This window comes from Vibrio sp. 2134-1 (genome assembly GCF_033339495.1).
This window is the reverse complement of record NZ_JAWOUS010000014.1, coordinates 57,672-115,157: the sequence shown is the minus strand read 5'-3', so window position 1 is coordinate 115,157 and position 57,486 is coordinate 57,672. Positions and strand designations below refer to the sequence as shown.

General features: G+C 44.5%; 62 protein-coding genes (2 of these 62 running past the window's edge). 21 read left to right on the top strand and 41 right to left on the bottom strand.

What is annotated here, in order from left to right:
- Both R7R78_RS16180 and R7R78_RS16175 read left to right on the top strand, forming a co-directional pair.
- Positions 1-580 carry the 3' portion of an efflux RND transporter permease subunit gene (locus tag R7R78_RS16180; RefSeq protein WP_225474013.1) on the top strand. The gene continues 2,561 nt to the left of window position 1, outside the view, so the window shows 580 of its 3,141 coding nt (coding positions 2,562-3,141); the start codon falls outside the window, past its left edge; it ends in the stop codon at positions 578-580.
- A 145-nt stretch (positions 581-725) separates the two neighbouring features.
- The gene (locus tag R7R78_RS16175) at positions 726-1,655 is read left to right on the top strand and encodes a LysR family transcriptional regulator (protein WP_005377305.1); all 930 of its coding nucleotides are present in this window, start codon (positions 726-728) and stop codon (positions 1,653-1,655) included.
- A gap of 1,227 nt (positions 1,656-2,882) precedes the next feature.
- On the opposite strand, the gene R7R78_RS16170 is transcribed toward R7R78_RS16175, so the two are convergent.
- Positions 2,883-3,782 (bottom strand): LysR family transcriptional regulator, encoded by a 900-nt coding sequence (locus R7R78_RS16170; protein ID WP_225474011.1) that lies wholly within the window; start codon positions 3,780-3,782, stop codon positions 2,883-2,885.
- A 112-nt stretch (positions 3,783-3,894) separates the two neighbouring features.
- Here R7R78_RS16170 and eamB point away from each other — a divergent pair, with 112 nt between their 5' ends.
- From eamB to queC, 3 genes are all read left to right on the top strand, one after another.
- Complete coding sequence (gene eamB / locus R7R78_RS16165; RefSeq protein ID WP_005388201.1) at positions 3,895-4,479, top strand: cysteine/O-acetylserine transporter; 585 nt, start codon at positions 3,895-3,897, stop codon at positions 4,477-4,479.
- Between the two features lie 308 nt (positions 4,480-4,787).
- Complete coding sequence (locus tag R7R78_RS16160) at positions 4,788-5,126, top strand: helix-turn-helix domain-containing protein (RefSeq protein ID WP_005388200.1); 339 nt, start codon at positions 4,788-4,790, stop codon at positions 5,124-5,126.
- Positions 5,127-5,193: 67 nt separating this feature from the next.
- Entirely contained in the window at positions 5,194-5,850 is a 657-nt protein-coding gene (gene queC, locus R7R78_RS16155; protein WP_005377298.1) for a 7-cyano-7-deazaguanine synthase QueC, read from the top strand.
- A 267-nt stretch (positions 5,851-6,117) separates the two neighbouring features.
- Here queC and queE read toward each other — a convergent pair whose 3' ends face one another.
- Positions 6,118-6,768, bottom strand: a complete 651-nt coding sequence (queE, locus tag R7R78_RS16150; protein ID WP_005377296.1) for a 7-carboxy-7-deazaguanine synthase QueE — start codon at positions 6,766-6,768, stop codon at positions 6,118-6,120.
- A 216-nt stretch (positions 6,769-6,984) separates the two neighbouring features.
- Here queE and R7R78_RS16145 point away from each other — a divergent pair, with 216 nt between their 5' ends.
- Positions 6,985-7,794, top strand: a complete 810-nt coding sequence (locus R7R78_RS16145; RefSeq protein ID WP_017821691.1) for a Cof-type HAD-IIB family hydrolase — start codon at positions 6,985-6,987, stop codon at positions 7,792-7,794.
- A 160-nt stretch (positions 7,795-7,954) separates the two neighbouring features.
- Here R7R78_RS16145 and R7R78_RS16140 read toward each other — a convergent pair whose 3' ends face one another.
- From R7R78_RS16140 to R7R78_RS16095, 10 genes are all read right to left on the bottom strand, one after another.
- Entirely contained in the window at positions 7,955-9,400 is a 1,446-nt protein-coding gene (locus R7R78_RS16140) for a bifunctional NUDIX hydrolase/phosphatase PAP2 family protein (protein WP_206959828.1), read from the bottom strand.
- Between the two features lie 385 nt (positions 9,401-9,785).
- Positions 9,786-11,117 (bottom strand): trypsin-like serine protease, encoded by a 1,332-nt coding sequence (locus tag R7R78_RS16135; protein WP_213971838.1) that lies wholly within the window; start codon positions 11,115-11,117, stop codon positions 9,786-9,788.
- A 191-nt stretch (positions 11,118-11,308) separates the two neighbouring features.
- Positions 11,309-11,788, bottom strand: coding sequence for a GNAT family N-acetyltransferase (locus R7R78_RS16130; RefSeq protein ID WP_005377290.1), 480 nt, complete (start codon positions 11,786-11,788; stop codon positions 11,309-11,311).
- 189 nt (positions 11,789-11,977) lie between these two features.
- Positions 11,978-13,855, bottom strand: a complete 1,878-nt coding sequence (locus tag R7R78_RS16125) for a propionyl-CoA synthetase (protein WP_170897335.1) — start codon at positions 13,853-13,855, stop codon at positions 11,978-11,980.
- Positions 13,856-13,932: 77 nt separating this feature from the next.
- Positions 13,933-15,129 (bottom strand): 2-methylaconitate cis-trans isomerase PrpF, encoded by a 1,197-nt coding sequence (prpF, locus tag R7R78_RS16120; protein WP_047102685.1) that lies wholly within the window; start codon positions 15,127-15,129, stop codon positions 13,933-13,935.
- 9 nt (positions 15,130-15,138) lie between these two features.
- The gene (gene acnD, locus R7R78_RS16115) at positions 15,139-17,730 is read right to left on the bottom strand and encodes a Fe/S-dependent 2-methylisocitrate dehydratase AcnD (protein WP_170897333.1); all 2,592 of its coding nucleotides are present in this window, start codon (positions 17,728-17,730) and stop codon (positions 15,139-15,141) included.
- A gap of 156 nt (positions 17,731-17,886) precedes the next feature.
- Positions 17,887-19,029, bottom strand: coding sequence for a 2-methylcitrate synthase (gene prpC / locus R7R78_RS16110; protein WP_005377283.1), 1,143 nt, complete (start codon positions 19,027-19,029; stop codon positions 17,887-17,889).
- A gap of 132 nt (positions 19,030-19,161) precedes the next feature.
- Positions 19,162-20,058: a methylisocitrate lyase gene (prpB, locus tag R7R78_RS16105; RefSeq protein WP_005388185.1), complete on the bottom strand. Its 897-nt coding sequence runs from the start codon at positions 20,056-20,058 to the stop codon at positions 19,162-19,164.
- A 12-nt stretch (positions 20,059-20,070) separates the two neighbouring features.
- Positions 20,071-20,784 (bottom strand): GntR family transcriptional regulator, encoded by a 714-nt coding sequence (locus tag R7R78_RS16100; protein ID WP_005377279.1) that lies wholly within the window; start codon positions 20,782-20,784, stop codon positions 20,071-20,073.
- A gap of 264 nt (positions 20,785-21,048) precedes the next feature.
- Positions 21,049-21,447, bottom strand: coding sequence for a GFA family protein (locus tag R7R78_RS16095; protein WP_005377278.1), 399 nt, complete (start codon positions 21,445-21,447; stop codon positions 21,049-21,051).
- Between the two features lie 266 nt (positions 21,448-21,713).
- Between R7R78_RS16095 and R7R78_RS16090 the strand changes: the two genes are divergently transcribed.
- The 5 genes from R7R78_RS16090 (at position 21,714) to R7R78_RS16070 (ending at position 26,611) form a co-directional block, all read left to right on the top strand.
- A complete protein-coding gene (locus R7R78_RS16090; RefSeq protein ID WP_054575022.1) occupies positions 21,714-22,685 on the top strand; it encodes a tripartite tricarboxylate transporter substrate binding protein in 972 nt (323 codons plus the stop codon).
- Positions 22,686-22,923: 238 nt separating this feature from the next.
- Positions 22,924-23,418: a tripartite tricarboxylate transporter TctB family protein gene (locus R7R78_RS16085; protein WP_054701645.1), complete on the top strand. Its 495-nt coding sequence runs from the start codon at positions 22,924-22,926 to the stop codon at positions 23,416-23,418.
- A gap of 19 nt (positions 23,419-23,437) precedes the next feature.
- The gene (locus R7R78_RS16080) at positions 23,438-24,964 is read left to right on the top strand and encodes a tripartite tricarboxylate transporter permease (protein ID WP_005377271.1); all 1,527 of its coding nucleotides are present in this window, start codon (positions 23,438-23,440) and stop codon (positions 24,962-24,964) included.
- A 279-nt stretch (positions 24,965-25,243) separates the two neighbouring features.
- Positions 25,244-25,759, top strand: a complete 516-nt coding sequence (locus R7R78_RS16075) for a hypothetical protein (protein ID WP_005377268.1) — start codon at positions 25,244-25,246, stop codon at positions 25,757-25,759.
- 81 nt (positions 25,760-25,840) lie between these two features.
- Complete coding sequence (locus tag R7R78_RS16070; protein WP_005377266.1) at positions 25,841-26,611, top strand: sulfite exporter TauE/SafE family protein; 771 nt, start codon at positions 25,841-25,843, stop codon at positions 26,609-26,611.
- 293 nt (positions 26,612-26,904) lie between these two features.
- Here R7R78_RS16070 and R7R78_RS16065 read toward each other — a convergent pair whose 3' ends face one another.
- The 13 genes from R7R78_RS16065 to sctW form a co-directional block, all read right to left on the bottom strand.
- Positions 26,905-27,876: a TAXI family TRAP transporter solute-binding subunit gene (locus tag R7R78_RS16065; protein WP_005377264.1), complete on the bottom strand. Its 972-nt coding sequence runs from the start codon at positions 27,874-27,876 to the stop codon at positions 26,905-26,907.
- 205 nt (positions 27,877-28,081) lie between these two features.
- Complete coding sequence (gene vopD / locus R7R78_RS16060) at positions 28,082-29,086, bottom strand: type III secretion system translocon subunit VopD (protein ID WP_170897332.1); 1,005 nt, start codon at positions 29,084-29,086, stop codon at positions 28,082-28,084.
- Positions 29,087-29,096: 10 nt separating this feature from the next.
- A complete protein-coding gene (vopB, locus tag R7R78_RS16055) occupies positions 29,097-30,296 on the bottom strand; it encodes a type III secretion system translocon subunit VopB (RefSeq protein WP_225474009.1) in 1,200 nt (399 codons plus the stop codon).
- A 7-nt stretch (positions 30,297-30,303) separates the two neighbouring features.
- Positions 30,304-30,789, bottom strand: coding sequence for a SycD/LcrH family type III secretion system chaperone VcrH (gene vcrH / locus R7R78_RS16050; protein ID WP_005377258.1), 486 nt, complete (start codon positions 30,787-30,789; stop codon positions 30,304-30,306).
- A 12-nt stretch (positions 30,790-30,801) separates the two neighbouring features.
- The gene (locus tag R7R78_RS16045; RefSeq protein ID WP_272870541.1) at positions 30,802-32,625 is read right to left on the bottom strand and encodes a virulence-associated V antigen; all 1,824 of its coding nucleotides are present in this window, start codon (positions 32,623-32,625) and stop codon (positions 30,802-30,804) included.
- A 10-nt stretch (positions 32,626-32,635) separates the two neighbouring features.
- Positions 32,636-32,920, bottom strand: a complete 285-nt coding sequence (locus R7R78_RS16040; RefSeq protein ID WP_005377254.1) for an LcrG family type III secretion system chaperone — start codon at positions 32,918-32,920, stop codon at positions 32,636-32,638.
- A gap of 60 nt (positions 32,921-32,980) precedes the next feature.
- Complete coding sequence (locus R7R78_RS16035) at positions 32,981-33,394, bottom strand: LcrR family type III secretion system chaperone (RefSeq protein WP_005377252.1); 414 nt, start codon at positions 33,392-33,394, stop codon at positions 32,981-32,983.
- Positions 33,394-35,520, bottom strand: coding sequence for a SctV family type III secretion system export apparatus subunit VcrD (vcrD, locus tag R7R78_RS16030; RefSeq protein WP_086013006.1), 2,127 nt, complete (start codon positions 35,518-35,520; stop codon positions 33,394-33,396). Before vcrD ends, R7R78_RS16035 begins: the two co-directional genes overlap by 1 nt.
- The gene (gene vscY, locus R7R78_RS16025) at positions 35,504-35,845 is read right to left on the bottom strand and encodes a type III secretion system chaperone VscY (RefSeq protein WP_171343278.1); all 342 of its coding nucleotides are present in this window, start codon (positions 35,843-35,845) and stop codon (positions 35,504-35,506) included. Before vscY ends, vcrD begins: the two co-directional genes overlap by 17 nt.
- Positions 35,846-35,850: 5 nt before the next feature.
- Entirely contained in the window at positions 35,851-36,228 is a 378-nt protein-coding gene (gene vscX, locus R7R78_RS16020) for a type III secretion system protein VscX (protein WP_005377246.1), read from the bottom strand.
- Positions 36,225-36,599 carry a type III secretion chaperone SycN gene (sycN, locus tag R7R78_RS16015; RefSeq protein ID WP_005388159.1) on the bottom strand — a complete coding sequence of 125 codons (375 nt, stop codon included), beginning with the start codon at positions 36,597-36,599 and terminating at the stop codon, positions 36,225-36,227. Before sycN ends, vscX begins: the two co-directional genes overlap by 4 nt.
- A complete protein-coding gene (locus tag R7R78_RS16010; RefSeq protein ID WP_005377239.1) occupies positions 36,586-36,870 on the bottom strand; it encodes a TyeA family type III secretion system gatekeeper subunit in 285 nt (94 codons plus the stop codon). The genes sycN and R7R78_RS16010 overlap by 14 nt, the downstream gene beginning before the upstream one ends.
- Positions 36,851-37,744, bottom strand: a complete 894-nt coding sequence (gene sctW / locus R7R78_RS16005) for a type III secretion system gatekeeper subunit SctW (protein WP_064376729.1) — start codon at positions 37,742-37,744, stop codon at positions 36,851-36,853. Before sctW ends, R7R78_RS16010 begins: the two co-directional genes overlap by 20 nt.
- A 185-nt stretch (positions 37,745-37,929) precedes the next feature.
- Here sctW and vscN point away from each other — a divergent pair, with 185 nt between their 5' ends.
- From vscN to R7R78_RS15955, 10 genes are all read left to right on the top strand, one after another.
- Positions 37,930-39,252, top strand: coding sequence for a SctN family type III secretion system ATPase VscN (gene vscN, locus R7R78_RS16000; RefSeq protein WP_213894451.1), 1,323 nt, complete (start codon positions 37,930-37,932; stop codon positions 39,250-39,252).
- Positions 39,249-39,710 carry a type III secretion protein gene (locus R7R78_RS15995; protein WP_005377236.1) on the top strand — a complete coding sequence of 154 codons (462 nt, stop codon included), beginning with the start codon at positions 39,249-39,251 and terminating at the stop codon, positions 39,708-39,710. Before vscN ends, R7R78_RS15995 begins: the two co-directional genes overlap by 4 nt.
- Before the next feature lie 9 nt (positions 39,711-39,719).
- The gene (locus R7R78_RS15990) at positions 39,720-40,931 is read left to right on the top strand and encodes a type III secretion system needle length determinant (protein ID WP_225474007.1); all 1,212 of its coding nucleotides are present in this window, start codon (positions 39,720-39,722) and stop codon (positions 40,929-40,931) included.
- Positions 40,928-41,896 (top strand): SctQ family type III secretion system cytoplasmic ring protein VscQ, encoded by a 969-nt coding sequence (gene vscQ, locus R7R78_RS15985; RefSeq protein WP_017634547.1) that lies wholly within the window; start codon positions 40,928-40,930, stop codon positions 41,894-41,896. The genes R7R78_RS15990 and vscQ overlap by 4 nt, the downstream gene beginning before the upstream one ends.
- Positions 41,893-42,543, top strand: coding sequence for a SctR family type III secretion system export apparatus subunit VscR (gene vscR / locus R7R78_RS15980; protein WP_005377232.1), 651 nt, complete (start codon positions 41,893-41,895; stop codon positions 42,541-42,543). The genes vscQ and vscR overlap by 4 nt, the downstream gene beginning before the upstream one ends.
- Before the next feature lie 13 nt (positions 42,544-42,556).
- Entirely contained in the window at positions 42,557-42,823 is a 267-nt protein-coding gene (vscS, locus tag R7R78_RS15975) for a SctS family type III secretion system export apparatus subunit VscS (RefSeq protein WP_005377227.1), read from the top strand.
- Positions 42,820-43,605, top strand: coding sequence for a type III secretion system export apparatus subunit SctT (gene sctT / locus R7R78_RS15970; protein ID WP_137282056.1), 786 nt, complete (start codon positions 42,820-42,822; stop codon positions 43,603-43,605). Before vscS ends, sctT begins: the two co-directional genes overlap by 4 nt.
- 15 nt (positions 43,606-43,620) lie before the next feature.
- Positions 43,621-44,670: a SctU family type III secretion system export apparatus subunit VscU gene (gene vscU / locus R7R78_RS15965; RefSeq protein WP_005387129.1), complete on the top strand. Its 1,050-nt coding sequence runs from the start codon at positions 43,621-43,623 to the stop codon at positions 44,668-44,670.
- Between the two features lie 102 nt (positions 44,671-44,772).
- On the top strand, positions 44,773-45,483 hold the full coding sequence (locus R7R78_RS15960; protein WP_054575033.1) for a helix-turn-helix domain-containing protein: 711 nt from the start codon (positions 44,773-44,775) through the stop codon (positions 45,481-45,483).
- Between the two features lie 106 nt (positions 45,484-45,589).
- Positions 45,590-46,492 carry a DMT family transporter gene (locus tag R7R78_RS15955; RefSeq protein ID WP_373924898.1) on the top strand — a complete coding sequence of 301 codons (903 nt, stop codon included), beginning with the start codon at positions 45,590-45,592 and terminating at the stop codon, positions 46,490-46,492.
- Between the two features lie 89 nt (positions 46,493-46,581).
- Here the strand turns inward: R7R78_RS15955 and R7R78_RS15950 are convergent, their stop codons facing one another.
- The 16 genes from R7R78_RS15950 to sctC form a co-directional block, all read right to left on the bottom strand.
- Positions 46,582-48,060, bottom strand: coding sequence for a hypothetical protein (locus tag R7R78_RS15950; RefSeq protein WP_005387135.1), 1,479 nt, complete (start codon positions 48,058-48,060; stop codon positions 46,582-46,584).
- A gap of 9 nt (positions 48,061-48,069) precedes the next feature.
- On the bottom strand, positions 48,070-48,528 hold the full coding sequence (locus tag R7R78_RS15945) for a CesT family type III secretion system chaperone (RefSeq protein ID WP_137282057.1): 459 nt from the start codon (positions 48,526-48,528) through the stop codon (positions 48,070-48,072).
- Between the two features lie 230 nt (positions 48,529-48,758).
- The gene (vopR, locus tag R7R78_RS15940) at positions 48,759-49,736 is read right to left on the bottom strand and encodes a type III secretion system effector VopR (RefSeq protein WP_017821338.1); all 978 of its coding nucleotides are present in this window, start codon (positions 49,734-49,736) and stop codon (positions 48,759-48,761) included.
- Positions 49,737-49,746: 10 nt separating this feature from the next.
- A complete protein-coding gene (locus R7R78_RS15935) occupies positions 49,747-50,193 on the bottom strand; it encodes a type III secretion system chaperone (RefSeq protein WP_054576980.1) in 447 nt (148 codons plus the stop codon).
- Positions 50,194-50,448: 255 nt separating this feature from the next.
- Positions 50,449-51,612: a VopS family T3SS effector adenosine monophosphate-protein transferase gene (locus tag R7R78_RS15930; RefSeq protein ID WP_104979260.1), complete on the bottom strand. Its 1,164-nt coding sequence runs from the start codon at positions 51,610-51,612 to the stop codon at positions 50,449-50,451.
- Positions 51,613-51,615: 3 nt separating this feature from the next.
- Positions 51,616-52,047, bottom strand: a complete 432-nt coding sequence (locus R7R78_RS15925) for a type III secretion system chaperone (RefSeq protein ID WP_005377206.1) — start codon at positions 52,045-52,047, stop codon at positions 51,616-51,618.
- A 185-nt stretch (positions 52,048-52,232) separates the two neighbouring features.
- Complete coding sequence (locus tag R7R78_RS15920; protein ID WP_005387146.1) at positions 52,233-52,871, bottom strand: HrpE/YscL family type III secretion apparatus protein; 639 nt, start codon at positions 52,869-52,871, stop codon at positions 52,233-52,235.
- Positions 52,850-53,515, bottom strand: coding sequence for a SctK family type III secretion system sorting platform protein VscK (gene vscK, locus R7R78_RS15915; RefSeq protein WP_137282060.1), 666 nt, complete (start codon positions 53,513-53,515; stop codon positions 52,850-52,852). The genes R7R78_RS15920 and vscK overlap by 22 nt, the downstream gene beginning before the upstream one ends.
- A complete protein-coding gene (gene sctJ, locus R7R78_RS15910; protein ID WP_086012989.1) occupies positions 53,508-54,254 on the bottom strand; it encodes a type III secretion system inner membrane ring lipoprotein SctJ in 747 nt (248 codons plus the stop codon). Before sctJ ends, vscK begins: the two co-directional genes overlap by 8 nt.
- Positions 54,254-54,598 carry a type III secretion system inner rod subunit SctI gene (gene sctI / locus R7R78_RS15905; protein ID WP_005387149.1) on the bottom strand — a complete coding sequence of 115 codons (345 nt, stop codon included), beginning with the start codon at positions 54,596-54,598 and terminating at the stop codon, positions 54,254-54,256. The genes sctJ and sctI overlap by 1 nt, the downstream gene beginning before the upstream one ends.
- Before the next feature lie 8 nt (positions 54,599-54,606).
- Positions 54,607-55,242 (bottom strand): YopR family T3SS polymerization control protein, encoded by a 636-nt coding sequence (locus tag R7R78_RS15900; protein WP_054575039.1) that lies wholly within the window; start codon positions 55,240-55,242, stop codon positions 54,607-54,609.
- Entirely contained in the window at positions 55,239-55,598 is a 360-nt protein-coding gene (locus R7R78_RS15895; protein ID WP_017634556.1) for a YscG family type III secretion system chaperone, read from the bottom strand. Before R7R78_RS15895 ends, R7R78_RS15900 begins: the two co-directional genes overlap by 4 nt.
- A 3-nt stretch (positions 55,599-55,601) precedes the next feature.
- Complete coding sequence (gene sctF / locus R7R78_RS15890) at positions 55,602-55,850, bottom strand: type III secretion system needle filament subunit SctF (RefSeq protein WP_005377199.1); 249 nt, start codon at positions 55,848-55,850, stop codon at positions 55,602-55,604.
- Positions 55,851-55,868: 18 nt separating this feature from the next.
- Complete coding sequence (locus tag R7R78_RS15885; protein ID WP_017821343.1) at positions 55,869-56,072, bottom strand: EscE/YscE/SsaE family type III secretion system needle protein co-chaperone; 204 nt, start codon at positions 56,070-56,072, stop codon at positions 55,869-55,871.
- Entirely contained in the window at positions 56,059-57,360 is a 1,302-nt protein-coding gene (sctD, locus tag R7R78_RS15880) for a type III secretion system inner membrane ring subunit SctD (protein WP_005377197.1), read from the bottom strand. Before sctD ends, R7R78_RS15885 begins: the two co-directional genes overlap by 14 nt.
- 5 nt (positions 57,361-57,365) lie before the next feature.
- Positions 57,366-57,486 carry the end of a type III secretion system outer membrane ring subunit SctC gene (gene sctC / locus R7R78_RS15875; protein ID WP_212756262.1) on the bottom strand. It continues 1,754 nt past the right edge of the window, so 121 of the gene's 1,875 nt are visible here — the last part of the coding sequence; the start codon falls outside the window, past its right edge; it ends in the stop codon at positions 57,366-57,368.

The window sequence follows — 57,486 nt, the reverse complement described above, 5'->3', positions numbered from 1 at the left end:
AGTACTGGCTCAAAACCTAGCAGAGGGAATGGTTTATGAATGGACTGATGTAACCTACCAGCAGATTTTGGCTGGTAACACGATGGTGTATATATTCCCACTTGTTGTTTTGTTAGTTTTCATGGTGCTAGCTTCGCAATACGAGAGTTTAAAACTACCATTCGCTATCATTTTGATCGTTCCTATGACCATTTTTTCTGCACTAGCAGGTGTTTGGTTCATTGGTGGTGACAACAATATATTCACACAAATTGCTTTGATTGTCCTTGTGGCTCTAGCGTGTAAAAATGCCATCTTGATGGTGGAGTTCGCTAAAGAACTTAAAGACAATGGCCAAGATACCTTATCAGCGATTTTGGAAGCATGTCGTTTACGTCTTCGACCGATTCTAATGACATCAATTGCATTTACCGCTGGTGTTATTCCATTAATGATTGGTACAGGGGCCGGAGCGGAAATGCGACAAGCAATGGGTATTGCCGTATTCTCGGGTATGGTAGGCGTAACGGTATTTGGATTACTACTCACACCTGTTTTTTACATGTTAGTGAGTCGAAACAAAAAACGTCAAACACTATAACCATAATATAAATACTCATTTAAATTCATACTAAAGGGAGCTATTGCTCCCTTTTCTTTTGGTTATTAAGTATATTAATAATTTCTAGACAGAGCAGTAGTTATACATGAAACTAATACGCTAATATCTAACTTGGATAAACATTGTGGATTTAGCAAATAAACTACACCTGCTTTTAGAAGTCTCTAAAGCTGGATCTTTTGCAAAAGCAGCAGATGGGATGAATATCGACCGCTCTGTTTTATCTAAACACATCAAGCAGTTAGAAGAGCACTTAGGCGTTAGGCTATTAAACAGAACAACTCGCTCTCTTTCATTAACACAAGTCGGCAAGCAAATAGTTGAAAAAGCAGACCAAATATCTCAACTCCTTGATGATACTCAACAAATAGCGGAGAACTTTCAGACTGAGCCTTCAGGGAAAGTACGAATTTCAAGCTCAACATTATTTGGAAAACTCTATCTACAACCTTCGATAGAGAAGTTTTTACATAAGTACCCAAAAGCAAGTGTTGAACTAATGCTAGATGATCTTCATGTAGACGTGATTAGAAGTAATTTTGATATTGCTTTTCGAATCGGACCTATGAGGGATTCATCAATGGTAGCAAGAAAATTAGCAAAAAATACGACTGCAATCATTGCTTCTCGAAATTTAATTGAAAAACATGGTAACCCAGAAACGCCTGATGAGTTAGTTAAGCTACCTTTTATTATTTATTCAAATGGTAATTTTATTGTCGATAAACTTAAATTCTACGACAAAGCAAAATCAGATGGTTTAGATACATACCCAATATCAGGGTCATACATGGTAAATGAAGCTGAGCTAATAATTGAAAGCGTAAAGTCAGGTCTGGGCGCTGCACTTATAGGTCAATTTATGCTTCCTAACAACCTAGAGTCTTCTAATTTAGTTCAACTTTTACCAGAATATGAAACTCAAGATTTTGGTGATATTTATGCCATGTACTCACACCGTCAGCAATCACCATTGGTTAGGGCATTCATTGATATCGTTCAAGAAGAAGTTGGCATACCACCAATATGGGAAAAGCATTTCAATAAAAGCTAGTTGATTCTATTTAACCAAAATTAACAGAAAATCAAATAAAATCAATAATTTAAAACAGAAATGTTTAAGATCCATCGAAGTTTAATGTTAGGTGAATTAAGTTCCATTCTAAATGGCGCTTAATTCACTAAATATAAAACACTCTTGATTTATAATACTAACAAATCCATCACCTATACAAGTTACGATGTATATTAAAGAAAAACACACCTCGATCACTAGTTTGTTAGTATATAAAATATCTTATCTTATTTTTTTGGTTATTTATACGTTAGCAACGATTTATTTTAGCGTAAAAATGGACAAAAGCACATCGGAGAACTCTCTTATAGAAATGACTCAAATAGCATTTGTGCTTTTTTCATCGTTAATGTGTTTGTATAAATCTAAGGAATATCTTGAACTCAAACACATATTAGTAATAATGTCTTCATTTTTTATGGTTATATTCGTTAGAGAAATGGACTACCACATAGAGCAGTATTTCCCTCACGGTTCATGGAAGTACCCTGCTTGGATTATAATAGTCTCGGTCTGTTATTTTTGTTTTAATAACATAGTTAACATAAAAAATGAGGTCAAACTTTTCATTTCTCATTCTAGCTTCACGACATTAACGATTGGCTTTTTTATTGTTTTCTTATTCTCACGATTTGCAGGGTATGGTGATTTTTGGGTCGAGTTCATGGGGAACTCATACAATAGAGACGTAAAAAACTTGGTCGAAGAAAGCTTAGAGTTACTAGGTTACGCGATACTTTTAAACGGTGTTTTACTTATTAAAGTAGAAAACCACTAAGTATAAACAAAAGTTCAGAGCTTGTAGTTCAAGCTTTGAACTTTTTTTGGTTAAAAAAAAGCAGCAAATATAATTTGCTGCAAATGATGAAAAAAACAATATGCGTAAGTTAACTTCCTAGCAATGGATGCGTTAACGAGTTAATAATAACGAACCGTAACAATTAAGTCTCGTTGAAAATAATCCATAAAGAATGGCATTTATTACACTGTTAATTATGTAACCTTATCTAATCTAGTTATCACACGCCGTCGTTTTGATATCTTATCTCTTTCCGTCAATAAATAGCTCTTCACATCAGATCTTATCTATCATCCAAAATTAGTCGACTGTAAAATAAAACACCAAAAATCAATTAATTAGAATCAACCACTTAAAAAATAAAAAGGAGTAAAAACGAAACTATGTCAGATAGAACATATTAAAGATCACCGACTCTGAGTAGAAAACCGTTCATACTCCTTACGCATACAATCAATAAAGACTTCCATCGCCGGCGTCACACACTTCCTAGCATGATAAGCGCAGAGTGGCTTGATCATCTGTGAAAATTCGGTGAACTCAAGCTCTTGTAAACTGCCCTCTTGCAACTCTTTTTCAACCGTAAAACGAGGTAAATAAGAGATACCAATATTACTCTCAACGCAGTTTTTGATCGTATTAATACTGCTAAGTTCGATCATGTTGTCGATGCTAATATCACGCTCCTGAATAATGCTCTCAAACATCTGTCGAAAAAGGCACTTAGGGCCATTGCTTATAAATCCTAAATCAATATGTTGCTCTCTCTTCTTTAAATCTAGCCCTTTTAAAAGCGGTGAAGCAACCAATACCAGTGGCTCCTGCTCAAACTCGTGCACCTTGAGCGTATCGTCATTACCTACTCGATAAAACACACCTAAATCAGCTTTATCCTCTATCAACTCATCTCGAATCTGATAGCAATTTTGTGATTGCAGAGAGAGTCTGACATTGGGCGCTCTGATCCTGAACTCTTTTAAAACATTAGCCATCTTATAAGCAAGTTGAGTCTCAGCAATCAGCACTTTCAATTCACCGGTCGGCTCCGAGTTTTCTTGCTGTGCTGTTCCCTCAATATTTTCCATCACTCGCGCCAGTTCATAGACGTAAGGCAGTATCTTTTCTCCTGCTTGAGTCAAAACCATCTTACGCCCTATTTTTTCGAACAGCTGCAGAGACAGATCTTGTTCCAACTGCTTGATTTGAAAGGTGACGGTTGATTGCGTGCAATAAAGCTTCTGTGACGCTTTTAGAAACGATCCTTCTTCAACAATAGCTTTAAAAGTAAGAAAGCGTTTTAGATTCATGACTAGACTCCACAACCAACAGTTCAATAAATTAAAAGTCTAAGTTTTAATTTATTCAATTTTTTAATCAATTGTAGCGAAGTATAGTGCAGTAAAAACAGGAGAGATAGAGATGACCGCCATCTACACCGCATTTTTTACTTACGTAATCATTACTTCAATTACACCAGGGCCAAACAACATTTTATCGCTCAGCATCGCGACGCAATATGGACTAAAACGCTCAACAAAAGTGATTTCGGGGATGTTTTGTGGCTATGTTGTTTTGATGCTACTTTGTGGCGCTTTCACGTATAACATGATCAGCCTCTTGCCCGTGATTACACCTTGGCTAACATGGATTGGAGCAGCTTATATTGTTTGGTTGGCTTGGGGGCTTGCTACGAGTGAGATCAAAACTTCATCGGATAATTCTAAAGGTATCAGTTTCTTAACAGGTTTCGGTTTGCAGTTCGTTAATGTGAAAATCATTCTTTATGGAATTACCTCTATTTCTACGTTCGTACTGCCCCACACTCAGAATATCTACTGGATCTTAGCGACTAGCCTCATTCTTGCTTTGATCGCACTTCTTAGCAACGTAGTTTGGGCCGTTGCAGGAAAGCTACTTCAATCGCAATTCCAGAGATATGGCAAAGTCATCAATATGAGCTTAGCAGCAGCTCTGATCTATTGTGCGACACAGTTATTTACTTAAGTATATAGTTGATCATCAAGAACAATATTGCTCTTCAACTTAGACGACTACGTTTATGTGAAGAGCAAATTCTGCTCTACAAATCGCTGCGGTTTCTCGTGCCCTTACTCGCTCCTCCCACTCCTTCATACGGCAGTTTTTGAAGAAGTAGATTCAACGTCACTTAATCAACCTAAAGATACGAAATCTTGTTTAGCTATACATACACGGCCTTGGCGACCTCGGTAATAACTAAGTATTACTTAGTATACACAAATCAGAAAAACTAAGATAATCTTAGTCATCCAAGTCCTTCGTATGAACTTTAAGTGTTGTTTAATAACCCACTCCCAGCCCGCCTTAAGCATGCGCGTAAACAAGCGAATCTGTCCCAAAAAGCACTGGGCATCCGTATCGGCATGGATGATAGTTCTGCAAGTGCAAGGATGAATCAATACGAAAGGGAGCGCCATACTCCCGACGTAAAAACGCTCAAACTTATCGCAGATGAGCTAAACGTGCCTCTAAACTATTTTTTTTGTGAAGATGAAATCACCGCTGAACTTGCTGTGAATCTCCACAAGCTGTCAAATGATGACAAGCAAAGAGTGCTTGAGAGCACAGCCCAGCTGATTGCGGACGCAATCGCCACGAAGTCGAGTACGTAATTGGGATTAAACGCCTAAGAATACGTATCAATACCAAAGAATCAAAGAGCATAACTAAGGGTTCAACATGGCTACAACAAAAGCACTTGTGGTTTTTTCCGGTGGGCAGGACTCTACGACCTGCTTAATCGATGCATTAAATACATATGATGAGGTTCATGCTATAACGTTTGATTATGGCCAGCGTCATTCAGATGAAATAGATATCGCTATCGAATTAGGTAAGCAACTTAACATCAAAAGCCACAAAGTCCTGGATGTAAAATCAATTAATGAGTTAGCGATAAGCTCGCTGACAAGAGACAACATTCCGGTATCTAATGACTTAAGCGACGCTAACGTACCCAATACATTCGTTCCAGGGAGAAACATCCTCTTTCTTACTTACGCATGTATCCATGCTTACCAGCTTGGCATTCAAGACATCATTACGGGAGTTTGCGAAACAGACTTTAGTGGTTACCCTGACTGCCGAGACAACTTTATTCGCTCTCTAAATCTCTCTTGCAATTTAGGTATGGATAAAGCCTTCAATATTAAGACTCCTTTAATGTGGCTTACTAAAGCAGAGACTTGGGCTCTAGCTGATAAGCACAATATGTTGGAGTTTGTCCAAAACAATACGTTAACATGTTACAACGGAATCGTTGGTAAAGGCTGTGGTGAATGCCCAGCGTGCCTACTGCGACAAAGCGGCTTAGAAGAATACTTAGCGAGCAAATAGTCTTTGTTAGCGGTAATAGCGGTGGGATGAAACCTTTTGCGTTAGCTTTTAAACGCTTTATCTCAGCGTGAAACTCCAGCCAACAGAGCTTCATTTTGATGCCGCCAGATTGGTGGCATCAATTAAATGCGAAACGATTGTCGAACCAAAGATAGCACCACACCACAGCAGTCAACACTTCTTAGCTTTTACAACGCTATAAACTGTTTAGATATATCGGCAATGTTTCGATAGCAAAGCTACCTCGAATGATGACGAGTCTCTCGTCTAAGCAATACTCAAATATTTATGAGTTTGAACAGACAAACGCCAATTGCGGGCAATGCACGTATCAATACACAATTGCGTAGCACGAGGCTTCTGGCTAATTGGTTGTAGTGCAATGATAGTCTCAGCCGCTACGTTCGCATTTGCTAAAAGATCATCAAGGTGGTCGATGTCTTTCTGGGTACCGACTGGATGCTTAATCTCATTTGCCCGCTCTAACGCGCTATTAAGCACTGGTAATTTACCTTTCATTGCTACTTTTGGTGACACTGTCACCCACGTATTTTCTGAAGTAATCACTTCTGATGTGCCACTGGTTTCAATTTGGCATTGGCACCCCATATCTTCAAACGCCTTTGTTAAAGGGCGCAGATCATAAATACAAGGCTCTCCACCAGTAATCACGATATGCTTAGCATTAAAGCCTTGCTGTTGATATTGCTCTACGATGTTCTCGGCAGATGCAACACACCACGTCGGAGAGTCTTCCGTTTTCACCAGAATATCGCCTATTTGACGTTGATCATTCTCATCTGCATACCACGTTTGTTTGGTATCGCACCATGAGCAACCAACCGGACACTCTTGAAGCCGAACAAAAACAGCAGGGACTCCAGTGAAAACCCCTTCCCCTTGGATGGTTTCAAACATCTCATTTAGCTTATACAACGCAGAACTCACTCAACTCATAACATTTCGAGGCGAAGACCATAATGGACACGCGTGTCTAGGTCAATTTAAACCAAAAATTAATTGTTAAAATAGACCATTTTGTAGTTTCATAGCGTAATGAATATAGGTTTCTGGTTAACGTTAAACCAAGCCTTATTCACTGACAGCTCCCAAAAAACTTTAAGGTAAGAAATGATGTATAAACTGATCGCACTAGATATGGATGGCACGCTACTCAATAGTGATAAAGCCATTTCTGAAGAAAACAAACAAGCGATCGCAAAAGCTCGAGAAGCAGGCGTTACTGTCGTTCTCGCTTCTGGTCGCCCATTAGAAGGAATGCAAGACAAGCTCGACGAACTGAATATCCATTCCGATCGAGATTTTGTTCTTTACTACAACGGTTCGATGGTCAAGAACGTAGGCACAAACGACATCATCCACCAGCAAATCATAGATGGTAAAGCTGCAAAATTGGTGGCGCGAAAAGCCGAAGAGCTAGGTGCGTACGTCCATGCTTTTAGTCAAGTTCATGGTTTAATCACCAACGAACACAACCCTTACACCGATATTGAAGCAAAGATAAATGGCTTAAATGTCACCGAGATGAACTTCGAATCACTAGAAGACGATCATCCAATCATCAAAGCTATGATGGTTGCAGAGCCAAGCAAACTAACAGAAGTTATAGCAGCACTGCCAGCTGAAATGCGCGAAGCGTTTACGGTTGTTCAAAGCGCTCCGTTTTTCCTTGAGTTTCTTAACCCTGCGAGCAACAAAGGTATTGGTGTTGCCGCAATTGCCGAGTATCTGGGAATTAAACCTGAAGAAGTTATCTGTATGGGTGACGCAGAAAATGACCACCACATGCTGAAATACGCTGGCCTTGGTATCGCGATGGCAAATGCAATGGAAGAAACCAAGCAAATCGCTGACTACATTACGGCAAGTAATGATGAGCACGGTGTCGCTAAAGCTATAGAAAAGTTCGTGCTCAATGCATAGCCCTTTCCGCCATGTCTGTTGCGTTAAGCTTCTTACGTTTAACACCCCTAGCCGTCCAAGATAGGCAAGCGGCGTTGTTCGTAGACTAAACGTGTAAAAGCCTTGCTGTAATGCAAGGCTTTGTTTTTACTCAAATACTAATAGATAACAAATACAGCCATCAATCTAGCAACGTTTTGCTCGGTTGGTTTTCACAAGTCAGCTTCCTTGCAAGCAGCATAAATAACAACATTAATAATGGATAATGTAACGTCGACAAGACTAATGACCACAAACCGCTAAACGATACGATATTAGCCGAGTACAAATAGAGTTGATCAACAAGCAACAATGCCAGCGTTACAAAGATCATCTGCCGAGTATCTAAATGTGCTTTCGACTCTTTAAATGTCATGACCAACGCTGATGCAGTGATTAAAATTGCTAGCCAGCGACCAAACACAGGTAATGGCCAGATGACAGAGATGACCGATGTTGCCGCAGTCATAATGAACCAGACGCCTTTTGAGCTTAGAACTTTATCAACGTTCACATCTTGATTTGTCTCCAGTCGAAGAACATGCCAAGCCACCAAGCTGCCTAACAGCGCGCCAAATAACATATCTAAAATAAAGGCACTGCCGAGGAAAAACTTACCTAACACCACAGTAAGAGTGATGAACACGAAGACTGCCGTTGTTCCATTCAAACCAAAATACTGGGTTCTATGAAACAAGAACGTCAGCACACAAAACCACACAGCGATAGGCAAGCTAGGAAAACTAAAGCCAAAGCTGTGCGTTAACTCCATCATTGGTATATAGACATGTGGGCGCGGTAGCGAAAAGCCTTGTTGAGCGACAAGCACCATAAGCGACGTTGCACTAATTGCGAAAAAGAGTCGGTACACAAACCGGCTACCAAAGCGCATCATGGCAAAAGGAAATAGAAAGAGTAGTACCGTCGGTTCTGTCAGATCTATAACGAGTTTCGAGATCTGACTAGCTACCTCGTAACTCGTTTCTGACAACGCCCCTACCCAACTCTGTAAATCTATCAGCCACGCCAATTCAACCTGACGAAATGAAGGCGCGGATTCGATCAACTGAGTCACATAAGATACTGATTGCTTGGTAGCTTGATCAAAAAACTGAGTGGCTTGTGGCCATTGCTCAGGATAACGATATAAAGATGATGGTAATTCAGATGGGCTAAGCAACATCGCTGACGCAACTTCTACTCCATAATGAGGGGCAAACCAAATAGGCAGTTCATTTCCACCTAAAGAATTATTCATAGAAAAAGCGATAATGTCAGAGTCTGATATACAGTCGTAAAAAACCGCAGTGTCCGTTCTGCCAAGCTCCTCTCCAACCGTAACCACTATACCGGTTTCTTCCCACGTTTCTCGTTGAGCAGCAACTTGTGGAGACTCACCATCAATGATGGTTCCGCCAGGTAGAGAAATCTTATCCGTTAATACTTCATGAACTAGCACTAACTTGTCATCAGCGCGAACAATACAGAGCGCTCCTTTAACTTCGCTCGCAGTGGCTTTAGCCGTAGAGATCGGTGAAACAGGTAACAAAATAAAACAAAGGATGAGTAATAACAGCTGTCTCAACACAAAATATGACCTTAAATAAACATAATGATAACCAATGAATCATGGCAGTTAATCTTATCTTTTTCGACAAAAATTAAGTAACGAGTTATGCCAAACTGAGTTGATCGCGTAAAACCTGATCTCAACGCTCACTGGAGAATAATTTAATGCAAACCTGACAAAAATCAGACAAAACATAAAATGTTGATCGCAATTCTGCCAGTTATATAAAGATAACGTCAGGACAAAGTCATACACATTTTGTGGGTTCTCATAGTTGACACAATAAAAAAGGGCTTATTATTCGCAAACAATAAACCCCAGTTATGATAACTATGTACTGATCGTTGAAACCAAGAATGAACCTTATCTCATGGTCAACGAATCAAATTCACTGGCCCGATAGTTAGTTAGACTTGCAATTCGCATCGCCTACTTTTTGCCAAACACCCCAAGGCCCTGAGTCTGCTGGATTATCACCTTGAGTCCACCACTGCGCTTGCCAAACTTTACCATTCCAAGTAACCGTATCTCCTTTGAGATACACTAAGCTGGCTTGCCATGCAGTTGTACAGCTATCTGTGGGAGGCGTTGTCACCGTTTTCGCTTGAGCGGATACTAACGCTTGGTATTGTGTGCTGGTCTTATCAACGTTGAAGTTCAAAGCCACTCTTGCTTCTCCGCTCTGAGTAGCACCAAATTCAACATCAACACGACAACTTGCATTCATTGCTAACGTTGCCTGAGAGCACTGATCATTGGCAATAACAGCTGCATCAGTAACACCCGAAGCAAACGCGCGAACATTTTCCACAGTGAACGTGGTATTCCCTGAATTCTGGATAACAAAGCTATGTTGCTGTAACTCCCCAACATAAAATGATGCCAGTGTCTGTTCGGTGGTGTATCCAACAGAAACATTCTCTTTTGGTGGTGTTGCTGTTCCGATAACACCATCGACAAAATTGCGCATAGCAGCGATATCGCTATAAACCCCATACATACCAGGACGAGCACAACCTATTCCCCAACTGACCACACCAAGTTGAGTAATTACACCACTGCGATTAATGACGATTGGACCACCACTATCTCCCTGACAAGAATCTATCCCACCTAGAGGAATACCCGCACAGAATGACACTTCTCCAACCGTTGTGTAGTTGCCACCGGCTTGACGGCAAGTCATATCCGACACAAGTGGGACGTCAACCTCTTGCAATCGAGACGGAGAGCTTCCTCCTTCAGAAGTTCGCCCTAAGCCAGCAACACTAAGCCAATCTCCGATGCTCGCGTATTGCGTTAGACTGCCATTCGCAATCTCAACTGAAGAAACACCTTGAGGCACAGAGTCGAGCTTCAATACCGCGAGGTCATGAGAAAGCGTCGCGCGGCGATATGCCGGGTGCATATGGATCTCACTGACGTTTGCACGAACACCGTCACTACCGTTATAAACAACGCCACCGATTTTAACCGCTATCTGATTCGGAGAATCACCCTCAACACAATGCGCAGCAGTCAGGACGTAACCATTCCCGATATAACTGGCCCCACAATATGATCGGTTACCATAACGACTAACAATTTGGGTGTAGAATTTCCAGTCACGTGGGTCGGCAGTTACTCCGCCTACGATCTGGGGTTGGATAGTATGATTTTGCGTCTGTGACAAATCATCAGCACTTGCGAACATTGGCAAAACGGCTAAAGCAAGTAACGATTTTGTTAGTTTCAAAATATTGTCCTCTTGTTTTTGTAAGCACGATCCTCGTGCTACTAATAAACAAGCAGACAAAAACGCCGATACCAATGTGGGTGCATATCAATTTGTTAACATTGCGAGCAACTTATAGAGAAAAGTCTATTGACGAACTGAATGATTTCAATTCGATAGAACCTAAATCACAATATTAAAGTTAAATACGATTATTCGTTCAGCGGTTTTCTTAAATAGTGGATATGATGTGCAAATCCTTGTTTTTCATACAAAGATATTGCGCCCTGGTTAAAATGCCATACTTCAACAAACATCTGTTTTGCACCGTAATCAGAGAACGTTGACTCAATTTTATTAATCAATGCCTGCGCCGTACCTTGTTTTCGATATTCAGGCAGCACATAGAGCTCATCCACACTTCCCATCATAACTGGCTGGCTGACGGTAGAAATAAGTTCACAGAAGTGACCAGAGATAAAGCCAATAATTTCATCTCCTTGTTTTGCTACGTAAACAAGGCACTCAGGGTCGTCAATATATCGAGCAATGCTTTTTTCTTGTTCTATCTCCTCTGCCGTTTTGAAAAGCTCAGGAGATTGAAGATGATGCTCATCATGAAGCTCGAACATAAGATCGTTGAGCAACTCTAGGTCGCTAAAACACGCAGGTTTAATCGCAAACGTGGTCATACAAAGGGTCACTAAAAATGGAATGGCTGTAGTTTGTGAGGAAAACGTCGTATTGGCAAGTCACAAATGCTTTCACGATACGTTTGTACTGTTTGAACAACAAAAAGGCCCCTGCACTTAATAAACGTACAGAGGCAGAACCAACCAACAGAGTTCGAGGATCAGGGGTTAGTTAGAATTGAGTTTTTCTCAGCGTCGTAGCACTCGCTCAATTTCGTTCAAGCTACTTGGGTCATCAATCGTTGACGGAACGGTGTATTTTTCACCATCAGCTATTTGACGTATAGTTCGACGCAAAATTTTACCTGAACGTGTTTTCGGTAAACGGTCTACAACCAACGCATGCTTGAAGCAAGCAACTGCACCTATCTCACTACGCACTTTGCCCACAAGCTCACCTTCAAGGTCTAGCTCATCCACTTTTACACCGTCTTTTAGTACCACAAAGCCAAGTGGAAGCTGACCTTTTAGATCATCGTGGATACCAACCACCGCACATTCTGCAATCGCTGGGTGGCCTCCTACTATTTCTTCCATTTCACCTGTCGACAATCGGTGTCCCGCGACATTAATCACGTCATCAATACGTCCCATAATAAACAGGTAACCGTCTTCATCCAGATAGCCGCCATCACCTGACACGTAGTAGCCTGGGAATTGGCTAAGATAACCAGTTTCAAAACGGTCATGATTACGCCAAACCGTTGGCAGACAACTTGGTGGTAGCGGACGTTTTAATGCGACAAAGCCTTGTTGGTTAGGCCCGACAGCCTCTCCAAGTTCATTCAGAATCTCGACCTGATAACCCGGAATGGGCTTCGTCGAAGAACCAGCTTTAACTGGCATCATTTCGACACCTGTCGGGTTGCCCGCGATGGCCCAGCCCGTCTCGGTTTGCCACCAGTGGTCAATAACGGGCTTGTCCGCTTTGCTCTGAACCCACTCCAGTGTCGGAGGGTCAAGGCGTTCTCCCGCCATAAAGATAGTTTTCAGATTCGACAAGTCGTACTGTTTTAAGTGCTCACCTTCCGGGTCCTCTTTCTTAATCGCACGAAACGCCGTTGGTGCAGAGAACAACGCATCTACTTTATATTCATCACACACTCGCCAAAATGCGCCAGGATCCGGTGTTCGAACAGGCTTGCCTTCGAATAGGATAGTAGTGCAACCGTGAATCAGTGGAGCGTAAACAATGTAAGAGTGCCCTACTACCCAGCCCACATCAGATGCCGCCCAAAAGACGCCATCTTGAGGAATGTTATAGATTGCGCTCATGGAGTACTTCATCGCGACAGCATGGCCACCGTTATCACGCACAACGCCTTTCGGCTTACCTGTCGTACCCGATGTATAAAGTATGTAGAGCGGATCGGTTGCTAACACCGGAACACAACCATGTGGCAGCGCTTGTTTGTACTCTCGCTGCCAATCTAAGTCTCTTTCTTGGTTTAGCTCAGCGTCGCACTCTGGACGTTGGAAAACAAACACTTTCTCAGGCTTCCAACGGCTGTCCATAATGGCTTTGTCTACCATTGGTTTGTATGGAATGACTTTGTTGATCTCAATCCCGCACGACGCCGTCATGATCACTTTCGGCTCTGCATCTTCAATTCGTACAGCAAGCTCATTAGGTGCAAAACCACCGAATACTACGGAATGAATCGCCCCCAAACGCGCGCAGGCAAGCATCGCCATTGCGGCTTCTGGGATCATCGGCATATAAATAACGACTCGGTCGCCTTTTTCAACACCTTGAGCAGACAGCATGCCAGCAATTTTTGCTACTTGGTCACGTAGGTCGCTATAGGTGTACGTGGCTTTACGACCTGTCACTGGCGAGTCATAAATGAGTGCAGTATTATCACCGCGTCCTTGCTCGCAATGGTAATCTAATGCTAACCAGCACGTATTCATTACACCATCTGGAAACCAACGTTCTATGCCGTTTTCATCAGATTTCAAGATAGTTTTAGGAGATTCAAACCAATCGATATTCTCCGCTTGAGCGCGCCAAAAACTCTCCGGTTCATTCTTCGCCCATAAGTATTCTTTTTCGTATGAAGACATATTGCTTCCTCCAGTATGTCCTGACATTGCTCTCGTTCTACTCAAAGATCGCTCTTTTAATCCAAAGATCGTCTCTTTTAATCGAAGACATAGAAGGGTACACGCACAAATCCCTCCATCAGTATTCTCGCACTTCGGCTCATAATGGCTTTTTGCACCACCCAGCCCTGCTCAGTTTGCTTCGCTTGTGCCCCAACTTTTAACGTTCCTGACGGGTGGCCAAAAGTCACGGACTCTTTTTCACCGCCACCAGCGGCTAAATTCACTAACGTTCCGGGCACACACGCAGCAGAAGCAATAGCAACGGCTGCTGTTCCCATCATTGCATGATGTAGCTTGCCCATCGACAGCGCGCGAACGAGCACATCAATATCCGACTCATTAACGGCTTTACCACTTGAAGACAGGTAACTTTTCGGTTTAGAAACAAACGCTATTTTCGGCGTATGTTGGCGTGTTTGAGCTTCTTCTAAATCAGAAATCAAGCCCATTTTTAACGCGCCATATGCACGGATGGATTCGAACATCGCTAATGCTGTGTCATCGTTGTTGATATCGTCTTGCAGCTCGGTGCCCTGATATCCTATCGATTCAGCATCAATAAAAATGGTTGGTATGCCCGCGTTAATAAAGGTCGCGTTAAACGTACCTACGTCCGGAACCACTAAATCATCGACTAAGTTGCCTGTTGGGAACATGCTGCCTTCGCCATCGGAAGGATCAACAAAATCCACTTGAATCTCTGCCGCTGGAAACGTGACACCATCGAGTTCAAACTCTCCGGTTTCTTGGACGAAACCATTGACGATTGGCACGTGAATCAAAATCGTTTTGCTTATGTTCACTTGCCAAACACGCACCGTCACAATGCCATTTTCTGGAATACGGTCTTGTGGGATCAGACCAGCATGAATGGCGAAAGGACCGACAGCGGCAGACAAGTTGCCGCAGTTACCACTCCAATCGACGAATGGTTTGTCGATCGACACTTGGCCAAATAAGTAGTCAACATCGTGATCGGCTCTGCTGCTGCGCGAAACAATCACTGTTTTACTGGTGCTTGACGTCGCGCCCCCCATACCATCAATTTGCTTCGAGTAAGGATCCGGGCTGCCGATAACTCGCAACAACAGTTTGTCACGCGCTGCACCTGCGACTTGTGCCTCTGGTGGCAAATCTTCAAGGCTGAAAAAAACACCTTTACTTGTGCCGCCACGCATGTACGTCGCAGGCACTTTGATTTGGCTCATTTTGCTAGGAGTACTGTTTTCCATAATTACTCCCTATTGCGCCAGGAAATCTTGAGCAAAGCGTTGTAAAACACCACCTGCGTTATACACATGCACTTCGTCAGCGGTATCTAAGCGACAGGTGACCGGAACATCGACTTTCTCACCGTTGCTACGTGTAATAACCAAGGCTAAATCTGCACCCGGCTTGATTTCACCAACCACGTCATACAGTTCAGTACCATCCAGTTCTAATGTATTGCGATTAACACCCGGCTTAAATTGCAGTGGTAACACGCCCATGCCAACCAAGTTAGTTCGGTGAATACGCTCAAAGCCTTCTGCAACGATTGCTTCTACACCAGCCAATCGAACGCCTTTTGCTGCCCAGTCACGAGATGAACCCTGACCATAGTCAGCACCTGCAACAACAATCAGTGGTTGCTTTCGGTTCATGTAGGTCTCAATCGCTTCCCACATGCGAACCACCTGCCCTTCTGGCTCTACACGCGCCAGAGAACCCTGAACCACTTCACCGTTCTCTTTCACCATTTCGTTAAATAGTTTCGGGTTAGCAAAGGTCGCTCGTTGCGCCGTTAAGTGATCGCCACGGTGAGTCGCGTAAGAGTTGAAATCTTCTTCTGGCACACCCATTTTCGCTAAGTATTCACCTGCTGCGCTGCTTGCGAGAATCGCGTTGGATGGTGATAAGTGATCAGTGGTGATGTTGTCGCCCAGAATCGTCAATGGACGCATACCAGACAATGTTCTTTCTCCCGCTAGCGCACCTTCCCAGTACGGTGGTCGGCGGATGTAGGTACTCATCGGACGCCAGTCGTACAGCGGGTTGGGATTTTGCTCTTGATCATTCAGCTTAAACATCTGAATGTAAACTTGCTTAAACTGCTCAGGTTTAACATGAGTACCGACAACTGCATCGATCTCTTCATCGCTTGGCCACAAATCATTGAGATAAATTGGTTTGCCGTTTTGGTCCGTGCCAAGCGCATCGCGCTCGATATCAAAACGAATCGTACCCGCTAGCGCATAAGCGACAACCAATGGTGGTGAAGCCAAGAAAGCTTGTTTGGCGTACGGATGGATTCGACCATCAAAGTTACGGTTACCAGAAAGCACCGCTGTCGCATATAAATCACGGTCGATGATCTCTTGTTGGATTTTTGGATCCAGCGCACCACTCATACCGTTACAAGTTGTACATGCGTAACCAACAATGCCAAAGCCAAGCTTCTCTAGCTCTGGTAATAAGCCCGCTTCTTCCAGATACAAGCGTGCAACTTTAGAACCCGGAGCAAAAGACGATTTCACCCAAGGCTTACGTACAAGACCAAGTTCGTTGGCTTTCTTCGCGACAAGGCCAGCAGCAACCACGTTTCTTGGGTTACTAGTATTCGTACATGAGGTAATAGCAGCGATGATCACTGCACCATCTGGCAACTCGCCTTCTTTCTCTTCCCACGCTCCAGAAATGCCGCGCTGTGCCAACTCAGAAGTTGGTAAACGACGATGAGGGTTTGACGGACCAGCCAAGTTACGGCTAACTGATGATAAATCGAACTCAAGTACGCGCTCGTAAACTGCGCTATCAAGATCGTCTGCCCAAAGACCGGTTTGTTTTGCGTAATTTTCTACTAAAGCAACTTGTTCTTCATCTCGACCAGTTAGTTTCAAGTAATTGATGGTCTGCTCATCAATATAAAACATGCCAGCTGTTGCGCCGTATTCTGGTGTCATGTTTGAAATCGTTGCGCGGTCTCCGATCGTTAGATCACGTGCGCCTTCTCCAAAGAATTCAAGATACGAAGATACCACACGCTCATTACGCAGAAACTCAGTAATCGCGAGGACAATATCCGTTGCGGTAATGCCCGGTTGACGTTTACCCGTCAGTTTGACACCGACAATATCTGGTAGACGCATCATTGATGGTCGGCCAAGCATGACGGTTTCTGCTTCCAGACCACCGACACCTATCGCAATAACACCAAGAGCGTCTACGTGAGGCGTGTGACTGTCCGTACCCACACAGGTGTCAGGGTAGGCAATGCCCTGCTTTGCTTGTACCACAGGAGACATTTTTTCTAAGTTGATTTGGTGCATGATGCCATTCCCAGCTGGAATCACGCTGACGTTTTCAAACGCTGTTTTACACCACTCAATAAAGTGGAATCGGTCTTCATTACGGCGCTCTTCAATCGCGCGGTTTTTGTCGAAGGCATCAGGGTCAAAGCCCGCATGTTCAACCGCTAAAGAGTGGTCAACGATCAATTGTGTCTCAACCACTGGGTTCACTTTTGCAGGATCACCGCCCTGATCTGAAATGGCATCGCGCAGACCCGCTAAATCGACTAGAGCGGTCTGACCAAGAATGTCATGACAAACAACGCGTGCTGGATACCAAGGAAAATCAAGATCGCGTTTGCGTTCTATTAACTGTTTCAGGCTATCTGTCAATGTGTTCGGGTCACAGCGACGGACCAGTTGCTCAGCTAGCACGCGAGAGGTATAAGGGAGTGTTTCATAGGCTCCAGGAGAAATGGCATTGACGGCTTCGCGTGCATCAAAATAATCCAGTTGAGTTCCCGGAAGCGGCTTACGATATTGGGTATTAATATTTGTGTTCATGGTTTGCTTCCATTCAGTCTTTACATCTTGCCTTCATCAAGGTTTTCCATTGCTCCAGAAACACAGTGATGAGAGGATCTCCTTCCTCTGTTAGAGAGAATGACAAAGGAAGGAGGTGGTCAACCAAAGCATATAATGCCCTCGTTGACCTTCGCGCTAGCGATTCTCGATAGGCACCCATTCTTGATGATCTGGGCCCGTATAATCGGCACTTGGGCGAATAATACGGTTATTGGCACGCTGTTCATAAACGTGTGCAGCCCAGCCCGTTAAACGACTCATCACAAAGATTGGGGTGAATAGTTTGGTTGGAATGTCCATAAAGTGGTAAGCCGATGCATGGAAGAAGTCCGCATTACAGAACAGACCTTTCTCTCGCTTCATCACTGATTCAACACGCTCAGAAACCGCATATAGATGAGTATCACCAACTTGTTTCGATAGCTCTTTGGACCATCGTTTTATTAAGGCGTTGCGAGGGTCACTTTCGCGATAAATCGCATGACCAAATCCCATGATCTTGTCTTTATTGGCTAGCATTTTCATGATGTTCGCTTCCGCCTCGTCGGGCGTTTGCCAATCTTCAATCATTTCCATCGCCGCTTCGTTCGCACCGCCGTGAAGTGGTCCACGAAGCGTACCGATTGCTGCCGTGATACAAGAATGGATGTCTGACAACGTTGATGCACAAACGCGTGCTGCGAATGTAGAAGCATTAAACTCATGTTCAGCATAAAGAATGAGCGAGCAATGCATCACTTGTTTGTGCAGCGCAGATGGCGCTTTGTCTGTAAGTAATCGTAAGAAGTAACCACCGATGCAATCTTCAGTCTGATCCTCGGTGTTGATACGCACGCCATCATGACTAAAGCGGTACCAGTAACAGATGATGGCAGGGAACAAGGCAAGCATACGTTCGGTTGCTTTCAGTTGCTCCTCGAAGCTCATTTCCTGCTCTAGGTTACCCAATACAGAACAACCCGTGCGCATTACGTCCATTGGGTGTGCGCTTGCAGGAATCAACTCTAAAGCTTGTTTTAGCTCGGCTGGCAAACCTCTAAGGCTGAGTAGATGTGTCTTGTACGCATCAAGTTCTTGTTGATTCGGCAAGTGACCGCGTAACAGAAGGTGAGCCACTTCTTCAAACTGTGCGTTGTTCGCAAGATCAGTAATATCGTATCCACGATAAGTTAGACCAGTTCCCGTTTTTCCGACAGTACATAAAGCTGTGCTTCCTGCGCTTTGACCACGAAGGCCTGCGCCACCTAATTCTGCTTTCTTTTCTGCAGTTTGAGACATTGTTTGAACTCCTTTTCTGTCTGACTTTTCCCTCTCTGGGGTGTTTTTAGCCAAACGAATTTCACGTTATTAGATGAGATAAATTCCGATTATCTTTTTCTTGGGCTTCCGTTTATTTTTGCTTTTCCCCCGCTATTTCCCTTCAGAGAATAACTGGTCAAGTTTGTCTTCATAGTCGTGGTAATTCAGGTGCTGATACAACTCTTTACGTGTTTGCATCGAATCAACCAGTGCTTCCTGATTACCCACTTCTAGCAAATGTTTGTAGACCGTTTCAGCAGCTTTGTTCATGGCACGGAACGCACTTAACGGATAAAGCACCATGTCCACTTTTGCTTTCGCTAGCTCATCGCAGCCATACAGCGGTGTCGCGCCAAACTCTGTAATATTCGCCAGAATAGGAACGTGCTTTCCGGTCGCTTGCTCAAGCGCATTTGAAAACTGAAGGTACTGGTCCAGCTTGTTCATCGCTTCGGGGAAGATCATGTCTGCGCCAGCTTCCACACACGCAATCGCACGCTCGATTGCGCTGTCCATGCCTTCAACAGCTAGCGCATCAGTACGAGCCATAATCACGAAACTTTCATCATTGCGTGCATCAACCGCGGCTTTTACACGATCAACCATCTCTTGCTGGCTGACTATTGCTTTGTTCGGACGATGACCACAACGTTTCTGTGCGACTTGGTCTTCCATGTGCACCGCTGCCGCGCCCGCTTTTTCCATCGCTTTGATCGTGCGAGCAATGTTAAATGCACCGCCAAAGCCCGTGTCGATATCAACCAAAAGAGGCAAATCACATGCGTTAGTAATACGGTCAACATCAACCAAAACGTCGTTTAATGTTGTGATACCGAGATCCGGCAATCCGTATGACGCATTTGCGATACCGCCACCAGACAAGTAGATCGCTTGGTGACCCAAGTTTTTTGCCATCATGGCGCAATACGGGTTTATAGTGCCGACAATTTGTAGTGGATTATTTTGTTCAATGGCGAGTCTGAATTTCGCTCCCGGTGTTAAGCTCATGACGAATTCCTTCTAGTCTTTGTCTAAACTTTCTGTATGTATAATTTGAGATTGGATGAGCTTTCGACTTCCTGATATGTGTCTTCTCATCAACATTTCTGCAAGCTCTTCATCGCGATTGCGAATGGCTTCCAAAATGAATTTGTGTTCGGTGAGCGCCTCATTCGGGCGAGATTGTGCACGTGGCGACTGGTAACGATACATCCGTAATAAGTGATAGAGTTCATCACACAGCAGAGATATTAACTTACTGTTTCTGCTCGCTTGGATGATGCGATAGTGAAAATCAAAGTCACCATGTTGATGGAAGTAAGACGCGCCTTCCATTTGGTCTATATGCTTGGAATGTGTCGACAATAGCATTTCCAAGCTTAAGAGCTCTTCTTGCGTAATGTGTCGCGCAGCTAACCTTGCCGCCATGCCTTCCAATGCTTCTCGAACGGCATAAAGTTCTATCAGCTTTTCCGGAGAAAAAGTGGTCACTCTAGCCCCAACATGAGGAATTCGCTCGATGAGCCCTAGCCCCTCTAAGCGCATCAATGCTTCACGCAAAGGCCCACGACTGACTTGATATTTCTTTGCTAGCTCAGGCTCTGATATCTTATGGCCAGGCTTCACGTCGCCATTAACAATGACTTCAATCAGTGTTTCGGTCAGCGTTTCGGATTTGGTGTGTTCTTTCTCAGAACCCAGCACTTTATAACGAGCTTTCAACTCAGAGTTCATATTCAGATACTCTTGTTACCGACATCGAAATGTCTACAATTTCTTAACCTGAATATAAAGTAGTCGATCAAAGTGTCGACAATCAAGTAAATTGTCGACAATTTAGACTAAGGTCGTAATTTAAATGGGCCAAAAATGCCTATTAAGTGCCGTTTTTAGCAGAAATCAAGAATGGGGAATTCATATTGTCGACAACTTATAAACCTTTAAGCTTATGATCTAAAAACTAAAAGCTCAGCTGTCGAACAATAATCGGATAAAAAACTATTCTTTAGGTACAAATTGATCAAAGACTTGTTGCGAAGTCATCTTTTGTGAAGCGGAATTGAGGTCATAATAAGCTGGCTTTTCATCGGTAAAAATCTCTAAAGTGAGTTTGAAATCTGGGTTATCGAACAAACCAGCGGAAAGAATGTACTCACCTGTCGGCAACAAATGATAGAAAAGGTTTGTGCCGCATTCGCCACAAAAACCTCTCACCGCCCAGTCAGACGATTGATAACGCTTTGGCTCGGCCCCCTTAAACGTTACGTTAGGACCACAATGCACCGCATGGAGTGCGCCACTCGACCATTTTCGACACATAGAGCAATGGCACAGGCTAACCTCATTTTTAACCTCAGCGATGACTTCAATTGCGCCGCACAAACACGTCCCTTTCATTCTCTTTTCCTCGTTCATTTTCCGTCATTTTATTATGGCCTACCAAAGCGTAAAGCCGCGTGACCTAACACCAACTTCTCGCCGTGAACTTTATGAACAAAATAACCGAAATGCTCAATATTCTCTTTATATCTCTTTTACAGACAGATATTTAACACTTAATTAACCTTTACACCAAGTTCAGCTTTAACGCTTACAAGGCATGACAACTGAGCAAAAACAATAAGGCTCAACTAAATAGAGTCGCTAACATAAGGAACGTGAACATGTTAAAGGTACTCAAACCAACGCTCGCCGCTTCAATCATCGCAGCTTCATTTTCATTCAACGCTCTTGCTGCAGATATTGAAAAAATGCACTTTCTTATCCCTGGAGGTGCCGGTGGCGGTTGGGACATGACCGCCCGAGGTACTGGTGATGTATTAATAAAATCAGACATCGTCGAAACCGTATCATTTCAAAACCTATCTGGTGGTGGCGGTGGCAAAGCAATCGCACATTTGATTGAAACGGCTGATCGTCAAGAAGATACACTCATGGTGAACTCAACACCGATCGTCGTTCGCTCGCTCAGTGGGATCTTCCCACAATCTTTCCGCGACTTGACTCCTGTTGCCGCAACGGTTGCCGATTATGGCGCCATTGTTACATCAGCCGATTCTCCTTACAGATCTTGGGAAGATGTCGTTAAAGCTTTTAAAGAAAACCCTCGAAAAGTGAAGGTTGCTGGTGGCTCTGCTCGTGGTTCTATGGATCATTTGGTTATAGCAGCGGCTTTCAAAGGTGAAGGTTTTGATGCGCGCAAAGTTCGTTACATTGCCTATGATGCAGGTGGAAAAGCCATGGCTGCCCTACTTTCAGGCGAAACACAACTGCTCTCTACAGGGTTAGGTGAAGTACTCGAAATGTCTAAGTCTGGGCAAGTGAAAGTGTTAGCGATTACAGCACCAAAACGTTTAGAAGCTGCGCCTAACATTCCAACTCTCACCGAATATGGTAATGAAACTGTCTTTGCTAACTGGCGTGGATTCTTTGCAGCACCAGGCACAAGCCAAGAAAAGCTAGATGAATGGAATGCCGCATTTACTAAAATGTATAACACCGACGAATGGCAAGTCGTTCGAGACCGCAATGGTTGGATCGACAACTATAAAGCGGATAAAGCATTCTTCGCGTTTCTTGAAGATCAAGAGCAACAGATGGGTGACTTAATGCGCGAGTTAGGCTTCCTGAAGTAACAATCGAATTGGGGTCCCTCAGATACCAACCTCAATGAATAACGTAGGTTGGTATTTCCCCATTGTATTTGCACTCTAAGTTTCACCGCATATGGACATTGTCGACAATCGGCATGCACACTCCTTTGTTTATATACCCAAAGCGGCTCGACTAGCAGCGAAATGCTTAATTGTTAATGGTTTAGTTTATTCATTGACGTCCATATGCGGTCTTTTTTACTTTTGTTAGGAGTTGAATATGTCTCGTTCAACCAACTTTTTCACCAAAGAATATTTGCTCTGTCGTGACCGTGTCGGCGCAATGATCTTTCTACTCTTCTGTCTTTGCTACGGTTATCAAACCTCGCAGATTCCATTGTTTCCAGGTGATGAGTATGAACCATTCACCGCACGTACTCTGCCAACCATCTTGACTTACGTTGGTGTCGGCCTTTCTTTGCTATTGCTGGTGACAGGACAACCAGATAAACAAAGTGGCGCAGTGCTGACCTTCAATTGGAAGTTACTGATTGCATTTTTAATTTTAATGGCGCTCTACGGCGTGGGCCTGACTTACTTAGGTTTTGTGATAGCTACTGCCTTCTTTTTATTGGCTGGCTTTTATCTGCTCGGGGAAAGACGTAAACCCGTTCTGTTTGGCGCGTCGTTTCCATTCGTGATCGCGTTCTACTTATTACTCACTCAAGGTTTGGACATCTATCTCGAACCGGGTTTGATTTTCACCATCTGGTAGTCAAAGAAAGGACTGAATTATGTTAGATGGAATTCTACAAGGTTTATCCACCGCAGTAATGCCAATGAACATTATGATGGTGATCGTGGGCTGCTTCGTCGGTACATTTATCGGCATGTTACCTGGACTTGGGCCGATCTCAGCCATTGCTTTGATGATCCCAATTACTTATGGCCTAGAGCCCTCCTCTGGCCTTATTTTAATGGCGGGTGTTTATTACGGTGCGGTATTTGGTGGCTCTACATCGTCGATTTTAATTAACGCGCCGGGTTGTTCTTCAACCGTGGTCACAGCATTCGACGGCTACCCAATGGCTCAAAAAGGCCAGGCAGGTAAAGCATTAGCTTTGGCAGCTTATTCGTCTTTCACTGGCGGTACGCTATCTGCCATTATGTTGCTTGTTGCCGCACCAGCATTGGCTAGCGTCTCCCTTAGCTTCCAATCGTCGGACTATTTTGCGTTGATGCTACTTGGGTTATCAGCAGTCGCGGCTTTTGCGGGGAAAGGTCAGGTAATCAAAGCGTGGATGATGACCATTCTTGGTTTGATGCTATCTACAGTTGGAATCGATAAAGGCGTAGGCGTTGAACGCTTTACCTTCGGTTTAACGGATTTAATGGATGGCTTTAGCTTCTTGTTGCTTGCAATGGCGACATTCGCACTGGGTGAGACACTGATGGGCATCCTTAAACCATCAAAAGACACCAGCAATGAAGAACAAGAAAAGCTGAGCAACATTGGCTCAATGAAAGTGACCAAGGAAGAAATCAAAGATGTTGCGCCTGTTTCAATTCGCTCTTCAATATTAGGTTTCTTCACTGGCGTTCTTCCTGGCGCAGGGGCAACCATTGCTGCTTTTTTAAGCTATGGTATGGAGCGCAACCTCGCACCTAAAGAGAAAAAGGATGAGTTCGGTAAAGGCAGTATCCGTGGTTTGGTTGCGCCAGAGTCTGCGAACAATGCAGCATCTAGTGGTTCATTTGTACCGCTATTAACGCTTGGTATTCCGGGCTCTGGTACAACAGCAATAATGCTCGGTGCGCTGATCGCTTATGGTATTCAACCTGGCCCTCGCCTATTTGTTGAACACCCAGATGTGTTCTGGTCAGTGATCATTTCCATGTACTTCGGCAACATCGTACTTGTGATCCTGAACTTACCATTGATTCCGTACATTTCAAAGCTTTTGGCGGTTCCAAGAACGGTGCTTCTACCGATGATTTTATTCTTCTCAATCACCGGGGTTTATTTGGTCTCTTTTAACACTATGGATGTGTTCGTGATGCTGATTGTGGCTATGGCTGCCATTGCACTTCGGCTCGCTAACTTCCCGCTCGCACCTTTATTGCTGGGCTTCATCCTTGGAGGATTAATGGAAGAGAACTTACGCCGCGCATTAATGATTTCAGATGGAGAACTGAGTTTCCTATGGGAGCGTCCTATTACCCTTACCTTTACTGTTTTAGCTGTATTGGTATTGGCAAGTCCACTAATCGTAAAGCTGATTCAAAAGTTTAAAGCACAGCCAGTCAGCGTTGAGCAGTAATCGCTGTCTCTTTCAACCTAGATAAAGCCATCCATCGTGATGGCTTTATCTTCCGCCCTCCAAATCGTTCGCTTATTGTGCAGATGGTATTGACAAATCACTGTCGTTATATGAAGGTGATTGTATGAACACACACTTAGCGCAACTTAACCAACGAATTATCATCATTCCATAGGAATGGTGGGATTTTTTGATGCGCTCAGTATTTATCGAACCCACCCATAGCGGTGGGTTTTCTGTCTCTACCGTATGGGAAAAGCTCTCTTGGAGGCGGTCACAATGCAAAAAATAGCAGTTTTTGGTAAACCCGGCAGTGGAAAATCGACGGTAAGTAAAGCAATCGCGTCTGCTACCGGTCTTCCTCTTCATCAATTAGATTCAATAGTCTATAAACCAAACGGTGCTCCCGTTGAGCGTAACGTTTTTGATGAAGCCCATAGCAATATACTAAGCTCAGATCGTTGGATTATAGATGGCCTTGGACCGATCAGCTCTTTCAACGCTCGTTTAGATGCAGCCGATACTCTCATTTATATTGATCTACCATACTCCGTAAGCTATTGGTTTGTGACGAAACGTCTCCTTAAAGGACTATTCATAAAACCTGAAGGTTGGCCTGATGGTAGTTCGGTACTGAAAGGAACGTTACAAAGCTACAAAGTTCTTCAGCAATGCCCCGCATTCTGGAATGATGACTTTATGTATCGCCTCGAAGGGTACTCTCAAAGTAAAGCCGTTCATGTCATCAAAAACGTTACAGAACTGAACAATTTTGTTTTAGAGCGGGTAAAGTAAACCTCATATCAGAACATTAGAGCATGTAGGTTAGATCATCTGAAGCTCTAACAATAAAAAAGAACATAACAAGGATTGTTTATGCTTTTAGAACTCTCACTTTTATTCATTGCTGGCGTAATTGGTGGGATCATTAACTCCATAGCGGGAGGCGGAAGCTTTATTACTTTTCCGGCTCTATTGGCAGTTGGTGTTCCTCCTATTATGGCTAACGCAACAAACACATATGCTTCATGTGCGGGTTACATTAGTGGAGCCGTCGGGTTCAGAGAAGAGATCATGAAGAACAAGCATGAACTGCTGTTCACAGTCTCATTCAGTTTAGTCGGCGGCGCTGTCGGAGCATATCTGTTGCTCAACACGCCAGAATCGCTATTTATGGAAGCTATCCCTTGGTTACTCTTATTTGCCACCGTGCTTTTTCTCACCGGTTCTCGTTTAACAATGCTAATCAAAACTGTCGCGAAAGAGCACAAACATGCTGGCATACTCGGAGCAATCGCGTTGGGTTCACTACTTGTTGGTGTCTCTGCTTACGGTGGTTTTTTCAACGCAGGTTTAGGGGTTATTGTTCTGAGCTATCTGGTAGTAGCTGGCCACCAAGACATTAATTTAATGAACGGTTTGAAATTGCTCGTATCTACGTGTGTTTCACTCATTGCTATCGTGATTTTTGTTGCCAATGGCTCCATTGACTGGCACACAGGTAGTGTTGTTTTGGTCGGTACGTTGGTAGGTGGGTATCTTGCAGCTCGTGTCTCTCGTCAACTGAATCCTAATCATGTTAAAGGGTTTGTTGCTCTTTCTTCTATTCTCATCACTATCTACTTTTTCATTGATGTTTATGTTTAAGCAAAACTTGTACAAGTGGATAACACTCCTACAAAAACGCCAGCGCGAAAGATTAATGCAGATGGCTTAACGATTTTTTGTGTCACTCCAGCGAGGTTAGGAATCTAATAGCACTACACTGAGCGGCTAATGAAACCATTTTGATCACAAAGTGCTCGGATGGAAGAGCCTGTATCACGCTCCTTCGTCGCTGTACAGGGTGACGAGAAATAGAAATATGCCACTCGCGGTTAAACGAGTGGCATTGATCGAGAAAGATGGCGTTTTACATCAATAATAAGAGAAAGTAACGCTTACTTAATCAGCCCTACTTCTTTGTAGTATTTGAGCGCACCTGGGTGAAGAGGCGCAGATAAACCGTCTTTTACCATTTCCTCTTTCTTCAAGTTTGCAAACGCTGGGTGGAGACGGCGGAAATCATCGAAGTTTTCAAATACCGCTTTAACCACGTTATAAACCACATCTTCTGGTACCGCAGTAGAAGAAACAAACGTCGCGCCCACACCAAAGGTTTGAACATCACTATCTGTGCCACGATACATACCACCTGGGACATTTGCGACACGATAGAAGCTGTTGTCTGCAACCAGTTTTTCTACATTAGGTCCAGCTACCGTTACGATATTACTATCACACGACGTAGTGGCTTCTTTAATCGCTCCACTTGGGTGACCAACGGTATAAATCATCGCATCAATTTTGTTATCACAAAGTGCTTTTGATTGCTCTGCTGCTTTTAACTCAGAGACAAGCTTAAAGTCGTCGTTACTCCAACCATACTGGTTCATTAGCACTTCCATAGTACCTCGCTGACCAGAACCAGGATTACCAATGTTGACGCGCTTACCTTTCAAGTCATCAAAAGTTTTGATGTTCGCGTCTTTACGTGCAACGACAGTAAACGGTTCTGGATGAACGGAGAATACGGCGCGCAGCTCTTTAAAAGGCCCGCTTTCTTCAAACTTACTGGTTCCTTTGTAAGCATGATACTGCCAGTCTGATTGCGCGATACCGAGGTCCAATTCACCAGCACGAATAGTGTTGATGTTATAAATCGATCCCCCAGTACTTTCTACCGAACAACGGATACCGTGCTCTTCTCGCGATTTGTTAACCAAGCGACAAATAGCGCCACCAGTCGGATAATAAACCCCTGTTACGCCACCGGTACCAATCGTGACAAACGTTTCCTCCGCAGACGCAGAAAAGCCTGTTGTGAGTGCAGCCAAAGAAGCCGCAAGTGCGATTTGCTTAAACTTAAACATTGAACATCCCTTTTACCTGTGTTGATGACCGTTTAAGTATAGCAACCGTTAACAATTTGATAACGTTTGAGTTCTCATCCTTGGAGGTTGATTTATAGATATATATTTTTTTATCAACTTAACCTGCTGATAAATAGCGTTTATACTTTTATCCCATAAAAAAAGCGTTGTATAAACAACGCTTTGTAGTTAGTGAAACGGATGGTTACACCGTTGGGACTGACGCTCGCCACGCTTGGTTCTGGCTATCTGAGATAGATCGGAACAAGTCACGTAGCTCTTTCAATAAACCTTCTTGGAAACCAATGTTTTCATCGGCTTTCTGTTTGGCTGCTTGTGCGCGAGTCGCTTGTACTTCATCATCTTTGCTGCGCGCTTGCGCTTTGGTTTGCTCTACACTCGATGCTGAGTTTGCCATCTGGCCCAAAGCTTGAAGAATCGCGTTCTTCGCTTGGTTTGAGCTCATCAACTTATCGAACTTACGGCCACCACTTGTCAGCTGCGCTGTCGTGTCTGCGATATTGTCTTTCGCTAGTGAGTGCGCACGCTTAACCTGATCTTGCTGCGTTTTAGACAAGCTATTGTTATTTAATAACTCTTCTGCTTGATCGAAGCCAGCTTTTTGCGTTTTCAGTACATTATTGCTCGCCATTTCATTCTTGATTTCTTTCCCTGCTTTGAAAGAACCAAGGGCACCAATAATTGCGGTAGCACCCGCTAATACACCCGAAACGACTGCCATCGCGATCATTGCGCTTGCCGAGTTGTTTAGTTCTGCCGCTTGGCTTTCTAAACTCGCGACGTTTGCTTCAACAGCAATTTCACGTTGTAGCACTTGCTGCTCACGGCTCAGCTTTGATACTTGATACAACAATGTTAATAGCGTCAACGATTGTGATACCGCATCTGATGGTGACTTGATCACCTCCTCACCGTTAAGCGCTTTCATCGTTGTGCTCATTAATGAGCTCACCGTCGGCGCAAGAGCGCTCATTAGGTTTGCAACAACTTGAGCTTGGTTACTCACTGTGGGAGCTTTAGGTGTCTCTAACTGGTAGCGTGCTGCACCAGAAACACCTGACTCACTTTGGCTTTTAACGGCACCCGCTTCAAGCTTTGTTTCCGGCGCTTTTTCTGCTTTGTTGGTTTTAATGGTATCGCCTAAACCGTATAGTTCACCACGACCCGTTCCGCCTACTTTATCTAGCATAATAAACTCCTTATACCGTTGCAGGACGGCTTAACACCGTTTGCATAGTTTCACTTTTCGCTTGAATCATTTGCATGATGAGGCTCATCAGCTCTTGGAAGTCTTCCATCAACTTACCAATCTCTTCTTTGAGCTTATCAATGACAGCCTGGCTTAACGTCATTTTGGCTCGAAGGTCTGTGATATCAGCCTGAATCTCTGTTACGTGAGCATTGTTAGCAGCATGGACACTGTCCGTTGCGCCTTTACCCACGTTGACGGCAAGATCGACGGTTTCTGCGCCATAACGAATCGCTTTCGCTGTTGTTGTCGCAGCTTTTGTGCCCATATCCGCCACTTTCGCCATGTTTGCAGCGGCTTTCGTAGCGATTTCCGTGACCTTTTGAGCTACCTTACCAGCACCTTTTGCTGCAAGTTTCGCGATACCGCCAGCAGCTGCACTACCAAACGTCACAACAGCTCCGATAACCGCGACGGCGATTTCTAATGCCATTACGACTTTGTTTAGCACATCGACATTTACGCCCGCTTCTTTTAGCGCATCTTGAACGGCTGGCTCTTGCAACGCCATGCTCACTGCTCCCATGACGCCACCAGCGATCATAAGTGCACCGGCTGCTGCACCAACACCCGTTGCCACCATTACGGCACCAACAACAATAGAAACCACCGCACTGATCCAACCAAAGATCTTCGCTGCTAAGCCTGATTTTTGGGCTTCTTTTGCAGCGGCTTCCGATTCTTTGATTTTGTCTTGGTTTTCCACCATCTCTTTTTCGTGCTTAGCTTTTGCGACCTTCACTTCCTGAATTTTCAGCTCGTTTTGAGCACTTTTCAGTTTATCCGTGATAGCAGCAAGCTCTACTTCAAAATCATCAGCAGATCCTGCGATGATTTTGACGGCAATCGAACCTGTTTGGTCTGCAACTGCATGGAGAGATTTTGCAATGGTATCGACGATCTTTTGCAGCTGTGCCATGGCTTTTAGCGTCAAATCATTCACTTTGTCACTAACAGCTGCGTTAGGTGCATCTAACTGAACTTTTACTTTTCCGGTGTTCAGTACATCTGCATCTTTACTCTTCACGTTTTCTACCGTCACAGAAGGCGTCGCTGTAGACGCCGTTTTCTGCACGTTATCTAACGTGGCTTGGCCAGATTCAGGGCTATAAACCTGTGTCTGGATGCGGTCAAGTGCAATAGAACTCATAGTCTAATTACTCCTTTTTATTTCTCACCGCTTCTAACATGATGCCTGCACGCTCATGCAAATCTGCATATTGTGATTTTCCGGCAGACATCTCCTTCGCGCTGTAAAACCCACTCTCTGCTTCTGTCAGTTGTTCCAGTTTAAGGTGACATTCAGCAGAGTGAAAAGGTGGGCGTGGATCATTTACGTCCACTAGCGCTGCGTAGCTGTAGGCGTCTATTGCCTGCAGATACTCACCCAACTCCTGACGAGCCGCGCCAAGGCCAATGAAAAATCGCGCCTGATAATGATCAAGCATGCTGAGTAATTGAAATACTTTCGCTGCTTGCTCAATCTTTCCCGATTGGAAAAAGTTGTAACCTACGGCATAAATGTGTTCGATGGTGTCCTGAGACACATCGTGCAACATTTTTAGCGTGCCTCCCTCTTCCAAAAAAGACAGCAGTTCTTCTGCTTGCATTTGAGATGGATCGGTCGCGTTTGTTTTAGTCATGGTTGGTTATCCTTAAATGGCTCGTAGGATTTCTTGTAAAATACTGTGGTACTTCTGAACAAACTTGTTCATCGCTTCAACGGTCGAGTTGTATTGAGAACTGGTGTCGTTCAGCTCAGTGGTTTTGATTTGCACTTCATCGTTAAGCAACTTGGATTTAGCACTGACAGAACTAGAAAAATTAGACAGCTTTTTCGACTTCTCTTCGTCTTGGTACGAAGCACCATCACCGATAGTAATACCTTGTGTTTGAAGGAAGTCTCGATGGTTTGTTATCTTATTATCCGTCAAATACTTGTACTCAGGTGAAGCTTCAAAATCCGTTTGATTGCTGTAGTTAAAGTCACTCGCTTTGAAGTTACTTTCTGGATATCCCGGTTTATAAACCCCATCAACACTTTGCGTAGAGTGAATTTTTGATTGCACAACACCAAAAACTTTAAGCTGTATTGTGAGATCCTCTAATGCCTCTTTCTGGTCATTACGTTTCTCTAAACGGTTAACACGACGCTCATTTAGTGCAAGCAGCACTTGCTCATCAAAACGGTCTCCAATGCTGGACTCAACAACGGCCAACAAATCACGAGCCGTTAGAGAGTGCTCTGCTCTCACCTCGCGATCCGCTTTCTCTTTATCGGTGATATTGAGTAGACGCTCTTTCAATGCCCCTAAGTTTTTGCGCAATGCCTCGTATCGCTCAGTAAATGAAGCCCCGGTAGATTCACCTTTTACTATTTTTTCAAACTGTAATCGGATATCTCGTTCGGTGTTTTCTTTGATCAAATTAACTTGAGCTGCCGTTATTTGTGTCTTTTGGACATCGGCTATCGCGCTGTCCTGGTAAAAGTCATCGATTTCTATATTTGTTAAACTCACCGCGAAGTTGGCGAACAGACTAGAAAGGGTCAAAGGCTCAGTTCCACCAATGACAGTATTAAGTGTTGCTTTTAGATTGTTCGTTCCACTCGCCTCACCATAAGCTGCGCTATATTGGCCTTTCACTTGAGCGGCCATTTCATCTAACGCTTCTTTAAGCTGCTGTTTAGAAATACCAGGAGTCCAGGTAATTCTGCTAGCTAGCGCACTTGCGTCATCGGTGCTTAAAGTAATACCAATGCCTTGAAAACTACTTTTTAATTGAGCTGAGACTTGAAGGGCGAAACTCTCTTTAGTCAACAGAAAGTCCGAGCTCTTCAGTTGCGCGAGATTAACGGAACCTAAGCTACTAAAGGCATTGCGAAGAAAAGAAATAGAAGCATCTCTCACTTCACGGGAGCCCATTTGATTAGCAAGCTCTGCAACAAAAAGAGAAATTTCTTTGGTGGCATTAGCCAGTTCTGTCTCGGAGAGGTTGGCGATCTGCTCCGCTTGGTTACTCTGGGTGCCCAGATTAAATTGACTAACAAACTCAGTAGATAACGAGCTATCTACGTTTTCCGTCAGTAGCTTACTAAACCAAGCCTGAAACTGATTTGATAGCGTTTGGTTTGTTTGAGCATTAAACTCGGCTGCGGTTAATTCGCCATCTGAGTTAGCACTTTGTAGCGACTTTATCCAAACAGATGCGGTGTCGGTCAATGATATACCAGCAAACGCATTATTTTTCGCTTTTAGGTTTTCAAGCGTATCAACATAAAGCGCGATGCTTTGTGATTCCGTTTGTCCCGAGATAGTTGGCAATGAAGAGATTATCGAGGCAAGTTGCTGAGTCTCTGCTTCACCCAGTACAGGGGTAAATGCCTCTATCAAGTTTTGTTGGAAAGTGGGTAATGGTGCACTACTCGCAGCTGTGTCTGTTGCTCCTGTCGTAGAGCCAGTCGTTTTCATATTCGTCATTTCCAAACCTCTAAATCATCATGCCGCGCATCACTGTGGGACGCTTTCTGCGTTTACCTGACGTACCTTGTAGCTGAGTTTGTTGCTGCCGGCGGCGCTGGACTTCGTCTATTAGCTCTTGCTCTGCACGTTTCATGGTATCTACTGGCGCTTTTATGCCGCCAAGTAAAACATCCCCCGCAACAGGACCAACACCTAAGCCTTCCAATAGCTCGTTAAAAATATCGGTTCTGTCTTCAGCTTTTCTAATGGCAAGCTCAGCGTTCTCAATCGCATCGGTAAACGGTTGCTTCATCTTGATTCCTATCTTAAAGCGGGTCATCTCATCGGTGCTGTCAGTAACAGTCGTGAGTTTTTACTTTTTCAACTTTTTCAAAGGTCTATAATCTGCTAGGCGTAAACAGTACCAGTCTTCTAGCTCATCATGGCTTGCACCGCATGCTTTTAGATAGAACTGTGCCAATCGCTGGCTGCTCATGTTGCTACCACGTAACACATCGACGTTGCCGCGAATGACCCAATCGGAGGGATAAAGTTGAATGGCATGTTCAGCCAAGAGAAATAAGCCGGCAAAGGGGTTACTCAACCCCAATTTTGGACGAACGCGTTTCAGAAGAACGATGATGATTTCACCGTCCTCCACCCGAAAAACGAGCTCTAAGCCCTCAACTTCAATTCGATAACCAAGTTGAATTTCACTTTGTTGCCAAAAGTATGGCGTCACTTCGATCCCCGCTTGCGCCAGCGAGAGTATTAGTTTTGTTTTCATTACATCCCCACCCTTCCAAGTGGCTGAATATTGATTTGCTGGGTTAGTTCTTGAAATGACAAAACGGGCAGATCGTAGTATTCCGATTCAATAAGCTTTCGCACATATCGGCGTACATCCATAGACACAACTAGCACAGGTTTATTCGGCATGCGGCTTAAGTCACCAATGGTCTGTTTCACATCACTGACAAATTGTTGCGTTACTGACGGATCTAACGCCAAGTAACTCCCTGCTGAGGTTTGACGAATACCGCTGCGTATTGTGTCTTCGAGATTTTGATCCAATAAGTAAGCGGGCAACATGTTTTGTCCGCTCGCGTATTTGTAGCAAATGTAACGTTTTAAGCTGGAACGAATGTACTCCGTCAGCTGTACAACATCTTTCTCTTTTTGGCCCCACTCAACCATCGCTTCCAAGATCACGCGAAGGTTTCGGATAGAAATGTCTTCAGAAACCAAGCGTTGCAAGATTTCCGTCATTTTTTGCAACGGAACAATACGCTGGGCCTCTTTGACTAGCTCCGAATAACTGCCTTCCATCTGCTCCAACAGATAACGCGTCTCCTGAATACCAATAAAGTCTTGTGCGTACTCCTTAAGAACATGAGACAAGTGGTACGTTAAAATCCTGTCGGGTGTGAGAAAACCGACATGACTGGCTACGAGTTTTTGCTCATAACTCTGTGCCACCCAAATGCTAGAAATACCGGGTAGAAAATCTTCATCTTGCTCATAAGGCACGCCTAATAAATCGATCTGTTCATTCCCTTCTGTCACCAAGAGTTGATCTTTAACAATTCGTCCTCGTGCAACCGGGACTTCTTGTAACTGAATTAAGTACTCGCCATTTTGCATCCCCTCGTTAAAACGCAGGTGGATACCCGGGAAAGGCACGCCGAGGTCGAGATATAGTGCGCGCCTCACCCTTGCTAGCTCTTCATTTAATGCGACCGCTTCCAAGCTTTCCTGAAGGCTCGCGTCAAGATCAATCAACAGCGGGACTGTCATGGCGAACTCTTCTTGCTCACCTAACTTACCTTTACTGTTTCTAGAAGGCGTAGGTTTGCTTGGCTTCGCTGCTGGCGAACCGGCCCCTTGCGAAACAAAGCTTGATAAGTCGGTGCTATCTGATTCCGCTTGTTTTTTCTGTTGATAGAAAAGGAAGAAACCACCACCACCAACCACGGCGGCCAAGACCAGAAAAGTGATTTTTGGAAACCCAGGGATGAGTGCGAACAGCACCAAAAGCACACCACCAATAAGAAGCGCACGTGGCTGAGCAATGACCTGCCCACCAATGTCCGACCCAAGATCAGAAGAATCTTCATGAGAAACACGCGTCACGATAATACCGGCGGTAATCGCGATAAAGAGTGCCGGGATCTGCGATACCAAACCATCGCCAACGGTCAAAATCGCAAACAATTCAAGTGCTTCAGAAGCACTCATGCCTTTTTGCGTTACCCCGATCGTGACGCCACCTAAGATGTTGACCACAATGATGACCAGACCCGCAATGGAGTCGCCTTTAACGAACTTCATCGCGCCATCCATCGAGCCATACATTTGGCTTTCTTTTTCAATCAGTGATCGTCGGTGCCTAGCTTCGTGTACGTCAATTACTCCGGCACGCATGTCACCGTCAATACTCATCTGCTTACCAGGCATCGCATCGAGTGAGAAGCGCGCACTAACTTCTGCTACCCTCTCTGAGCCTTTGGTGATCACCATAAACTGAACAATGGTAATGATCAGGAACACAACGATACCGACCACTAAGTTACCGCCCACAACGAAGTTACCGAATGTATAAACGATTTGACCAGCATCGCCTTGTAGCAAGATCAAGCGGGTTGTCGTGATAGATAAAGACAGACGAAACAATGTCGTGATCAATAGCACCGCAGGAAATGCAGAGAACTCAAGTGGCGTGGTGATGTAAATCGCTAACATAAGCAGCACCACCGCAATGCTCATGTTGGTGCCAATCAGCACATCCACCAGTGCGGTAGGAAGTGGCAATATCATCATAAAGACGATCGCGAGTAACATCACCGCAAGCATGATGTCTTTGCGTTGCCCTACTTTGTTTAGAATATCGATCAACTTATTCATGTGATTCACTATTTAAAGATTGCAGATAGCGTCGGTGCGCTTGACGGGCGCCATCGACGTCATTTTGTTTCCAACGCGCTTGGCTTAAACAAAACCAGAGTCCTGCCGAGTCAGGATGAAGGTCAGATTTTAATAAGTGCTCACACACCTCAATCGCCCGGGTATATCGACCACTTTGTAAACACGCCACAGCAAGTGTTTGCATCGCCTCTTTGTGCTGCGGTTCTACTTCTAGAACCGCATCGAGAATAGAAATGGCATGCTCTGGCTTTTGGTATTGAACTTGTAGCGCAGCGTGAACAAGTAAGAGTTCAATGTCTTTGGATCTCAACATGTTGGTTAGACCTGAATAAGGAGATTGAGCGCCATAGTGAGGTAACGCTGATCAAGTTGTGTACTTTGTAGCGTTTCAGATGCTTTGATAAAAGAAGCGGAGCCTGAGTCCTGTGCAAGAACTTGCAGCTGAGCCAACGTTTCATCAAATTGTTGACGGTATTTTTCTGGACGCAACAACTCTGAATGCAGCAGCTTGGGCTTAGTTAACGCGATGAGATATTGGTCTGAAGGCCGGAGGTCATAGAGCTTCTCTAAATGTGTAGCGACCGCCTGCCCATCAGGAAGCAATTGAAATCGTTCTGGGAAATCGGCCTTAACTTCACTATGAGTAACATGCGTAAAGGCTTCGATGCCTACGTTTAAAGTGCTGACTCGAGTCATGAGCCTGCCACATCGTTATGCAGACGAGCCAAAAGCGTAAACGCTTGCTCTAAGGTCGGAAGTGTTACTTCTTCTCCTTTTAGCCTTGCTGAAAAAACCAGAGTTTGTTCATCTAACAAGCCGGTTTTAATTTCGAAAGGCCAGCCTTGATCGGCATGACACAAACACAGTGCACTTTGAATCATGTCACTGGTTTGATGCCAAGATAACGCTCGAGACAACATCAAGAATAACTGCTCACCCTGTCGCTCAATATGCAGCGTACCACTTTGCTCAAAATCCAGCTGCACCCGTCCAGCTGATGAGAAATCGACGGCATCGAGCCCCATTCCTCGGCAAAATTCATCGACGGATGCATCAATCCAACTCATCTTCCCACGCTTCCTCTTCTTCTATATCAATGGCTTCGTCTAGCGCCTTTTGTACCGCTTGGATTAAATTCTGTCGTTGTTCTTCATCGGCGAATACGTCAATTGGGATTGCGCGAACTAACTTATGGAACTCTCGAAAAAAATCGATTTTTTGTTCTACCGCCGTCAATTCCATAGCGTTGGCGACTTTCCATATCTCATCACTGCTTACCCATCGCTGCTCTACCAACGCAATCACATCAGCCATCAAATTAGAAACTTGATAAGCCATAATTCGTCCTTTCCGGTTTAAACATTTGGAACAGCTGACTCACACGATCTTGCAACGTATTTAGAGTTTTGAGTTTTTGCATATCGGACATCAACCACTTCAACTTAACCGAATCGATACTGCTACCTTGAACACTAAGATCTGCACTCATGCCTTGCAGCATAAAGTCAACAGCGGTCGATACCTCCTGCTCACCAAAGCGCGCCACAACATCTTGATAAGCCGCGCCGAGCCCTTGATAACTATGAACGGTATCGCGGTAGAAGCCGCGCAGCTGATGCAAAGAGCTAAACTCTTGCTCTTGGCTGTATTCATCAGCAAAATTTGAGACACGGATTTCCGTATCAATTTGAGACCATGTATCTGGGTTTTGCTCGATTCTTAGAAGTGCTTGGTCAATCAGCGCTAGTAGGTGTTTACTTTCTGGACTCGCACTCAAAAACTTTTTCACGGCTTTTAACGCAAGGTATTGATGGCTTTTCTCCTCTGAAAATCCATTCAAATAAGCTTGCAATTGAGCGATGGTCGAGATATTCCCTCCCGCCATTTTTGTAGCCAAATCTTTGATCTTTTGGTTCTTTTCAAGATCAGGGACTTTTCGCAGATAGTCCGAAACGAGTTCGTGCGCTTCATTAACTCGAACACCACTGTCTTTCACTTTGCGCTTGGTCAGATCTTTCTCTGCTTTTTCGGAACCGAGTGAAGTGAGTTCTTCCATCGCATCAAAAAGTGATTGTGTGGCATTGTGAACACGGACGGTTTCACCGCGATAATTGCCTTTTTGTGAAACGTCGGGACGAGACGATTCCAACCCGTTTTGGATAGACGCATCAAACTTTGGATTTGTTGCGATATGATTGTTGATAATACTCATTCACTTGCACTCCTTCCGCACAATACAGGCGAATTATAGGAAGTGCGCTTTGTTGAAGCTGTCAAAATCAGACGTGTTTTTTTAGTGCGCTTTCAGTTTTCTAAAAACTCCCGACTGATATTCACTATAAATTGATTCTTATACTTTCTATCCTCTCAGCATCAATCATTGCGCATATTTTTACCTTGAACGATTTCTCATACATCACTGATATCCAACAATCTGCGATTAAACACACGCGTTTGATCCAAATTCGCGGGCGCGTGACACAAGTCACCGGCACCATTATCAAAGCTGTCGTCCCTGGCGTTCGTGTAGGTGAACTGTGTGAGTTGCGTAATCCCGATCAAACTCTGTCTTTGTTAGCGGAAGTGGTTGGCTTCCAGCAGCATCACGCTCTGCTCACCCCGTTAGGAAATATGTTTGGGATTTCCTCAAATACAGAAGTAAGCCCAATGGGTAAAATGCACGAAGTGGGTGTTGGCGACCACCTGTTAGGTACAACGCTTGACGGGCTTGGACGTCCTTTCGATGGTACGCAAAGTCAGGAACCAAGCGCTTGGTATCCTGTTTATCGCGATGCGCCACCACCAATGCAACGTAAACTGATTGAAAAGCCAATCTCTCTTGGCGTTCGATCCATTGATGGACTACTGACCTGTGGTGAAGGTCAGCGCATGGGTATTTTTGCAGCGGCTGGCGGGGGTAAAAGTACCCTACTGGCAAAACTGATTCGCTCCGCAGAAGTTGACGTGACCGTTCTCGCCTTAATTGGTGAACGCGGACGCGAAGTACGCGAGTTTATTGAGCATGACCTAGGCGAAGAAGGAATGGCCAAATCGGTTTTAGTGGTCGCTACCTCTGATCGCCCAGCAATGGAGCGCGCCAAAGCCGCTTTTGTTGCCACTTCTATCGCAGAATATTTTCGTGACCAAGGTAAACGCGTGCTACTGCTGATGGATTCTGTAACGCGTTTCGCCCGCGCACAGAGGGAGATTGGACTAGCCGCAGGCGAGCCACCAACACGACGTGGCTATCCGCCTTCCGTTTTTGCCGCTTTGCCAAAGCTGATGGAACGAGCTGGACAATCAGACAAAGGATCAATTACAGCACTGTACACCGTGTTGGTGGAAGGTGACGACATGACAGAGCCTGTCGCGGATGAAACTCGCTCAATTCTAGACGGGCACATCATTCTCTCGCGTAAACTTGCGGCAATGAACCATTACCCTGCGATTGATGTACTTCGGTCAGCAAGCCGAGTGATGAATCAAATCGTTGAATCCGATCATCAGGCGTCTGCTGCTCATATTCGCGAAATGTTAGCTAAGTATGAAGAAGTTGAACTGCTAATCAAAATTGGCGAATACCAACATGGCGCAGATAGCCGAGCGGATATGGCCATTGCACAAAGTGATGATATAAACGCCTTTTTACGCCAAGGCACGCATGAACCAAGCGATCTTGATGGCGCTATCGCTCAACTTAAAGGGATGGCGAAACAATGATAGAACGCTTATTAGAAATCAAAAAAATTCGCGCTGACCGTGCGGATAAAGCCGTCAAGCGTCAAGAATACCGAGTGTCAAACGCCGCAGCACAGGTTCAAAAGGCCGAACGTTCTGTCGCGGACTATCACGTTTGGCGCCAGGAAGAAGAAGAGCGACGTTTTGCTAAAGCAAAACAACAAACGCTCGTTCTTAAAGAGCTGGAAACATTAAGACAAGAAATCGCGTTGTTAAGAGAGAGAGAAGCCGAACTTAAACAACGTGTGGCCGAGTCAAAAAAAGCGCTTGAAATCGAACGCTCGGCACTTAAAGAAAAGCAAAAAGAGGCGCGACAAGCCCATAAAACCAAAGAAAAATTCGTTCAGTTGCAGCAACAAGAAGTCGCGGAAAAATCGCGAGAAAGGCAATACCAAGAAGAACTCGAACAGGAAGAGTTTCGCACTGTCGACATTATCTAAAGGTTCACTATGCGCATTACCCCAACAACTGAAACATCGAATACGCTGCACAAATCAACGCCGGAACAAGTGCCTCTCGAGAAGGAGGCCGAGCTTCAATCACAATTCGAGCATGCAATGACGAAGAAGCCTAGCAAGGGAAAGGAGTCTATCGTTGCGAATCCCCAAAAAAATCATACTGGCGAAGAAGACATACCGCTAAGGCATAAGACATCTCAAGGTCTAGATAAGAAACTTAACCTATCGAACCAAGAAGCCAACGCTGACAAAAACACCTCCACTTTAAAAGGTAAAAGTGACGTCGTCACTAAGAGAGATATAGAGAAACCGCAAGACGACGCAGCAAATAGCGAAGAAATAATTAGCGAAAACAATAAATTGCTTAAAAATGATGGAAAAAGCGATGGCGACACAGTTCTAAGCTCCCCTTCTACCGAGCGTGTTGATCCTCACTTTCAAGCTCAAGCTCATTTGAAAGATGATAAACCGACGCCGATGGATAAACATACCTCGCCGGATTGTCTCTCTACGCTTGAATCTGGCTTGCTTCCCCAAAGTGCGACAGAGACAGAGCTCGCTCAATATGGGATTAACATTGTTGGCTTAACGAAAAAGCAAACTGAAAAAACGCACAATAAGCGTGCAACTCCGTCGCTACAGAATACAGGCAAACGACCAGACCAAACTGGTGGCCTGCCTGAAACCAAGCCTCTTGAAAAAATCGTGACGAAAAGCGCACTAGTCGCCGTTAAAACGGATGAAGAAAAAGTGCCTTCTCAACCCTTTGCAAGTGCGGTAACACAAGGCGATGTCATCCTAAAAAGTGTTGCTTCGCAGGCTCAACCAAGCCCAACGCGAGACGTAAACCAATTACTCCAGCAATTGGTGGACAAAATCTATGTTGCTCTGCCAACCGCATCGGACAACAAAGAGGTTCGGCTGTTTCTAAGTGAAGGGCAATTAAAAGGTGGTGAAATCCACATAAAGTTGGACGCTCAAGGGTATAGCGTGACGATTCGACAAGAGCATGCCCTTTCCATTATTAGCCAGCAAGCTAGACAAGATCTTGCTGAACGGCTAAACCGATTCGGCGGTGAGCAGCCACTTCGCTTAGCGATCAGCGAACAAACTCAACAGCTCGATCAACAACAACATGAACAACAACACTCACGCCAACAACGCAGCGTGTATGAAGAATGGCAAGCGGAGAATGACCTATGACGCCGTTAATAATCCCCAAAGTGGATGCAGAAAGTATCGCGCTCAGCAATCAACTTTGTGCAAAACAGTGCCACTTCCAAGGGACTGATGGTCAGAGCGTATCGATTACTGTTGCTCAAATCCCTTCATTTGAAGGGTTCCGTTTAACCACGTTGATTGGAGGGCAAACCCTACAAGTAGACTTTTCTCGTGCGCAGCTCCAACATTGGCTGAAATCGACCTTAAATGCTACTGCGTTTGAGTCCCTGCCTAACTCCCTCCAGTTAGCACTTTTGAGCTCACAGATAGAACCGCATAGTGAGGCAATCAAAGCGCTATTTGGTCAGTTACCCATTCTTAGTCAACTACAGCCGTTAGAGGCGAGCCAGGCCCAAGAGCATACTTTAATGTTAACCCTCAATAAGCCTAACGGCTCTCTTTGTTTGTGGGTTAGCGAAGGATCAGACGTGTTGTTGGATGCGCTACCAAACAGCGCTGCTCTACAAGCTCGACACCTCGCTTTACCTGTGTGGTTAAGTCTTGGAAGGACCCATTTGACGTTAAGCGAATTTAATTCGCTCGAGCTGGGAGATGTCATCTTTTTTGACGATGGTTACATCGCCAAGCAACAAGCCATTTTTCAAGTATCTAACCAGAATCTCTGGCGCTGCCAACTGGATGACCAAACTCTTCACATTATGGAAAAAGAAACCAATATGAATGACGTAAACACTTCAGAAATGTTAACCGACCACCAGCAACTGCCTGTGGAACTCACGTTTGATATCGGCCATCAAACCATCACGCTAGAGCAGCTTAACCAGCTTCAGCCAGGGTACGTATTCGAGCTAAACCAGCCTGTATCTAAGCCGGTAACATTGCGTGCCAACGGCAAAATCATTGGTGAGTGTGAACTGGTTAATGTTAACGAACATTTAGGCGTGCGCGTACTGGAGCTGTTCGGTGGCACGCAGGAGCCAGCATGATCCAGTTACCCGACGAGCTCAATCTCATTGTCAGCTTAGCACTGCTGGCACTGATCCCATTTATCGCCATGATGGCGACGTCGTTTGTGAAACTCGCCGTTGTATTCTCACTGTTGCGTAACGCTCTCGGTGTACAGCAAATTCCGCCGAATATGGCGCTTTACGGATTGGCTATTATTTTGTCAATTTTCATCATGGCTCCCGTCGGGTTTGAAACCTACGACTACGTAAAGCAGCATGATATCTCCCTTGAAGATTCTGCAAGTGTAGAAGGCCTCATTGAAAGCGGTTTACAGCCTTATCGAGAATTTTTGAAAAAGCATATTCGGGAAACCGAAGCCATATTCTTCACTGATGCTGCACGCACATTGTGGCCACAGAAGTACGTAGACCGTTTAGAGTCGGACAGCTTATTGCTCTTACTGCCCGCATTTACCGTCAGCGAGCTTACTCGCGCTTTTGAAATTGGCTTTCTGTTGTACTTACCGTTCATCGCTATTGACCTAATTGTGTCGAATATCCTACTCGCGATGGGGATGATGATGGTATCGCCAATGACGATTTCCCTCCCCTTCAAATTGTTGCTTTTTGTCTTGCTTGACGGCTGGACAAAGCTCACCCACGGCTTAGTGTTGAGTTACGGTTAATCACGGAGAAAGTATGCATTCTGCTGAAATCATTCATTTCACGACTCAAGCATTAACCCTAGTGTTGTACTTGTCATTACCGCCGATTTTAGTCGCAGCATTGGTTGGTACATTGGTGTCGCTTATTCAGGCGTTAACTCAGGTCCAAGAACAAACGTTAGGCTTTGTGGTCAAGCTTATCGCGGTCATTATTACGCTGTTCGTCACAACGCAATGGCTAGGGGCAGAGCTCCACGCCTTCGCCTCGCTTGCCATGGATAAAATTCCTCAAATACGATGAGTTATCACGACTTACACCAGGCTTTATTTTTGTACAGCCTGACGTTACCTCGGTTAATGGCATGCTTCATCTTTTTGCCTATTTTGAGCAAGCAAATGCTAGGCGGCACCATGGTGAGAAATGGTGTGCTTTGCTCACTCGCGCTGTTTATATTTCCGATGATTAATCAGCAAAGCTTGCCCGCAGAAACCGACGGCATTTGGCTGATAGTGATTTTGGGTAAGGAGGTATTAATTGGGCTATTGATCGGGTTTGTTGCTGCTATCCCCTTTTGGGCGATAGAAGCGGCCGGTTTTCTGGTCGACAACCAACGTGGTGCTGCCATGGCAAGTATGTTTAATCCAACGCTAGGCTCACAATCCACACCAACAGCGGTATTGCTGACCCAAACGTTGATTACCCTGTTCTTCTCTGGCGGGGGCTTTGTCACTTTTATCTATGCGTTATTCAAAAGCTATACATCTTGGCCGATCGTGGACTTTTTCCCAACCGTTAGCGACGCATGGGTGAGCTTCTTCTACGCGCAATTTGAACAGCTTATGTGGCTTGGTGTGTTGATGTCCGCTCCATTAGTGTTGGCAATGTTTCTTGCTGAGTTTGGTCTAGCGCTTATCAGTCGTTTTGCACCGCAATTGAATGTTTTTTTCCTTGCCATGCCAATAAAAAGTGCCATCGCGAGTGTTTTACTGATCGTGTATCTCGGAATAATGATGGATCACTTTGAAGTACAGTTTTACGGCATTACCCGATTCGCAGAACAACTCAATACCATTTGGCAATAACGCTTAGGATTCTTTATGAGTGCAGAAAAAACAGAGCAACCCACCGCAAAAAAGTTACGCGATGCTCGGCAGAAAGGTCAGGTTGCCAAAAGCCAAGAAATCGTATCGTCTGCATTAATTTTGGCGCTCATAATTGTACTGTTTGCGTTCGCCGATTATTACATGTCGCACATCTCAGCGCTTATTCTCCTACCAAGTAAGCTTGCTTATCAGGGTTTCCAAGATGCGCTAGTCGATGTCGCTATCGCCATCGCAAAAGAAATTGCCTATCTACTCGCTCCGATTATTCTGGTTGCTGCACTCGTCGCCATCTTTTCCAATATGGGGCAGTTCGGATTCCTATTTAGTGGTGAATCCGTTAAACCCGACATCAAAAAGATCAATCCCGTCGAAGGGGCCAAACGCATTTTTTCCCTTAAGAGTGTGATTGAGTTTATCAAGTCGATCCTTAAAGTCTCTCTTCTTTCCTGCATTATCTGGGTGACATTACGCGGTAACATCAACGCTTTAATGCAAATTCCAACTTGTGGGCTAGAATGTGTCCCGACCATTACTGGCGTCATGATTAAACAATTAATGATTATCTCTTCGGTAGGCTTCATCGTCATCGCTGCCGCAGATTTTGCGTACCAGAAATTTGATCACACGAAAAAGCTCAAAATGAGCAAGGACGAAGTGAAACGCGAATACAAAGAGATGGAAGGCAGTCCAGAAATAAAAAGCAAACGTCGTCAGTTGCACCAAGAGCTACAAGCCTCCAATCAACGCGAAAACGTTAAACGTTCTAATGTATTAGTTACAAACCCAACACATATCGCGGTTGGCCTTTATTACAAGAAAGGCGAAACGCCCCTGCCCGTCATCACTTTGATGGAAACCGATGCGGTAGCCAAACGTATGGTCGCAATCGCTAAAGAGGAAGGCGTGCCTGTGATGCAAAAAGTCCCTCTTGCTCGTGCACTATACGCCGACGGTAACGTCGACCAGTACATCCCAAGCGATCTTATTGAGGCAACTGCGGAAGTGCTTCGTTGGTTGGCTTCGTTAGAGTCCGAGGCGGACTAACAAACCACATCCTATTCAAGATCTGGGCTTACAACTGCCCAGCTTTCAACCTCGATACTTTCAACGCTATAATGCGGTATCCTTTAACTGTATGTTGTTTTTATGAAATCTAGCTTAAGCATTCGCTCCTACACGAAACGTATGAGCCGACATACTCATAGTGATTATCATCAACTCGTGCTTCCTCTCCAGGGCAACATACAGATTGATATGGATAGTTATGTCGGAAAGGTGGCGGTTGGCGACTGCATAGTCATCCCCAAAAGTTGTGCTCACGGTTTTAATGCCGAAGAGTCATCACGCTTTATTGTTGCGGATATGACCACTTTGCCCACTCATTTGATGGATAGTAGTGTGGCTGTGTTTTCGATTAGCCCGCCTCTACTGAGCTTTATCCAGTTTGTCGAAAAGCAACTTGAGTATCAGGTTAATGATGAAATTGAAAACTCAATGGTTGCAACCTTCTATCTGTTGCTGGAGCAGCAAAAGCGGTCTCGCTCCGTGGATTCGCGTATTCGAGATGTACAGGTTGTGATCGCCGAGCAGCTTGATCAGCCACTCACCATTGCCTCATTAGCGAATGCCGCTTGCTTGAGTCCGACGCAGTTTAAAAAGCTTTTTAAAGAGCAGCTAAAAGTGAGCGTCCATAAGTACATTACACTACAACGTATGGAAAAAGCCAAAGCACTACTGACTCATACAGACCTTCCAGTTCAGTTGATAGCTGAACGAGTTGGCTATAGTGACCTTTCCGCGTTTAGTCGACGGTTTTCAATGCATTTTGGTATGTCTCCTAGAGAGTTTTCCCGATAGTCACTAAAATAGTCTTCTGGAACAAGTATTCCGTCTTTTCAGCACAAAAATCTCTATCGCTTTCTTTTATTCTTTCTACCCTAAAACAGCCATTCACTAGGTAGAAATTACAGTGTTAAAAAAACATTTCACCGACTATCAATTAGGAACTTTATCCATACTTTTTGCTTCAACCCTGTGGGGAACGACGGGCACCGCTGCCAGCTTGGCACCGGATGTCAGTGCTCTCGCCATTGGCGCATTTTCTATGGGTATTGGTGGATTTATGCAAGCATGTCTGTCTGCGAAGTCACTGAAGAGAGATTTTCGAAAAGTCGTACATAAGAAGAAAACGTTACTGGTTAGTATTATCGCCTTAGCCACCTACCCACTGGCTTTTTATTCATCAATGCGATTCGCCGGTGTGGCTATTGGTACGGTTGTTTCTATCTCCACTGCACCTTTCTTTTCTGCTTTGTTAGAGTGTCTCTTTAGCCGAAATCAGACCATAACCAAGCGCTGGATGATGAGTTTCGCAATCGGGGTCATTGGCATTACCTTGTTGCTGGCTTCTGAGTCATCCGCAAATAGCTTATTTGATCAGGATATGAAGCATTGGGGTGTATTACTTGGCCTATTGGCAGGTCTGACGTACGCCATTTACTCATGGGGAGTAAAGGCTATGATTGACCACGGCATTGAATCGCAAACGGCCATGGGAAGTGTTTTTGGTATTGGTGGAGTTTTGCTTCTACCAACACTTTTCATCACGGGCGATAATCTATTTGCATCATCAACTAATACGACGGTCATGCTCTACATGGCCTTGATTCCAATGGGGTTAGGTTACGTCGCTTTTGGGTTTGGGCTACGGTTTGTTACAGCCAGTGGAGCTAGCATACTCACGCTATTTGAACCTGTTATCGCAGCAGCACTAGCAGTTGCGATTGTTGGGGAAGAAATTTCTTTCATTGGTTGGGTTGGTATAGCGTTGACACTTGTGTGTTTGTTTCTTCAGTCGAAAAGTTAAATTCAATGGACATGAGCCAGCCCCAAAAAGGAACGCTGACGGTAGATAAAGTAAGGAGCAGCACCTACTCCCTACTTTACCATTTGAAATTACACCCAGCCTTCTGCCAAGTACATCAATCGCAATTGACTTGGTGAGCCTAATTTTTCTAGCGCATCTAACTGGACGTCACTCAGGTTTGGGCATTTATCAAGATAAACTCGTCCGTTTGCTGCATCTAGGGGGAGCTTGTAGGTGAGCTTTTCGTTGATTTTACTTGCTTCCCCTTTATCAATCGCTCGAACAGCTGGCATGAGCCAATCCCAATCTTCTCCTAACAGTTTTTTAAACGCCCCGTTAGCAATAGACTCGGTTTTACTTGGTGCATCCTCTGGGCTTAGCTTCAAGATAGAGTCTACGTCAGGAACTAAGTGCTCACTTGGCTCTGAACCCAACATCTTTTTCAGTGTTAATCGAGCGGCTTCCATCTCTTGTGCTTCTTTAGGCGCTTGAGGAGAAGTCATTGCAGTATTCTCCTTAGGGCCAAGGTACGCCATTAATGCGCGGACAGAAGCCGGATCTTGCATACTGAAGGTAAAGTCTCCTTTTGCATTGGAAACTTCAAGTCTAGGTAAAACACCAGACATTTCGCCTTGCATAAGTTGCTCTTTTACTTCCGTATTTAACCCGTATGCCCCAGCTTGGTTCGCCACAAAGCCACCGCCGCTCATGATAGCAGTCGTTGCCGCAGAACCGATTGCCTCTTTTGCTATCGGTGTGACGCCCACCGTTGCTACAGAGCTAACACCGAACGTGCCCAGGCTCCCCGTCGCCATACCTAACGTAGCTCCAATGCCACCTTCAGCCGACAGTATCGCATGACCTTGAGCCAAGGTTTGCTGCATCGGCATAGAAAGACGTTGATCTCGCCCTGGCAGCTGTGAAATTTGTTCTAACTGATGATGGTAAGCCTCAGCATCACCATTTACGGCCGCTTTGTGCAGCTCTCGACCTGTAGAAATCAATAAGCCAACGCCAGGTAATGCCAAGTTAATAACGGCGTTCACACCAGAACCTTTTAGCTTTTCTTTGCCCATCTGTAACAGTTCAGCAGCGAAGCCATCCATTTTTCCTGGATACTGGGCTTCTAAACTCACCTGCATACGCGGATCTTTGCTGATCGCATCAAACGTATTTTTAAGCTGCTGGTACGTATCGCTGCTCACTTTTATTTCATCCAATAGGCTGACAACTTCTAAGATTTTACGCTCAGTAAGTGGCTCACCGCGATAGCCTGAAGGACTCACTAGGGAGTAAGCCAACAGCGCAACCTCAGGTTTTTCTTGCTTAAGTAGCGCCTGCTTTAAATCAAGGTGAGTTTTGATGTTTTCTTGGAAAAACTTAGTGTATTTGCTTCTCAATACGCCTTCGTGAATAGAAGCAAACTTATGACCTTTGTGGAATGTGGAAGGTTCTTTTACTTCACCTCTTTTACTGATCACTCGGTCATCTTTTTGCGCAGCAACTGCACGAAACTGTTCTAGATCAGGTACTGGGCTTTGGCTGATTTTTTGTGTTGTATTAACCATTTTTCTCTCCTACACACGAAGTGATTGAACATGAGCTTGTTCATGATTAGAGGTGGTTGGAATCGCTTGATCCAACATTGCGAAACGCGCTTGCCACAGCTCGGCCTGTTCAATAACTTCGTGAAACCAAGCGGTAAGGTTCGTCGTATTTAGATGCTCAACGGGTTTACGTCCTGCTAAGACAAGCTGTCGACCGTTTGGAGCCAAAGCAAGTGCAAGGCTGCCACTACCAATTCCTTGATAGTTAGCATGAGCAAGAAGCTCTAAACCTTTTCGTCGTTGTTCACCGGATTTTTCTAACCCTCCGAACGTTACAGACAACATCAAATCATCCGTATCTGTCGCGATGAAATACAACATGTAGCGATCATCGACCAGTAGCTGACAACGTTCATTTTCTTCAAAATTCAGTTCGGGCAACTCATTGAGTTGGCAAAACTCCAAGAGCAGTTGTTGAATCGTGTTCATAACTTTTTCCTTTTGTTTCAATAACTCTATTGAACAACGATTGCAGATTGAACGATGTCGGTAATGGCTTTATTTTTGTCACTTTTTCGCCTGCATTGTGAGGTTTTCCGCAGAAATCTCGCTCTAAAAACGAGTTTCCAGAGTAATAAAAAAGAGCAGCTCAGGGCTGCTCTTTCAATAAAGGTTAGATGCTTAGCATGGTGTATTTGCTCACTTCTTTTGCAGATTGACTAACCCAGTTTATGGCTATCAAAAATGACTTCTGTTGGCGGGAACATATTCGAAACAGGTGGTCGTTGTGCATCTCCAAACATTGGTGCACCGAATGCAGATGTCGCCCACGGGTCAACAATTTTCACATCCTTACTCCACGTTGATGGATCTTTTATGTCGCTCCCCTCTTGTCGGCCAACCAGTACATAAAGGTGTGTACCTGAATGACCCTTTTTAAACGCAACCACTTCTACTTTGGGTTCACTTTCAGGTGTTCCTGACATGCCTTGAATCATCTCAGCGGCGGCAGCAAAGGCAAATGTAGTACAGCAGCCGGCTTTCGCGGTTTGTACTGCCTTAGCAATGTTCTGTAGAGTGCTTAATTGCGGTGCGGTTCCTCTTTGTGCTGCAGCTTGAACTCCGTTTGCGGACATCGTCGCTCTGTGATCTTGCATGATTCGCGCTTGATCCGCGTGAAGCTCTTTTAGTCGTGGCTTTCCTTTTGTTTCATAAAACTGTGACCCCTTAACACCGAACGTATTTAAGTCCGTACAGGCAAAATCACCAAGCTTTTGAAGGTTGGCTTTATGTTCGTTGATAAGTGCGACACTCGATGAGGCTTTATTGGTTTTGGAAGAAGAGGCTGCCGTTTGTGCAGTGGGCCAATTTGAGCTAGGACCAGACGACAATCTCTCAAGATTTTTCAGGCTCCCAAGCGTTAACTTGTTTTCACCGTTCAACACATTTTTCAGCATGAGCTTCGCAACATCTTTAGGAATACCCTGCTTAGTAAGCAGGTTCACTACAATATCTTTCGCTTTATTCTGGTGGCTAATACGCGCGCTGATACTTTTATTTTTTGGTGCACCCTCTTTAACAAAAATATCTTTGCCGTTGTGTGCTCGAACCTCTTTGTCGTCAGCTTGATTTTGTGTCGCCAAATGTGACGTTAACTGACTCAACGAGTGCATTTGCGATGTATTAATATTGACCATGTGTGATGCCTTAAACTTGAATAAATGCGTGTACGTCTGTTTGGCTAAAATCTACAACCGTGTTGTTTTGAAATAACTGTACCCAAGTATCAACTAATTCATTCAACTGAATGATTAAGTTAGCAATGTTGGTGAGTTCACTTCCAGCCGCGATAGCAACTTGAAGAACAACGTCTTTGCGTGTTGGATTCACACAAAACTGCACACCACCTGTTTCTCGATACAAGAAGTTGTATTCAAGTAAAACTTGAAGTTTATCTAGCGTAATATCATCTTGTTCTATAAGCAGGTTTTTGGAAATCAATAACTCGCCTTTTTCCTCTACGAGCAGAACATCGACACTGTTGTTTTCAGCAAAATGCAGTGACCACATTTGATCGTCATACGCTGTCACGCGCTCAAGGTTCAGCACTTCTCCTAGCTCAGAGAGAAGCATATTAATCTTTCCTGTATCCATGTTGTGTCCTGTCTAATTTATTATAACTAAGTGACATCGATATATTTGTTTCAGCGAAGCCACTTGGGTATAACGGCTCATTTAAATAAGCGAATAAGGATAAAAGAGATTTTATGGCGAGATAGAAACCGACACTTTATTTCAACGTCTCATTTTTATTGCTATTAGCCGTTTTATTGAGAAGAAAAATCAAGGTTAAGCTGGAAAATAAAAGAGCGGCAATCGCCGCTCCAAAAATTAAATAGAAGTAAAAAATCACTTAATACCGTGAAGGCTATTTTCTGCATCCATAGCTAAAGGATTGAACGAGTCGTTACGAAGTTCTGCTATCGCGTATAGCATGCGCCCCATGCGACCATTTCCATCGGTAAAGCCATGGTACCCGATAACTCCGGCGAACAAATGTTTACCTAAGTCTTTATCTTCTACAGGGTTCTCTTTCAAAAAGCCTTCAATGTGCTGCTTTAACATGCCCTCACCGCCAATACTTGAAGGCAAAGTACCACCCGAAATATTTGGCCCTCGGTAATCACGCTCAACATTAGGCACCAATCGAGCGTGTAGCTCTTTTAGGTTTTCCATATTCAATAAATCTTTACCATTAGACGCGTATTCTTTCAGTAAAGACGTAATATTTTCGGCATCGTTTCCTTTAGAGTTAGAAGCATTAATGATCCACGCCGCAGCTCTTTCAACATTATTGGTTACGCCACTTTTGTTAAACGCGTCCTCTGCCAGTCCTTCAGCGTATACACCTTGGCTTAGATCGGTGCTTGCTAGACCTTCGATATGACGTTGCGCCGATTTAAGATGCATCACCTCCATATCAAACACCGCTTGCATTTGATTAATGCTACCTGCAGGGTTTTTCTTCGCTGCAGATACACCACCGCCGTAGTCTTTTACTACACGTCCAGCAAGCGACTTCGCTGCACTTTCGCCAATCAGTGATGTGAGGTTTTTACCAGAATCGGTTTCTAACATTGCCTCTGTCATCGCTCGCTCTGCTAACTGGTTTAGCTCAGCAGAGTTCGACTGAACTGATTTACTGTCTAACTTCGCAAAGGCATTTAAGACATCTGATGCGGTTTTTATGCTTCCATCTTTGAAGAACATTTGTCCATGCTCAACAGAAGAAGCAGCTTGTAAACGCTGAGCTTGTCCTTGCTCATTATCAAATACGGCTTTTGTAAGGGCTTTCGCTACCGATTGTGGGCTACCTTCGCGAAACAGTTTTCCTGTCGCTTCAAAAAATCGCGCTACTGCACCATTCGTAGGATTGGCGCGAGTAAATTCTTGGGTCGCTGCGTTGATTTGGTATTCTTTGCCACCAATACTCAGCTTACCTTCGTTAAGTATCTCGTTACGAGCTTGCGGCATGGCGGCCTGCAACGCGCTAACACTTCCAAAACTGATCATGTTTTAAACCCTTAATGTGGAAAAATGAGTGGTATTCGTTTCCGGTACTTCGGTTGTTTTATTGGTTACTTCTTGTGTATTCGCACTTTTTAACCACTCGATGAAATTCGCAAATGACTCATCGAAAAAAGATGCAGTTAGCAGTTGCTGAGGCAGGTGTATGAAACCGATATATCCGGTCTCTTCCTCCCAGCATACCGCTGGAGAGCCTTGCGTTAAGGCATCTTTCATATGTTGATGCAAAATATCAGCACTCGGTTTATTACCTGAAATCAGCCCGATAAGCGTCACACGATCTTCTTGTGCACGAATTGTGATTGCTGTGTTTTGCTCAACGAGTAGATGGCAACAATCATCCTCATCAAAAACCAACGGCTCCAATTGGCAGCGGCTGGCAAAATCTGTCAGTAAAGAAGTTATAAATCCATTAGCCATTCGACTAAATAATCCTATTTTTGTTGTTTTAGAGGCGCTGCTTGGTTGCAACACTTATCAACTAAGCAGCTTTCTTAGGTGTATTCTTAAGGATTTATGGCAGTGAATATTTTAGAAATGGTCGGATTTTTTTTGTTTAAAGGCATTAAAATGAAAAAACTCAGCAAGTGCTGAGTTTTTAAGGTTTATTCATGAATCGTAATTTTACGCTCGCTGAGCTGCTTCACCATAGCTTGCTTTAACGCATGCAGCTGTCCATCAATACTGGCGTCGATGATCCCAACTTCTGTTTCCAAAATGCAGCCTCCATTTTTCAAGCGCGCATCTGCTACCACGTCAACGTAACCGACTTCAGGGAAATCACTTAATACTCCAGCCACCTTTTCTCTCACCTCAACAACCTGCTCTGGGTGGACATGTAAAATGACCTGCTTTTGGTTACTCACCAGTTGCAACGCTTCTCGAACTACACTCACCGTGGTATCGACATCATCGAAGGTATCGATGATCTTGCGTACTGCTTCTAACACCACACCTGTCATTTTTTCTTCGACTTGCTGATAGTAGTCATTACAACGTGCTAAGGTTTCAACCATCGTTTGCGCATTTTCAATCTTGGCTTGTGCAAGGCCATCTTGATAACCACGTTGTTTTTCGGTTTCGTAGGCTTGCTGGGCATTAGCAATGATGCTTTCAGCTTTGGAGTTCGCGGCTTCAACTAAGTGTTGCGAATCCAGATAACTGGCATAATCTTTCGCTTTCAGCACCTTTAAGCCAGGTGCCAGCTGCAAATTGTCTGTTTTTATTTCAACAAATGAAACCATTGAGGAATAACCTGTTTTGCGATTTTTTTTGTGAGTCGATACGCCAGATCTCGTTGATCCGCTTCCAACCAGTTAGCTGTTTCCGCGTTTTCGCTAAGTTGCTTTTCTAATTTGAATTGCCAACGAAGAACAACATCTTCCGGTGAGTTAATCAAAATAAACCTCATCCAAAAATATCCCAGCGCCCTCATGCTTGCTTCAACAGACCTTTCATCCAGTAGTTCTGGTAACGAACGCTGCCAGCCTTGCGGCCAGCTGGATAACAGCATAGGCCCGTTTTGAATTAAGAACCGAGCGCCTTCCAAACCAAATACGTTGTTCAGAACCTGTTTAGGATGTTTTAAAACAACGCCTCGCATTGCCACACAATGTAAAGCTCCGCCCACCATCAATACGAGTTGGTTCAACGCATCCGCTGGGAGCAACGCCAAGCTATGGCAAGGTTTGTTAAAAGCCGTCTCAGGAACGGGAGATAACGCCCACTCATTTATGCACCATTGGTTAAACATGGGGTTATCTCTCCAGCCTTCGATATTTAGTAACCAAGGCTGCTTTTGCTCTATCCAACTTCTATGGATGTACTGGCAAGGCGCATAGTTAAACTGGTGTTGTACCTGCGCGAGTGGTGTTTCTGGTTTAACCACGCTTCGTGTTCCTACGACACCATGTAAAAGTAGCGATATTCGAGCCGATGAGTGCCGCTACCAAGAACACCAAAATGGCGATAAGATTATTCGCCGTCTCTTTGGTGACCTGAACCGACAAAATGCTTTTAAATTGATTGTTTTGAGTAGCAACTCGAACCTCTGATGAGGGTACCATCACTACGCTGATTCGATCGTAGTTCAGCCCCTCAATGCTATTGTTCACTAATAATTTGATCTGCGGAACATATGAATCAAGCGCAATATCTGCTGCGTGTTTAATAAATACGGAGGCAGAAGCTGGAGTTGGGCGCTCTCCTGGACGCAGATCTTGATCTTCCAAAACAACATGAACACGTGCCACTAGCACGCCATCAATCTGAGATAAGGTTGAGGAGAGCTCCTGAGATTTTGCGTATACCAAACGTGCTCGTTCTGCTAATGGTGACGAGATCAAATCGTCTTTGGGAAACACTTCTTTCAGTGTGGAAAACTGCTCTCTTGGATAACCTTTTCGCTTTAGCGCGTCTACCGCGAAGGCGATTTGAGAACTGTCTACCATTAACTTGACGGTGTTGTCTTTGTCAGGCTCTTTTGTTGCAACGACACCTTCGGATAGTAAGATCGACAACATCTCATTACCCTCTTTCTGAGTAACGTTGGTGTATAACTCGGTCTGACAACCTACCAGAAACAACGTGAGCATGATGAAAACTGCTCTCATTTTATTCATCATCACTATTGTGCCTTCAATAAGGTTTCTACGTTTTGTGTGGTTTTACCCACGGTTTTCGCGATCAGCTCTTCTTGAAAAGTAATGCGTGTCAGCGCCCACTGCATTTGCAGTAATTGCGCCGGATCATCACCCACCATCTTCATGTTGTCTTGCAGGTTACTTTTCGCGTTATCGATAGTGTTTTTCAACTCGCTGATGTTTTCTAGCAAACCTCCCTCCAGGCCATTACTTGCCTCGGGAACCGACATGGCTTGCTCAAAACGTTCGCTTAAACCGTCTTCGACTTGCGCATCCTGTAACTTATCAATGTTGGTTTGCATCACCTCGGTGTACTGCGTGTTTATCATATGTACTCCTAAGATAAATCTAACTTGTGACTGTGAGTCATGATGTTTTTCACCATCGCATTTTTTTGGATCATGAAGCTAAGTTCATCACGAACCATGTCCAGTGTTGATGCCATATCAGGTAACGACTTCAACTCTGCCCAGCAATGCCATAAGGCTTGTTCTTTCTGGGCACCCAGTGGAAAATGCTGCGCTAGCATTGCTTTTAGTGCTGTTTTATCAGCAGGTGGTTCGGCAATAAGCTGTCCCGAAAAACTCCCTAGTAACTCCTGCTTCAACACCTTTAACAAATCAGATTGTGGCTGTTCGTTGCCTTTTGCACTCTTCGCCTCATGAAAGGCGTACCACATTGCCTCTCGTTTAACTTGAGGGTCGGAAAACGCTTCATTTAACGACGATAAGACACTTTGTTTACTGACAACCTCTGCGTCTTTTAATGATTCATACCACGCTTTGATCTCTGCCAGTTTCGCTTCTGTTTTCTCTAGCGTCTCTTTTGGAGAAACATGTGAAACTTGCTCTTGCTTGTCACTTCGCTCCATGAGTGCTTTCATCTTGTCTTCATCGCTCCGCTCATAATGGCGCGACTCCGACTGGCGCAAAGATTGGTGTTGAAGACCTAGGTTACTCGAATCAATGATCATCCAAGATTCCTAATCTCCTGAGAAAAGCTCGCAGCAAATGCTTGGCTTTCTTCGCTTCCTTGTGACGCAAGTTCTACCCAGCTTTCCGCTTTGCTCAGTAAACCGGCTTTGGCAGAAGCAAGAGCCGCTAAGCTGATCAGATCTGGATAGGCGTTACAAAGTGGTTCGAGTAATTGATGAGCCTCTTCATACAAGCCTTTATTCATGAGGCTCATTGCACGAATCATCGCAACGGTCTCTTCAGAACCTGAGCTTGCTTCAAGGCCGTCTGCAATCGTGTTGGCTTCTTGATGACGATGCATACCTGTTGCCATCAGCGCGATTTCAGCCAGCAGTTGGCGCGTTTCTCGTTCCATGCTTTACACCTTCTGGAGAATCGACTGCATCACATCTTTAATCGCACGAGTGGTGGTCGCATTGATATTGTAAACAACAGACCATTTGTTGATCGCGTGCTGAAGCTCGGCAAGCTTTGATGGATCATCGGCATTGGTTTCTAGGTTCTTGATGGCTGCCGTCACTTCTGTGTTAGCATCTTTCGCTTGTTGTTCTAACTTAGCTTTAACATCATCAAGGTTTACACTGTTACTAGCATCGTAAAATGACATAAGACTTCCTCGTATTTTTTAGTTAGCTTCGTATGATTCAACGACCGCATAGGCGGCTGTGTAAGCTTCATACTGTTTGAGTAGCAATTGGTACTGCTGTGGTGAGCACCCTAAATCCAACTGACGTTTCACCACCGCTTGTGCTTCTAAGAGCTTGCTCTTAATCTTGTGCACTTCCGCACCGTTTGTGTCGTTATTTAAAATTTGTTCAAGATTTGTCATTGTTCGTCTCGCCTTCATATCCGAGTTCTATTGTTATCACCCGCCCGCCTTTAACCAACTCAATACCAGCAGGTGTAACACTGGATATTCGGTAGCCCTGAGGCGTTCTTGCACCGACCATATAGCGAACGTTATCGGTCAGAATCACATATGGAACCTGGCCAAAGTTAACGCTACGAAACGGGAAATCGATGTTGGTGCCTTTACTCACCTTAGGTATGGATTTCAAAACTAAGTACGGTTTCTCACCATATTGTTCCCGGAAGTCTCGGGTCACACCGTAAAATCGAGTCGTTTCGATATCATCAAGCTCACCACGAACTTCGATGCGATCACCGCTGGTGACCAACTGGACTTTCTTCAGTAGCTCCGCATCCGTTAATAACGCTTTTAGCGTATCCATGTAGGCACCCGCTCGCTGCAGTTCAACCTTCCACGCAATAAGACCCGGCACGTCTCGCTCCAAGATTTGTTCAACTTGGTTCCAGCGGCTTGCATCATCGATATAGCCCGTCAGCAGCAGTGTGCCGGTCTCATCGCCATTTTCGACTTTCACTTGGTGATAGCCGAGGTTGCGCAAAATAAATCGAACCCCGCGACGGATTTCTTCCATCGTTCTTAAGTCACTTTTGTAATTGATGCCCAATACATCAATTCGACCAAGCAAATCGAGTTTCTGTGTTCGGTCTTCAACATAGCCCTCTAAGACTGCTTGGCGTGCGGCGGCATTCCATTCCACGCGAACGTCGCTAAGTTTGAGCTCGCCTAAGATGTTACGTACCAAAACAATGGGTTCTGCTTCTGTAACAATTTCATTGTTGTTTCCGTTAGCTTGGCTGTACCACATACCGGCAAAAATGACACTCGGGACAAAACTACAAAGCAAAGCGATGAGCGTTGTTTTTTTCCAGCTAGAGCGTTGCACAGCAACCACAGGTGTATTCTGTTGGCTAGATTCGTCGCTGACGTTACTCACAATTAACGCATCTTCCGCGTATCCCAGAGCGAACTTCACAACGCCGACCGAGACAACAGCATGGCGTGACAACTCGATACCATCGCCTGCAACAGCGATGTCTTCACTGTTAATATTTGCCTCTTCGCAGCCTCGTAAAATGACCGAGTCTTGCTGGCAAACGAGGGTGAAATGGTTCGCTTCGACCCCAGCATCAGACAGTACAAGATCAGCAATAAAGTCGTCACTGCCAAGCACGAGAGCACCTTCAGGTAAGGTGACTTCTACTCCGGTATGCACGCCTGATAAAATACGAATTTTCCATTGCTGCATCGCGGTTAAGACTCCTCTGAAGGGCGCGCACACTCACTTTGTGAGTCATCACATTCCAATACTTTCACCCGCCAACCCTTTTGTCCTGTTGGTAATTGGCACTGCGTTAATTGAGACGACTTTTGC

Bases quoted from the DNA above. Each gene is read 5' to 3' on its own strand.
- vscR (WP_005377232.1), top strand. From the start codon at position 41,893: ATGATCCAGTTACCCGACGAGCTCAATCTCATTGTCAGCTTAGCACTG.
- eamB (WP_005388201.1), top strand. From the start codon at position 3,895: ATGACCGCCATCTACACCGCATTTTTTACTTACGTAATCATTACTTCA.
- vopR (WP_017821338.1), bottom strand. From the start codon at position 49,736: ATGGTCAATATTAATACATCGCAAATGCACTCGTTGAGTCAGTTAACG.
- vcrH (WP_005377258.1), bottom strand. From the start codon at position 30,789: ATGACTAAAACAAACGCGACCGATCCATCTCAAATGCAAGCAGAAGAA.
- prpB (WP_005388185.1), bottom strand. From the start codon at position 20,058: ATGAGCTTAACACCGGGAGCGAAATTCAGACTCGCCATTGAACAAAAT.
- R7R78_RS16010 (WP_005377239.1), bottom strand. From the start codon at position 36,870: ATGGCTTATCAAGTTTCTAATTTGATGGCTGATGTGATTGCGTTGGTA.
- R7R78_RS15900 (WP_054575039.1), bottom strand. From the start codon at position 55,242: ATGATCATTGATTCGAGTAACCTAGGTCTTCAACACCAATCTTTGCGC.
- vopD (WP_170897332.1), bottom strand. From the start codon at position 29,086: ATGCTAGATAAAGTAGGCGGAACGGGTCGTGGTGAACTATACGGTTTA.
- vopB (WP_225474009.1), bottom strand. From the start codon at position 30,296: ATGAGTTCTATTGCACTTGACCGCATCCAGACACAGGTTTATAGCCCT.
- R7R78_RS16075 (WP_005377268.1), top strand. From the start codon at position 25,244: ATGCAAAAAATAGCAGTTTTTGGTAAACCCGGCAGTGGAAAATCGACG.
- R7R78_RS16085 (WP_054701645.1), top strand. From the start codon at position 22,924: ATGTCTCGTTCAACCAACTTTTTCACCAAAGAATATTTGCTCTGTCGT.
- vscX (WP_005377246.1), bottom strand. From the start codon at position 36,228: ATGACTCGAGTCAGCACTTTAAACGTAGGCATCGAAGCCTTTACGCAT.
- R7R78_RS16080 (WP_005377271.1), top strand. From the start codon at position 23,438: ATGTTAGATGGAATTCTACAAGGTTTATCCACCGCAGTAATGCCAATG.
- R7R78_RS15950 (WP_005387135.1), bottom strand. From the start codon at position 48,060: ATGGTTAATACAACACAAAAAATCAGCCAAAGCCCAGTACCTGATCTA.
- R7R78_RS16090 (WP_054575022.1), top strand. From the start codon at position 21,714: ATGTTAAAGGTACTCAAACCAACGCTCGCCGCTTCAATCATCGCAGCT.
- R7R78_RS16145 (WP_017821691.1), top strand. From the start codon at position 6,985: ATGTATAAACTGATCGCACTAGATATGGATGGCACGCTACTCAATAGT.
- vscQ (WP_017634547.1), top strand. From the start codon at position 40,928: ATGACGCCGTTAATAATCCCCAAAGTGGATGCAGAAAGTATCGCGCTC.
- sctI (WP_005387149.1), bottom strand. From the start codon at position 54,598: ATGATAAACACGCAGTACACCGAGGTGATGCAAACCAACATTGATAAG.
- sctD (WP_005377197.1), bottom strand. From the start codon at position 57,360: ATGCAGCAATGGAAAATTCGTATTTTATCAGGCGTGCATACCGGAGTA.
- queC (WP_005377298.1), top strand. From the start codon at position 5,194: ATGGCTACAACAAAAGCACTTGTGGTTTTTTCCGGTGGGCAGGACTCT.
- R7R78_RS15995 (WP_005377236.1), top strand. From the start codon at position 39,249: ATGATAGAACGCTTATTAGAAATCAAAAAAATTCGCGCTGACCGTGCG.
- R7R78_RS16095 (WP_005377278.1), bottom strand. From the start codon at position 21,447: ATGAAAGGGACGTGTTTGTGCGGCGCAATTGAAGTCATCGCTGAGGTT.
- R7R78_RS16130 (WP_005377290.1), bottom strand. From the start codon at position 11,788: ATGACCACGTTTGCGATTAAACCTGCGTGTTTTAGCGACCTAGAGTTG.
- R7R78_RS15885 (WP_017821343.1), bottom strand. From the start codon at position 56,072: ATGACAAATCTTGAACAAATTTTAAATAACGACACAAACGGTGCGGAA.
- sycN (WP_005388159.1), bottom strand. From the start codon at position 36,599: ATGAGTTGGATTGATGCATCCGTCGATGAATTTTGCCGAGGAATGGGG.
- R7R78_RS15945 (WP_137282057.1), bottom strand. From the start codon at position 48,528: ATGAACACGATTCAACAACTGCTCTTGGAGTTTTGCCAACTCAATGAG.
- vscY (WP_171343278.1), bottom strand. From the start codon at position 35,845: ATGTTGAGATCCAAAGACATTGAACTCTTACTTGTTCACGCTGCGCTA.
- R7R78_RS16040 (WP_005377254.1), bottom strand. From the start codon at position 32,920: ATGAAGCAACCGTTTACCGATGCGATTGAGAACGCTGAGCTTGCCATT.
- R7R78_RS16035 (WP_005377252.1), bottom strand. From the start codon at position 33,394: ATGAAAACAAAACTAATACTCTCGCTGGCGCAAGCGGGGATCGAAGTG.
- sctF (WP_005377199.1), bottom strand. From the start codon at position 55,850: ATGTCATTTTACGATGCTAGTAACAGTGTAAACCTTGATGATGTTAAA.
- R7R78_RS16065 (WP_005377264.1), bottom strand. From the start codon at position 27,876: ATGTTTAAGTTTAAGCAAATCGCACTTGCGGCTTCTTTGGCTGCACTC.
- sctT (WP_137282056.1), top strand. From the start codon at position 42,820: ATGAGTTATCACGACTTACACCAGGCTTTATTTTTGTACAGCCTGACG.
- queE (WP_005377296.1), bottom strand. From the start codon at position 6,768: ATGTTTGAAACCATCCAAGGGGAAGGGGTTTTCACTGGAGTCCCTGCT.
- vscS (WP_005377227.1), top strand. From the start codon at position 42,557: ATGCATTCTGCTGAAATCATTCATTTCACGACTCAAGCATTAACCCTA.
- R7R78_RS15960 (WP_054575033.1), top strand. From the start codon at position 44,773: ATGAAATCTAGCTTAAGCATTCGCTCCTACACGAAACGTATGAGCCGA.
- R7R78_RS16125 (WP_170897335.1), bottom strand. From the start codon at position 13,855: ATGTCTTCATACGAAAAAGAATACTTATGGGCGAAGAATGAACCGGAG.
- sctW (WP_064376729.1), bottom strand. From the start codon at position 37,744: ATGAGTATTATCAACAATCATATCGCAACAAATCCAAAGTTTGATGCG.
- R7R78_RS16100 (WP_005377279.1), bottom strand. From the start codon at position 20,784: ATGAACTCTGAGTTGAAAGCTCGTTATAAAGTGCTGGGTTCTGAGAAA.
- prpF (WP_047102685.1), bottom strand. From the start codon at position 15,129: ATGGAAAACAGTACTCCTAGCAAAATGAGCCAAATCAAAGTGCCTGCG.
- R7R78_RS15925 (WP_005377206.1), bottom strand. From the start codon at position 52,047: ATGGCTAATGGATTTATAACTTCTTTACTGACAGATTTTGCCAGCCGC.
- vscU (WP_005387129.1), top strand. From the start codon at position 43,621: ATGAGTGCAGAAAAAACAGAGCAACCCACCGCAAAAAAGTTACGCGAT.
- R7R78_RS15930 (WP_104979260.1), bottom strand. From the start codon at position 51,612: ATGATCAGTTTTGGAAGTGTTAGCGCGTTGCAGGCCGCCATGCCGCAA.
- prpC (WP_005377283.1), bottom strand. From the start codon at position 19,029: ATGTCTCAAACTGCAGAAAAGAAAGCAGAATTAGGTGGCGCAGGCCTT.
- R7R78_RS16045 (WP_272870541.1), bottom strand. From the start codon at position 32,625: ATGACGAATATGAAAACGACTGGCTCTACGACAGGAGCAACAGACACA.
- R7R78_RS15935 (WP_054576980.1), bottom strand. From the start codon at position 50,193: ATGGATACAGGAAAGATTAATATGCTTCTCTCTGAGCTAGGAGAAGTG.
- R7R78_RS15895 (WP_017634556.1), bottom strand. From the start codon at position 55,598: ATGGAACGAGAAACGCGCCAACTGCTGGCTGAAATCGCGCTGATGGCA.
- R7R78_RS16170 (WP_225474011.1), bottom strand. From the start codon at position 3,782: ATGAATCTAAAACGCTTTCTTACTTTTAAAGCTATTGTTGAAGAAGGA.
- acnD (WP_170897333.1), bottom strand. From the start codon at position 17,730: ATGAACACAAATATTAATACCCAATATCGTAAGCCGCTTCCGGGAACT.
- R7R78_RS16070 (WP_005377266.1), top strand. From the start codon at position 25,841: ATGCTTTTAGAACTCTCACTTTTATTCATTGCTGGCGTAATTGGTGGG.
- R7R78_RS15990 (WP_225474007.1), top strand. From the start codon at position 39,720: ATGCGCATTACCCCAACAACTGAAACATCGAATACGCTGCACAAATCA.
- R7R78_RS15920 (WP_005387146.1), bottom strand. From the start codon at position 52,871: ATGGTTTCATTTGTTGAAATAAAAACAGACAATTTGCAGCTGGCACCT.